This is a genomic window from Larkinella soli, from assembly GCF_003703975.1.
Lineage (GTDB): Bacteria > Bacteroidota > Bacteroidia > Cytophagales > Spirosomataceae > Larkinella > Larkinella soli.
On record NZ_QTJY01000014.1, the window covers coordinates 113,951 to 170,672 of the forward strand.

At 57.5% G+C, this 56,722-nt stretch carries 53 protein-coding genes and 1 tRNA gene (1 of these 54 only partly in view); 32 read left to right on the forward strand and 22 right to left on the reverse strand.

Annotation, left to right across the window (positions count from 1 at the left end):
* The first annotated feature begins 121 nt into the window (after positions 1-121).
* Both DX909_RS22145 and DX909_RS22150 read left to right on the forward strand, forming a co-directional pair.
* Positions 122-697, forward strand: coding sequence for a hypothetical protein (locus DX909_RS22145; RefSeq protein WP_128547411.1), 576 nt, complete (start codon positions 122-124; stop codon positions 695-697).
* Positions 672-1,739 carry a DUF4097 family beta strand repeat-containing protein gene (locus DX909_RS22150; protein ID WP_128547412.1) on the forward strand — a complete coding sequence of 356 codons (1,068 nt, stop codon included), beginning with the start codon at positions 672-674 and terminating at the stop codon, positions 1,737-1,739. Before DX909_RS22145 ends, DX909_RS22150 begins: the two co-directional genes overlap by 26 nt.
* Before the next feature lie 37 nt (positions 1,740-1,776).
* On the opposite strand, the gene DX909_RS22155 is transcribed toward DX909_RS22150, so the two are convergent.
* Both DX909_RS22155 and recF read right to left on the reverse strand, forming a co-directional pair.
* The gene (locus DX909_RS22155) at positions 1,777-2,274 is read right to left on the reverse strand and encodes a cupin domain-containing protein (RefSeq protein WP_128547413.1); all 498 of its coding nucleotides are present in this window, start codon (positions 2,272-2,274) and stop codon (positions 1,777-1,779) included.
* Positions 2,271-3,371: a DNA replication/repair protein RecF gene (gene recF / locus DX909_RS22160; RefSeq protein WP_128547414.1), complete on the reverse strand. Its 1,101-nt coding sequence runs from the start codon at positions 3,369-3,371 to the stop codon at positions 2,271-2,273. The genes DX909_RS22155 and recF overlap by 4 nt, the downstream gene beginning before the upstream one ends.
* A 194-nt stretch (positions 3,372-3,565) precedes the next feature.
* On the opposite strand from recF, the gene pdhA reads away from it, so the two are divergent.
* From pdhA to serS, 5 genes are all read left to right on the forward strand, one after another.
* Positions 3,566-4,609, forward strand: a complete 1,044-nt coding sequence (gene pdhA / locus DX909_RS22165) for a pyruvate dehydrogenase (acetyl-transferring) E1 component subunit alpha (protein ID WP_128547415.1) — start codon at positions 3,566-3,568, stop codon at positions 4,607-4,609.
* Between the two features lie 103 nt (positions 4,610-4,712).
* On the forward strand, positions 4,713-5,414 hold the full coding sequence (locus DX909_RS22170; RefSeq protein WP_128547416.1) for a tetratricopeptide repeat protein: 702 nt from the start codon (positions 4,713-4,715) through the stop codon (positions 5,412-5,414).
* Positions 5,415-5,499: 85 nt separating this feature from the next.
* Complete coding sequence (gene ribH, locus DX909_RS22175; protein ID WP_128547417.1) at positions 5,500-6,000, forward strand: 6,7-dimethyl-8-ribityllumazine synthase; 501 nt, start codon at positions 5,500-5,502, stop codon at positions 5,998-6,000.
* 159 nt (positions 6,001-6,159) lie between these two features.
* Complete coding sequence (locus tag DX909_RS22180) at positions 6,160-7,494, forward strand: aspartate kinase (RefSeq protein WP_128547418.1); 1,335 nt, start codon at positions 6,160-6,162, stop codon at positions 7,492-7,494.
* 11 nt (positions 7,495-7,505) lie between these two features.
* Positions 7,506-8,777: a serine--tRNA ligase gene (serS, locus tag DX909_RS22185; RefSeq protein ID WP_128547419.1), complete on the forward strand. Its 1,272-nt coding sequence runs from the start codon at positions 7,506-7,508 to the stop codon at positions 8,775-8,777.
* Between the two features lie 45 nt (positions 8,778-8,822).
* Here serS and DX909_RS22190 read toward each other — a convergent pair whose 3' ends face one another.
* Positions 8,823-10,262, reverse strand: coding sequence for a TonB family protein (locus tag DX909_RS22190; protein ID WP_128547420.1), 1,440 nt, complete (start codon positions 10,260-10,262; stop codon positions 8,823-8,825).
* 44 nt (positions 10,263-10,306) lie between these two features.
* The gene (locus tag DX909_RS22195) at positions 10,307-11,191 is read right to left on the reverse strand and encodes an outer membrane beta-barrel protein (RefSeq protein ID WP_128547421.1); all 885 of its coding nucleotides are present in this window, start codon (positions 11,189-11,191) and stop codon (positions 10,307-10,309) included.
* Positions 11,192-11,229: 38 nt separating this feature from the next.
* On the opposite strand from DX909_RS22195, the gene DX909_RS22200 reads away from it, so the two are divergent.
* From DX909_RS22200 to DX909_RS22215, 4 genes are read left to right on the forward strand one after another with little or no spacing between them, the layout of a single operon-like run.
* Positions 11,230-12,213 carry a gliding motility protein GldB-related protein gene (locus tag DX909_RS22200; protein ID WP_128547422.1) on the forward strand — a complete coding sequence of 328 codons (984 nt, stop codon included), beginning with the start codon at positions 11,230-11,232 and terminating at the stop codon, positions 12,211-12,213.
* A 44-nt stretch (positions 12,214-12,257) separates the two neighbouring features.
* Entirely contained in the window at positions 12,258-14,075 is a 1,818-nt protein-coding gene (locus DX909_RS22205; RefSeq protein WP_128547423.1) for an ABC transporter ATP-binding protein, read from the forward strand.
* Positions 14,076-14,113: 38 nt separating this feature from the next.
* On the forward strand, positions 14,114-14,533 hold the full coding sequence (locus tag DX909_RS22210) for a Fur family transcriptional regulator (RefSeq protein ID WP_128547424.1): 420 nt from the start codon (positions 14,114-14,116) through the stop codon (positions 14,531-14,533).
* Positions 14,534-14,541: 8 nt separating this feature from the next.
* Positions 14,542-16,341, forward strand: coding sequence for a MutS-related protein (locus DX909_RS22215; RefSeq protein WP_128547425.1), 1,800 nt, complete (start codon positions 14,542-14,544; stop codon positions 16,339-16,341).
* A 6-nt stretch (positions 16,342-16,347) separates the two neighbouring features.
* Here the strand turns inward: DX909_RS22215 and DX909_RS22220 are convergent, their stop codons facing one another.
* From DX909_RS22220 to DX909_RS22245, 6 genes are all read right to left on the reverse strand, one after another.
* Positions 16,348-16,452 carry a T9SS type A sorting domain-containing protein gene (locus tag DX909_RS22220; protein WP_128547426.1) on the reverse strand — a complete coding sequence of 35 codons (105 nt, stop codon included), beginning with the start codon at positions 16,450-16,452 and terminating at the stop codon, positions 16,348-16,350.
* On the reverse strand, positions 16,431-19,010 hold the full coding sequence (locus DX909_RS22225; protein ID WP_164851370.1) for a GEVED domain-containing protein: 2,580 nt from the start codon (positions 19,008-19,010) through the stop codon (positions 16,431-16,433). The genes DX909_RS22220 and DX909_RS22225 overlap by 22 nt, the downstream gene beginning before the upstream one ends.
* Positions 19,011-19,307: 297 nt before the next feature.
* Positions 19,308-20,519, reverse strand: coding sequence for an ATP-grasp domain-containing protein (locus DX909_RS22230; protein ID WP_128547428.1), 1,212 nt, complete (start codon positions 20,517-20,519; stop codon positions 19,308-19,310).
* A gap of 45 nt (positions 20,520-20,564) precedes the next feature.
* Positions 20,565-22,025, reverse strand: coding sequence for a leucyl aminopeptidase family protein (locus DX909_RS22235; protein WP_128547429.1), 1,461 nt, complete (start codon positions 22,023-22,025; stop codon positions 20,565-20,567).
* A gap of 24 nt (positions 22,026-22,049) precedes the next feature.
* Positions 22,050-23,129 (reverse strand): alpha/beta hydrolase, encoded by a 1,080-nt coding sequence (locus DX909_RS22240; RefSeq protein WP_128547430.1) that lies wholly within the window; start codon positions 23,127-23,129, stop codon positions 22,050-22,052.
* A gap of 184 nt (positions 23,130-23,313) precedes the next feature.
* Positions 23,314-23,386, reverse strand: a tRNA-Phe gene (locus DX909_RS22245).
* Between the two features lie 59 nt (positions 23,387-23,445).
* On the opposite strand from DX909_RS22245, the gene DX909_RS22250 reads away from it, so the two are divergent.
* From DX909_RS22250 to msrC, 5 genes are all read left to right on the forward strand, one after another.
* Positions 23,446-24,789, forward strand: coding sequence for a 4Fe-4S dicluster domain-containing protein (locus tag DX909_RS22250; protein ID WP_128547431.1), 1,344 nt, complete (start codon positions 23,446-23,448; stop codon positions 24,787-24,789).
* A gap of 128 nt (positions 24,790-24,917) precedes the next feature.
* Positions 24,918-26,213, forward strand: a complete 1,296-nt coding sequence (locus tag DX909_RS22255) for a hypothetical protein (RefSeq protein WP_128547432.1) — start codon at positions 24,918-24,920, stop codon at positions 26,211-26,213.
* Positions 26,214-26,219: 6 nt separating this feature from the next.
* Positions 26,220-27,020: a (Fe-S)-binding protein gene (locus tag DX909_RS22260; protein WP_128547433.1), complete on the forward strand. Its 801-nt coding sequence runs from the start codon at positions 26,220-26,222 to the stop codon at positions 27,018-27,020.
* Positions 27,021-27,122: 102 nt separating this feature from the next.
* Complete coding sequence (locus DX909_RS22265) at positions 27,123-27,620, forward strand: hypothetical protein (RefSeq protein ID WP_128547434.1); 498 nt, start codon at positions 27,123-27,125, stop codon at positions 27,618-27,620.
* Between the two features lie 11 nt (positions 27,621-27,631).
* Entirely contained in the window at positions 27,632-28,117 is a 486-nt protein-coding gene (msrC, locus tag DX909_RS22270) for a free L-methionine (R)-S-oxide reductase MsrC (RefSeq protein WP_128547435.1), read from the forward strand.
* Here the strand turns inward: msrC and mnmC2 are convergent.
* Positions 28,104-28,784, reverse strand: a complete 681-nt coding sequence (gene mnmC2 / locus DX909_RS22275) for a tRNA (5-methylaminomethyl-2-thiouridine)(34)-methyltransferase MnmC2 (RefSeq protein ID WP_128547436.1) — start codon at positions 28,782-28,784, stop codon at positions 28,104-28,106. The two genes, msrC and mnmC2, sit on opposite strands and share 14 nt — an antisense overlap.
* Before the next feature lie 47 nt (positions 28,785-28,831).
* Between mnmC2 and DX909_RS22280 the strand changes: the two genes are divergently transcribed.
* The gene (locus DX909_RS22280) at positions 28,832-29,305 is read left to right on the forward strand and encodes a DUF4293 domain-containing protein (protein WP_128547437.1); all 474 of its coding nucleotides are present in this window, start codon (positions 28,832-28,834) and stop codon (positions 29,303-29,305) included.
* A 13-nt stretch (positions 29,306-29,318) separates the two neighbouring features.
* Here DX909_RS22280 and DX909_RS22285 read toward each other — a convergent pair whose 3' ends face one another.
* On the reverse strand, positions 29,319-30,296 hold the full coding sequence (locus tag DX909_RS22285; RefSeq protein ID WP_128547438.1) for a KpsF/GutQ family sugar-phosphate isomerase: 978 nt from the start codon (positions 30,294-30,296) through the stop codon (positions 29,319-29,321).
* Positions 30,297-30,381: 85 nt separating this feature from the next.
* Between DX909_RS22285 and recQ the strand changes: the two genes are divergently transcribed.
* The 3 genes from recQ to DX909_RS22300 all read left to right on the forward strand — a co-directional run bounded on the left by recQ (position 30,382) and on the right by DX909_RS22300 (position 35,474).
* Positions 30,382-32,592 carry a DNA helicase RecQ gene (gene recQ, locus DX909_RS22290; protein WP_128547439.1) on the forward strand — a complete coding sequence of 737 codons (2,211 nt, stop codon included), beginning with the start codon at positions 30,382-30,384 and terminating at the stop codon, positions 32,590-32,592.
* Between the two features lie 101 nt (positions 32,593-32,693).
* Complete coding sequence (purD, locus tag DX909_RS22295; RefSeq protein ID WP_128547440.1) at positions 32,694-33,983, forward strand: phosphoribosylamine--glycine ligase; 1,290 nt, start codon at positions 32,694-32,696, stop codon at positions 33,981-33,983.
* Positions 33,984-34,265: 282 nt separating this feature from the next.
* Positions 34,266-35,474 carry a PSP1 domain-containing protein gene (locus tag DX909_RS22300; RefSeq protein ID WP_128547441.1) on the forward strand — a complete coding sequence of 403 codons (1,209 nt, stop codon included), beginning with the start codon at positions 34,266-34,268 and terminating at the stop codon, positions 35,472-35,474.
* Positions 35,475-35,524: 50 nt separating this feature from the next.
* On the opposite strand, the gene DX909_RS22305 is transcribed toward DX909_RS22300, so the two are convergent.
* The 4 genes from DX909_RS22305 to DX909_RS22320 all read right to left on the reverse strand — a co-directional run bounded on the left by DX909_RS22305 (position 35,525) and on the right by DX909_RS22320 (position 38,769).
* Positions 35,525-36,295: a carboxypeptidase-like regulatory domain-containing protein gene (locus tag DX909_RS22305; RefSeq protein ID WP_128547442.1), complete on the reverse strand. Its 771-nt coding sequence runs from the start codon at positions 36,293-36,295 to the stop codon at positions 35,525-35,527.
* Positions 36,296-36,395: 100 nt separating this feature from the next.
* Positions 36,396-37,370: a hypothetical protein gene (locus tag DX909_RS22310; protein ID WP_128547443.1), complete on the reverse strand. Its 975-nt coding sequence runs from the start codon at positions 37,368-37,370 to the stop codon at positions 36,396-36,398.
* An 83-nt stretch (positions 37,371-37,453) separates the two neighbouring features.
* Positions 37,454-38,404 carry a M56 family metallopeptidase gene (locus tag DX909_RS22315; protein ID WP_128547444.1) on the reverse strand — a complete coding sequence of 317 codons (951 nt, stop codon included), beginning with the start codon at positions 38,402-38,404 and terminating at the stop codon, positions 37,454-37,456.
* A 2-nt stretch (positions 38,405-38,406) separates the two neighbouring features.
* Positions 38,407-38,769, reverse strand: coding sequence for a BlaI/MecI/CopY family transcriptional regulator (locus DX909_RS22320; protein ID WP_128547445.1), 363 nt, complete (start codon positions 38,767-38,769; stop codon positions 38,407-38,409).
* A gap of 161 nt (positions 38,770-38,930) precedes the next feature.
* On the opposite strand from DX909_RS22320, the gene DX909_RS22325 reads away from it, so the two are divergent.
* The gene (locus DX909_RS22325; protein ID WP_128547446.1) at positions 38,931-39,410 is read left to right on the forward strand and encodes a gliding motility lipoprotein GldH; all 480 of its coding nucleotides are present in this window, start codon (positions 38,931-38,933) and stop codon (positions 39,408-39,410) included.
* A gap of 11 nt (positions 39,411-39,421) precedes the next feature.
* Complete coding sequence (locus DX909_RS22330) at positions 39,422-40,051, forward strand: LON peptidase substrate-binding domain-containing protein (protein WP_128547447.1); 630 nt, start codon at positions 39,422-39,424, stop codon at positions 40,049-40,051.
* 102 nt (positions 40,052-40,153) lie between these two features.
* Here the strand turns inward: DX909_RS22330 and DX909_RS22335 are convergent, their stop codons facing one another.
* Entirely contained in the window at positions 40,154-41,311 is a 1,158-nt protein-coding gene (locus DX909_RS22335) for an AI-2E family transporter (RefSeq protein ID WP_128547448.1), read from the reverse strand.
* A gap of 81 nt (positions 41,312-41,392) precedes the next feature.
* Here DX909_RS22335 and DX909_RS22340 point away from each other — a divergent pair, with 81 nt between their 5' ends.
* From DX909_RS22340 to DX909_RS22360, 5 genes are all read left to right on the forward strand, one after another.
* Positions 41,393-42,235: an SdiA-regulated domain-containing protein gene (locus DX909_RS22340; protein WP_128547449.1), complete on the forward strand. Its 843-nt coding sequence runs from the start codon at positions 41,393-41,395 to the stop codon at positions 42,233-42,235.
* Positions 42,236-42,327: 92 nt separating this feature from the next.
* Positions 42,328-43,035 carry a response regulator transcription factor gene (locus DX909_RS22345; protein ID WP_128547450.1) on the forward strand — a complete coding sequence of 236 codons (708 nt, stop codon included), beginning with the start codon at positions 42,328-42,330 and terminating at the stop codon, positions 43,033-43,035.
* Positions 43,036-43,143: 108 nt separating this feature from the next.
* Positions 43,144-44,178: a sensor histidine kinase gene (locus tag DX909_RS22350; RefSeq protein ID WP_128547451.1), complete on the forward strand. Its 1,035-nt coding sequence runs from the start codon at positions 43,144-43,146 to the stop codon at positions 44,176-44,178.
* 45 nt (positions 44,179-44,223) lie between these two features.
* Positions 44,224-44,943 carry an RluA family pseudouridine synthase gene (locus DX909_RS22355; protein ID WP_128547452.1) on the forward strand — a complete coding sequence of 240 codons (720 nt, stop codon included), beginning with the start codon at positions 44,224-44,226 and terminating at the stop codon, positions 44,941-44,943.
* A gap of 79 nt (positions 44,944-45,022) precedes the next feature.
* Complete coding sequence (locus tag DX909_RS22360) at positions 45,023-45,322, forward strand: Dabb family protein (protein WP_128547453.1); 300 nt, start codon at positions 45,023-45,025, stop codon at positions 45,320-45,322.
* Positions 45,323-45,373: 51 nt separating this feature from the next.
* Here DX909_RS22360 and bioA read toward each other — a convergent pair whose 3' ends face one another.
* The 5 genes from bioA to murQ form a co-directional block, all read right to left on the reverse strand.
* A complete protein-coding gene (gene bioA, locus DX909_RS22365) occupies positions 45,374-46,693 on the reverse strand; it encodes an adenosylmethionine--8-amino-7-oxononanoate transaminase (RefSeq protein ID WP_128547454.1) in 1,320 nt (439 codons plus the stop codon).
* Positions 46,680-47,324: a dethiobiotin synthase gene (bioD, locus tag DX909_RS22370; RefSeq protein WP_128547455.1), complete on the reverse strand. Its 645-nt coding sequence runs from the start codon at positions 47,322-47,324 to the stop codon at positions 46,680-46,682. The genes bioA and bioD overlap by 14 nt, the downstream gene beginning before the upstream one ends.
* A 1-nt stretch (position 47,325) precedes the next feature.
* Positions 47,326-48,450: an aminotransferase class I/II-fold pyridoxal phosphate-dependent enzyme gene (locus DX909_RS22375; RefSeq protein WP_128547456.1), complete on the reverse strand. Its 1,125-nt coding sequence runs from the start codon at positions 48,448-48,450 to the stop codon at positions 47,326-47,328.
* A gap of 187 nt (positions 48,451-48,637) precedes the next feature.
* Positions 48,638-49,654, reverse strand: a complete 1,017-nt coding sequence (locus DX909_RS22380) for a zinc-binding dehydrogenase (protein ID WP_128547457.1) — start codon at positions 49,652-49,654, stop codon at positions 48,638-48,640.
* The gene (gene murQ, locus DX909_RS22385; protein ID WP_128547458.1) at positions 49,651-50,445 is read right to left on the reverse strand and encodes an N-acetylmuramic acid 6-phosphate etherase; all 795 of its coding nucleotides are present in this window, start codon (positions 50,443-50,445) and stop codon (positions 49,651-49,653) included. The genes DX909_RS22380 and murQ overlap by 4 nt, the downstream gene beginning before the upstream one ends.
* Positions 50,446-50,610: 165 nt before the next feature.
* Between murQ and ilvD the strand changes: the two genes are divergently transcribed.
* The 5 genes from ilvD to ilvC all read left to right on the forward strand — a co-directional run.
* Positions 50,611-52,317 carry a dihydroxy-acid dehydratase gene (gene ilvD, locus DX909_RS22390; protein ID WP_128547459.1) on the forward strand — a complete coding sequence of 569 codons (1,707 nt, stop codon included), beginning with the start codon at positions 50,611-50,613 and terminating at the stop codon, positions 52,315-52,317.
* A gap of 38 nt (positions 52,318-52,355) precedes the next feature.
* Positions 52,356-54,113 carry a biosynthetic-type acetolactate synthase large subunit gene (gene ilvB, locus DX909_RS22395; protein ID WP_128547460.1) on the forward strand — a complete coding sequence of 586 codons (1,758 nt, stop codon included), beginning with the start codon at positions 52,356-52,358 and terminating at the stop codon, positions 54,111-54,113.
* Between the two features lie 67 nt (positions 54,114-54,180).
* Positions 54,181-54,714: an acetolactate synthase small subunit gene (gene ilvN, locus DX909_RS22400; protein ID WP_128547461.1), complete on the forward strand. Its 534-nt coding sequence runs from the start codon at positions 54,181-54,183 to the stop codon at positions 54,712-54,714.
* 37 nt (positions 54,715-54,751) lie between these two features.
* A complete protein-coding gene (locus DX909_RS22405) occupies positions 54,752-55,891 on the forward strand; it encodes a hypothetical protein (protein WP_128547462.1) in 1,140 nt (379 codons plus the stop codon).
* Between the two features lie 39 nt (positions 55,892-55,930).
* On the forward strand, positions 55,931-56,722 hold the 5' portion of the coding sequence (gene ilvC / locus DX909_RS22410; protein WP_128547463.1) for a ketol-acid reductoisomerase. It continues 252 nt past the right edge of the window; the window shows 792 of its 1,044 coding nt (coding positions 1-792); it begins with the start codon at positions 55,931-55,933; the stop codon falls past the right edge of the window.

Below are 56,722 nucleotides of genomic sequence, written 5' to 3' on the forward strand. Positions count from 1 at the left end.
ATTGCTGAATGACGGTTCGCTGTTGCGACGGTTCGCCGTTGCGATTGAATAATCGATGGAAGGTTGCCTTCGGGCGCCGGAAGATCCCTTCATTCACCGGTTCGAAAATAGAATGTAACCAATGATGAAAGACAAACTGGAACGATTTGTCCGGGATAACCGGGAAGACTTCGATGCATTTGAGCCTCGTGCGGATTTATGGAAGGAGTTGGAAAAAGGGCTTGGGCATAAAGAGCGCCCGTTGTGGCTGGGTTCGGCATGGACCGGCCTGAATACATCCCGTCGCATGGTCTGGCAGATTGCCGCAACGATTGCACTGGTGATCGGCCTGGGTGGTTTCTGGTACTTTAAGTATAACTACGGCATCACCGAACAACCGGACGTGATGGCCGTCAACCCGACCTACGCCCGGACGGTGACGCAGTATACCCGCCTGATCGAAGTGAAGCAGTCGGAATTGAAAACGCTTACCGAAAATAACCCTGCGCTCTACCAGCAGTTTGCAACTGATCTGGAACGACTGGAGAAAAGCTACCAGAACCTGCGGATGGAGCTTCCGAAGACTCCCAATCAGGAAGTGCTGATCCAGGCGATGGTACAGAATCTGCAAACGCAGATCGACCTGCTCAACCAGCAGTTGATGATTATCCAACGCATCAAGCAACAAAGAAATGGACCGAATAAAGAACTTGTTTAACGTGCTGATCGTCGGCTTTCTGTCGGTCGGTTTCCTTCGGGCCGAAGATATTTCGGCCGCCGAACGGAAAAAGACCATCGTGAAGGTCTACGACGTCAGTCAGAAAGACAATCTGGTGATTGAAAACCAGTTTGGGAATGTGAATATCAATCTGTGGAGCCGCGACGAAATCCGGGTAGACATTACCATCACGGCCAACTCCAGCTCCGACGAACGGGTGCAGCGGTTTCTCGACGCCGTCGAGATCATCGAAAAGCGGAACGGTGACCAGATCATGCTGAAAACCCAGATCGAGCGGAACGGCATGGGCCAGAACGGCAACTGGATCATCAACAAGAACAAGGACGGCGAAAAGAACTTCGTCCAGATCGACTACCAGGTTTCGATGCCCAAAGGCAACGCCCTGACGGTCAAAAACTCCTTCGGAAATACGACGATTCCGACCTTCCGCGCCCCGTTGACCGTCAACAACCAGTACGGTAACTTCTACGCCACCGAACTCGTCGGCAGCCAGAATACCATCGACGTGCGGTTCGGGAAGGCCGAAATCCGGCAGATCGAGAACGGAAAGCTCAATATTCAATACTCGAAGCTGCAACTCGACAAGGCCAATGTGCTGAATCTGAACAACCAGTTCGGCGCCCTCAAGATCGGGGAAGTGAACGTCCTGGACGGCAACATCGGCTACTCCGGCGCCCTCATCGGCCTGCTGAAAGAATCCTGCCGGATGAAGCTCAATTTCTCCGGCAGCTTCAAGATCGAACAGATGAACAAATCGGCCGACAACGTCGATATTCAGGCGAATTATTCCTCGGTGGTATTGCCGATCGCGGAGAGCAGCGACGCCAACTTCGACGTTACGGTAAGCTACGGCGGCTTCAAATATCCATCAGACCCCCGGTTTGTCCTGACCGCCCAGCCGGCGGAGGATGATAACCGCCACGGTCCGAAGTTTACGAAGCAATACAGCGGAAAGATGGGCAAAGGAAACGGAACCAAAGTCCGGGTCGTGGCCACCTTCGGCGATGTGAAATTTCAATAATCGACTCCCGCACCGCTTCCGGGCGGTGCGGGACCATTTACGTCAGCAGCCCGATCACCTCGCTGCACTGCGGGTAGCTTTTCAGCAGTTCCTCCCGCTTCCCAAGTTCAAAATCGGCAAAGTCAAATCCGGGTGCAACCGTACAGCCTACCAGCGAATAGGCGCTTTCGTCGGCCGGTTTGGAACCGAACCAGCATCCGGCCGGCACGACGGCCTGAAACACCTCTCCCCGGTCCGGGTTGCTGCCCAGCCGGATCGTCTCCAGCCTTCCTTCCCGATCGATCACGTACACGTTCAGCGGCCCTCCGGCGTAAAAGTGCCACATTTCATCGGACTGAATCCGGTGGAGGGCCGAGAAATGGTGGTTTTCCAGCAGAAAATAAATGCCGGTGCCGAACCGGCGGTCGCCGGAAAAACGGGCGGGCAGCGCCGGCTGCGGGATGATTTCGGGCGAGCGGTAGGTTTCGACGTAAAAACCGCCTTCCGGGTGCGGCTGCATCCGGTATTTCTCAATCCAGTACGATGCCGGTTTCATGAGGGGTCTGCGAAAGATTCGGTATGATGATAGGCGACCTCCGACTTCACGGCAGCCAGCAGGTCGCGGGTGCGTTCGGGCCGGGCGTCGGTGATGAAAATCTGCCCGAAGGTATGATGTTCCATCAGCTCGATCAGCTTGCCGATGCGCCGGTCGTCGAGTTTATCGAAGATATCGTCGAGCAGCAGCAGCGGCTTGAGGTCTTTTTCGGCCTGTAACTGCTCGAACTGCGCCAGCTTCAGGGCGATCACGAACGTTTTCTGCTGCCCCTGCGACCCGAATTTCTTCAGCGCGACGCCGTTGGCTTCAAACACGAAATCGTCCTTATGAACGCCCTTGCCGGTGCGCTGCAGCTGAATGTCCCGCTGTCGGTTGCGCCGGAAATCCCGCGGAAACTCCTCATTGGCGACATCCGACTCGTAAATAATATCGACGGCCTCGCGGGCATCGCTCAGATAGGCATAATGCTTCTGAACGATCGGCAGAAACTCCCCGACGAACGACGTCCGTCGCTGGTGAATCCGCTGCGCCAGCTGGAGCAGGGGCTCGTTGTAGGTTTCCAGAAGTTCTTCATCGAGGTAATTTCGCTCCGCGAAGATTTTCAGCAGCCCGTTCCGCTGTTTCAGAATCTGCTGATACATCAGGTAATCGCGCAGGTAGTCGGCATCCAGCTGGGAGAGAACCCCGTCGAAAAAGTGCCGGCGCTCCTCGCTGTGCTCCCGAACCAAGTCCGTATCGTTCGGGGCCAGCAGCACCACCGGAAACCGCCCGATGTGGTCGCTGATACGCTCATACGGTTTTTTGTCGGAGAGCAGCACCTTGCGCTGGCCGCGCTGCAGACTACAGGTAATCTGGGTCGGTTTGTTACCGTTTTTGAAGACTCCGTCGATAATAAAGAAATCGGCCTGATGTGAAATGCTGAGGGCGTCCTGATTATGAAAGGCGCTCTTACTCAGCGACAAAAAATAGATGGCATCCAGTAGATTGGTCTTTCCGCTTCCATTGGGTCCGATGATGCAGTTAATCTGTTCGCTAAACGTAAAACTTCCCTCCTCGTAGTTCTTGAAGTTGGTCAGCCTGAGTTTTTCCAAATGCATCGATATGGTTGTTAGCGGGAATTGCGTATTTTCGCGGCAGCGTGGCGAACCCGGCCCCTCAAACCCGGTCGGATGTTCCGCGCTTTAAAGCAACAAAGATAGAGGTCGTTTGTTACTTAATGACCGGCTATCGTGGTTGTTCAGCGATTTCCGTTTGTAATCGGTTACTCCTTGTTTTACGCCCAACGAACTATATGGCAAGTGTAAAGGAAAAATCTAAGCCGGGCGACGCTTCGCCAGCCGCAGCAAAGACCAAGCACCCGAAGGAGCGCTACCTGTACTGGTACGAATCCATGCTGCTCCAGCGCAAATTTGAAGAAAAAGCCGGTCAGCTCTACGGCCAGCAGAAGATCCGGGGATTTTGTCACCTCTATATCGGGCAGGAAGCCTGCTCCTCCGGGTCCGTATCGGCCCTGACCAAAGATGACAAATGGATTACGGCCTACCGCGATCACGGCATTCCGCTGGCGCTGGGCAGCGATCCGAAAGCCGTCATGGCCGAACTGTTTGCCAAACAGACCGGCTCCTCCAAGGGAAAAGGCGGCTCGATGCACATTTTCGATAAGTCGGTCAATTTCATGGGCGGACATGGTATCGTCGGCGCACAGATTCCGCTGGGTGCCGGGGTTGCCTTCGCCGAAAAATACAACAAGACGAAAAACCTCTGCATGTGTTTCATGGGCGACGGTGCGGTCCGGCAGGGTGCCTTCCATGAGACGCTGAACATGGCGATGACCTGGAAGCTGCCGGTCATCTTCGTCATCGAAAACAACGGCTATGCGATGGGTACCTCGGTGTCCCGCACGTCGAACGTAACCGACCTGTACACGCTGGGTGAAGCCTACGACATGCCGTCCGAACCGGTCGACGCCATGGACGTGGAGGCCGTTCATGAAGCCGTAAGCCGGGCCGCCGAGCGTGCCCGCAACGGCGAGGGCCCGACCCTGCTGGAATTCCGTACCTACCGCTACCGGGGCCACTCCATGTCGGACCCGCAGAAGTACCGGACCAAAGAGGAACTGGAGCAATACAAACAGCGCGACCCGGTCGAGAACGTCCGCGCCCGGATTCTGGACCAGAAGCTGGCCACCGAAGAGGACCTGGCGGCTATCGACCAGAAAATAAAGGCCATCGTGGAAGAGTCGGTGAAGTTTGCCGAGGAATCTCCCTATCCGTCGCCGGACGAAGCGTTCAAGGACGTCTATATGCAGAAAGATTACCCGTTCATTTCGGAATAAGCCGGGACGGAGTCCTGTTTCGTCCTGCAAATTTTCCCGGTTATTCTTTCTATTGTACAGAAAATCACTAATTTTGCAGTCCGAAATTTTGTAAATATTTCAAATGAGTAAGACAAACACAGGCTCCAAACTGGAGTTTCTGGAAGACCCGGCCGCACTGGCCGGAAAGTTGGGGAAGGCGGAGCTGTTTTTCGAGAAAAACCGGAATCTCATTCTGGGCGTTCTGGGTGCCCTCGTTCTGGCGGTGGTCGGCTTTTTCGGCTATCGCTACTGGGTCGGCAGCCAGGACCAGGAAGCACAGACGGCCATGTTCCCCTCCGTCTATGAATGGGAAGCCGACTCGCTGAAAAAAGCGCTCAGCGGCAACGGAGCCAATGAAGGCTTAGTGACGGTTGCCGACGAATACGGAGCCACTCCCGCCGGGAATCTGGCTGATTTTTATGCCGGTGTCGCGCTGCTCAAGCAGGGAAAATATGATGATGCCATCGAACACCTGAAAGGGTTCAGCTCATCCGACCTGCTCGTTCAGGCCCGCGCCTACGCGCTCGTGGGCGATGCCTATATGGAGAAGAAGGAATACGGCGAAGCGATCTCCTTCTATAAGAAAGCCGCCGATCACAAGCCGAACCAATACTTTTCGCCCTCGTATCTGATGAAACTGGCGGTGGCCTACGAACAGAATAAACAGGTTCAGGAAGCCGTCGATACGTATAATCAGATCATCGAGAAATATCCGAATGCCGCTGAAGTGGCGAACGCCAAGAAGTATAAATCCGCTCTGGAAAGTACGGTTGGCGAGTCATAAGCATATCTGAATCAAACCAGTGCGAAAGGACAAAGCCGACCGGGGTTTTGTCCTTTTATTTTGTAAATACTTCAACCAGAAACCGATGGCTACCGAGCTGAAGAACCTGAGCGTCTTTTCCACCGATAACCTGCCCGATATCAGCGGCCGGCGATTTGCCCTCGTCGTGGCCGAATGGAACACCGAAGTAACCGAGGCCCTCTTCGAAGGCGCCTATCAGACGCTCGTCCAGTACGGCGCCAGAAAGGAAAACATCGTGCGGGGCAACGTGCCGGGCAGTTTCGAACTGACGCTCGGTGCCCAGTGGTTCGCCCAGCGCGACGACATCGACGCCGTCATTGCGCTCGGCTGCGTCATCCAGGGTGAAACCAAACACAACGATTACATCAACCACGCCGTTGCCCAGGGACTGACGAACGTGGGACTGAAGACGGGAAAACCGGTCATCTTCGGCGTCCTGACGCCCAACACCCAGCAGCAGGCCCTCGACCGCGCGGGCGGCATCCACGGCAACAAAGGCGACGAAGCCGCCATGACCGCCATCAAGATGCTCGGCCTGCAAAAACAGGTATACAGCTTTAAGTAAATTGTTGAGTTGTTGAGTGATTGAATTGTTGAATGTGCGTTGCCAATCCTGCACTGCGGAGCCCATCCAACAAATCAACAATTCAACAACTCAACAATTTCACTTCTGCGGAGCGCATTCAATCATTCAATTATTCAACCATTCAATTATTCCCAATTCATGCAAGTCTGGAAATTTGGCGGAACATCCGTGGGCAAGCCTGAGCGCATGCACTCCATTCGCAACCTGATTACGGCCGACAACGGTCAGAAAATCATTGTCCTGTCGGCGCTGTCGGGTACGACCAACGCGCTGCTGTCGATTGCCGAATCGCTGAAAGCGAATCAGGCCGACGAAGCGGTTGAGAAAATGGAGCATCTGAAGGCACACTATGACACGTTCGTCCGGGAACTGTACAAAACCTCGGAAGGGCTGGCGAAGGGGCAGCAGATCATCGAAAACGAGTTCTCGTTCATTCGCTCGCTGACCCGCATCAGGCCGTTCACGCTGAAACAGGAGAAAGAACTGGTTGCCGAAGGAGAGCTGCTGAGTACGCAGATGTTCCAGGCGTATCTGGAGGAAGCCGGCGAAGCCTCGATCCTGCTGCCCGCGCTGGAGTTCATGCGGATCGACGCCGACGGCGAGCCGGAACTGGACTTCATCGAGCGCAAGCTGCGCGAAATGCTCCGGGCCCATCTGGACAAGAAGCTGATTGTGACGCAGGGCTTCATTTGCCGCAACCCGCGCGGTGAGGTCGACAACCTGAAGCGGGGCGGCTCCGACTATACGGCTTCCCTGATCGGCGGGGCCATCCGGGCCGACGAAATTCAGATCTGGACCGACATCGACGGCATGCACAACAACGACCCGCGCATCGTGAAGCGGACGTTCCCGATCCGGGAGCTGACCTTTGAGGAAGCCGCCGAACTGGCCTATTTCGGAGCGAAAATCCTGCACCCGTCCACGATCACCCCGGCCAAGCTGTACGGCGTACCGGTCCGGCTGAAAAACACGATGGACCCCGACGCCCCCGGCACGCTGATCGCCACCAAAACCAGCGATCAGGTGTTCAAGGCCGTGGCCGCCAAAGACGGCATCACGGCCCTCTACATCCACTCGCTGCGGATGCTGAACGCCTACGGATTCCTGCGCCGGATTTTCGAGGTATTCGAGAAATACAAGACGCCCGTCGACCTGATCACCACCTCGGAGGTGTCGGTGTCCGTCACCGTCGATAATACCGAGAACGTGCCGCTGATCATGAACGAACTCCGCACGTTCTGCGACCTGGAAGAACCGGACTACGACCAGACCATCATCTGCATCGTCGGTAACTTCAGCGCCGACAACGCCGGTATTGCGCTTCAGGTGCTGAAAGCCCTGGAGGGCATTCCGATCCGGATGATCTCCTACGGCGGCACCGAGCACAACATTTCGCTGCTCGTCCACGGCCGTTACAAAGCCGAAGCCCTGAACGCCCTGAACGAAGGTCTGTTCGCCCTCAAGGAAGCTTAACCGACATTCTCATGCTTCAAATTCCCTTTATCCGCGATAACCGTGACGCCACGCTGGCGGGCCTGCAAAAGAAGCGCTTCGCCAACGCGGAAACCGCCGTCGATCAGGTGCTGGCCCTCGACCAGCAACGGCGCGATACCCAGAAAGAACTCGACGACGTGCTGGCCCGCTCGAACGCCATGGCGCGGGAGATCGGGGCATTGATGAAAGCCGGTCAGAAGGCCGAGGCCGAAACCGCCAAAGCCGAAACCGCCCAGCTCAAAACCCGCTCGAAAGACCTCGAAGAAACGCTGAAAACCGTCGAGCAGCAGCTGCAGGCCGTGTTGGTGACGCTTCCGAACCTGCCGCACAGCAGCGTGCCGGAGGGCCGGAGCGCGGAAGATAACGAGGTGGTTTTGCAGAATGGCGCCGTTCCGACCCTGGCGGAAGGTGCCCTGCCTCACTGGGAGCTGATCAAGAAGTACGACATCATCGACTTCGATCTGGGCAACAAGATCACCGGGGCTGGTTTTCCGGTCTACAAAGGCAAGGGCGCCCGGATTCAGCGGGCCATGATCAATTTCTTCCTGGATCAGGCCCTGCAGGCCGGTTATCTGGAGATACAGCCGCCGATCGTCATCAACGAGGATTCCGGTTTCGGAACCGGCCAGCTGCCCGACAAGGAAGGCCAGATGTACTACATCACCGAAGAAAAACTCTATCTGATCCCGACGGCCGAGGTACCGATCACGAACCTTTACCGGGATGTGATTCTGGCCGACGATCAGCTGCCGGTGAAGAACGCGGGCTACACGCCCTGCTTCCGGCGTGAAGCGGGCTCCTGGGGCGCGCACGTCCGCGGCCTGAACCGCCTGCACCAGTTTGACAAGGTGGAGATCGTGCAGATCCGCAAACCGGAGGAGTCGTACGAGGCTCTGGAAGAAATGAGCCGCTATGTGCAGTCGCTGCTGCAGAAGCTGGAACTGCCCTATCGGGTACTCCGGCTCTGCGGGGGCGATATGGGCTTCACGTCGGCCCTAACCTACGACATGGAGGTGTTTTCGGCAGCCCAGCAGCGCTGGCTGGAGGTCAGCTCGGTGTCCAACTTTGAAAGCTATCAGGCCAACCGGCTGAAGCTCCGGTACCGGGTGGAGGGAAAAACCCAGTTGCTGCACACGCTCAACGGCTCGGCGCTGGCCCTGCCCCGGATTCTGGCGGCCATCCTGGAAAACAACCAGACGCCCGAAGGCATCCGGATTCCCGAGGTGCTGGTCCCCTACTGCGGCTTCGACCGGATCAGTTAATAAAAGAGCGGACGCTTTCCGGCCAGGAAAGGCGTCCGCTCTTTTTTAGTTTAGCTGAAAATTCACTGGTAGACGATGCCTCACCCGAACGGGTTTTCCCCGCTGGATGCCCGGTTTCCATTTTCCGTTGGAGGCCTTCACTACCCGCAGAGCCTCCCGGTCTACCGTGGAGTGTACGCCCTGTATGACCTCGTAATTGCAGAGTGAGCCGTCTTCGCAGACCACAAAGCTGATTACCACCCGCCCCTGAATCCTGTTTTTGGACGCAAATTCGGGATAACGGATGTTACTGGCCAGGAACTGCCCCAGACTATTCATTCCGCCCTTAAATTCCGGATTCCGTTCGGGTTCGCCGTAGGCTACGGAATCCGTACCGTAATACGCCATACCGGAAAGAAACTTCCCGGCCTGATAGTTTTCCCGGTAAAACAGGCCTCCGTCGGCAAATCTACCCTCCCAGACGCCTTCCTTTTCGCCGTCTTTGACGCGCCCAGTCTCCTCCAGCAGCCGGCTATTCTGTTTTGAAACCATCCGGGCCGTCCCGTTGCCCTCCGTCACCAGCGGCTTTCCGGCGGCATCCCACAGGTTCAGTAACACCAGCGATGAAGCGCCCGGAGCGGCCGGTTTGCGGACGGAAACCCGGGCCAGCTGCCCGTTCGGATGCCAGTGCCACTCCCGGATCTGGTCGTCGGCCAGCGTTTCTTCCAGTCGCCGGACCATGCCGTTCGGGTAATAGTATTTTGCCTGCCCGGCCGGTTTTCCGGCCGAAAAGTGTTCCTGCGCAAACAGAGCCCCGTCCGGATAAAACGAATAGCAGGGGCCGTCGGACTGATACAGCAGGTTCGAGGATCGGATGGAAGTGACCTGGATGGAGTCGGGAGCGTCCGGATCGTCGTTGTAGCGGGCAATCGTCTTCTTTTCCAGAATATACTCAAACGTCCGCTGCCATTTGCCGTTTTCGGCCGTGAAGAAGACCGGCGTGCCGTTCGGAATACCGGTGCTGTCGACCGGCGTGACGATTTTAAAACCGGCCTGCGTACTGTCCGGCGTCTGGAAGCCGTCTTTGTTGTAAAAGGCGGTGGTTTGGCCCGGTTCGGCCTTCAGGGGACCCGGCGCGAACCGGACGTGGTAAGTGAGCTGTTGCCGAACCGGTTTTCCGTCTTTGAGGGCGGGCTGCCAGGCCCGGAACAGTTTGAACACCCGGACGGCTTCGCGGTCGCAGTCGGGCCGGAGACCCCGCAGAACGCTCACCTCCGACACCTCGCCCCCCGGTCCCACAATGGCCGAGAGAATCACCCGGCCCTGAACCCGGCTTACCTCGGCGGCATACGGCATGCGCCGGTTTACGTCGAGAAACCGTTCCAGCAGGGCAAAACCGCCCCTCGGACGGGCCGCCGAATCGACTTCAAATTCCTTGTAGAGCTGTTGCGCCCGGGCAGGCGTCAGCAACAAAAGCAGACACACGGCTTTAAGACATGTTCTCATGGGTGGATGAAACAGTGTTAAAGCCGAAAAATATGAGCGAATTATCAGAATTTCAAGCCCAGTTCCAGCGAAATGATGTGGTTTTTGGAAACGAGGTCTTTCGCCCGGGCCACGTCGGTCAGGCCCCGCTGGTAGGCGATTCCCATGATGAACGCCTGGTTCTGGTTCAGGCGGTATTGAATCCCGGTGCCCAGCAGCAGGCCCAGGCCGAAGCGGCTGTACTGGCGGTTATACCGGCCATTGTCCTCGGCGAACTGAAACAGGCCGTTATGGGTCGGGTCGAGGGCTTTTTCGGCCAGTTTGACGTTCACCAGCCCGCCGGTCTGAATGTAAAGCCGGGCGTTAGGAAACAGATTGTTGGCGTACATCTTGGCCGACAGCGGAATCTGCAGATACTGAAGATTATAGGCCGACTGCTGGGTTTTGGCCGCCGGGTCCCAGACCGGCTGGCCGAACTGTCCCGGCATCCGGTAGCCCGACCGGTGGATGGTATACCAGAGCCCCGAGCTGAACGAATAGCGGTCCTTGAAGAAGAAATAATCGAGCGAAGGGCCGAGGCTCAGCCGCATCCCCGCACCATTTTCACGAAAACCCGTATACGAATTGAAGCCTTCCGCCGTATTGAAGGTAACGGAGGGGGCAAACCGGAAACTCATCTCGATCAGCTTCTGCGGGGGAGCGTAATCGACTTCATCTTCCTGAATCCGCCGGAACACCCGCTCGGTCGACCGGCGATCGGACGAGCGGGTGTCGGTTTTCGGGCGGGAATTCCGGCGCGGGCCGGGCTGGCCCCATCCGTCGTCGGAAGAGCGTTCTTCTTTTTCAGTTGCCTCGCTGCCGGAACGCTTTTCCTGAACCGTCACCCGACCCTGCGCACGGGCATTCCAAACCAGCCCCAAAAGCAGGACCAGTACTGCAACTTTTTTCATAAATTTGTATGTTTCAAAGAGAACGCCCACGTATTCGGATGAAGCTCCAAGGTGTCTTTTTCGTTTTAGTAAGTTTACTCATTTTCAGTGCCTGCTCCAAAACGAAGGAACCGGTGTTGATTCAACGGTCGGACGAACAGCTGTTCGCGGCCCGCAATCCGAAGGATATCCGTCGCTGGCTCGATACCAACCGGGATATTGCCCGGGCCTATTTCGGAACGACCCGCTTCGGAAATGATACCGCTTTAGTCAATGAGTTAACTCATCGGGTAAACGATAAAGAACTGGGCGTATTGTATGACCAGGTTCACCAGACCTTCGGTACCCTGGGCGACCTGACCGGCCAGCTCTCGGAAGCGTTTACCAATATCCGGGAAATCTATCCGGAATTCAAACCGCCGAAGGTGGCGGCCATGGTAACGGGCTTCATGGGGCCGGACCTGGTCATCACCGACAGCCTGATCGTGATCGCACTGGATTACTTCATCGGTCCGAAGGCCAAATACCGGCCCGTGGGTGAGCAGTTTCCGAATTATATCCTGCGACGGTATCAGAAGGAATACATCGTTCCGGCCATCGTTTTTGCCATCTCCGACCGGTTCAACGCCACCAACCGGCAGGACCAGACGCTGCTGGCCGACATGGTATATTACGGCAAAGGCTATGTGTTTACGAAAGCCATGCTGCCGGACACTCCCGACAGCCTGATTATCGGTTATTCCGACCGGCAGCTGACGCAGACCTTCAACGTTCAGGAAGACATCTGGGCCTATTTCATCGATGCACAACTGCTTTACCAGACCAACCCGTCCGTCAAGAACCGCTATATCACGGAGCGACCGTTTACGGCCGAGATCAGTACGAAATGTCCCGGAGCCATCGCCCGCTGGGTAGGCTGGCGGATCGTCGGCAAATACAACGACGAGAAAGACCCGGGCATCAAAGCCCTGATGCAGACCGCCGACGCCCGCCGGATTTTCGAGCAGTCGGGCTACAAGGGGCTGAAAGATGAAGAAACCTAAAATAACGACGGTCCGTTAAACGACTAAGGGAGAAAAGAAAGTACATGGCAAGACGTGGCAGGGGCGGTTCGGATGAAGTCGCTCCGGAAGACAAAAAACAGAAAATTTCCCGCGATTCCCTCCGGAAATCGATGCGGGTATTCCGATTCATCGGCCCCTATCGGGGCTATTTCATCGCCGGTCTGGTGTTCCTGCTCCTGTCGACCGGCACCTCGCTGATTTTCCCCAAATACCTCGGCAACATCCTGAAAGTCGTCGAGAACCAGGCTTCGTCCCTTTCGCTCAACCAGGTCACGCTGGCTCTGTTCGGCTTGCTGGTGCTCCAGGCGGGATTTTCGTTCGCCCGGGTGTACCTCTTTTCGCAGGTCAGCGAACGGGCCATGGCCGACGTCCGGCGGGCGGTGTATAAAAAGATCATCACACTGCCGGTTTTCTTCTTCGAGCAGCGCCGGGTCGGGGAACTGACGAGCCGCATCTCCTCCGACGTGACGCAGCTTCAGGACGTGCTCTCCAGTACGCTGGCCGAATTCCTGCGCCAGATCGTGACGCTGATCGCCGGGGTGGCGCTGATCTCGTTCACCTCGCTGAAGCTGACCGGTTTCATGCTGTCGACGGTGCCGGTAATCATCATTGCCGCCATCTTCTTCGGGCGGTATATCCGCAGGCTGTCGCGGAAGGCGCAGGACGAACTGGCCCAGGCCAACGTGGTCGTCGAGGAAACCCTCCAGTCGGTCAACGTCGTGAAGGCGTTTACCAACGAACCCTATGAAGTCAACCGGTATTCGACGGCCCTCGACAAGGTCGTGCAGAACGCACTCAAGGCGGCCACGTTCCGGGGCACGTTCGTATCGTTCATCGTCTTCGCCCTTTTCGGCGGCATCGTCGGGGTGGTCTGGTACGGCGCCAGACTCATGATGGCCGGCGAGATGACCTTTTCCGATCTGGTGACGTTCGTCATCTATACCATGTACATCGGCGGGGCCGTGGGCGGCATGGGCGACCTCTACGCCCAGATTCAGCGGACCATCGGGGCCTCCGAACGCATTCTGGACATTCTCGAAGAACCGTCCGAAGTGGACCTGCCGGCCGTCGAACCTTCGGTGAAAACCAGCCCGCTGCGGGGCGATATCGCTTTCCAGGACGTTCGTTACTCCTACCCTTCCCGGCCGGATATCGAAGTGCTCAAGGGCATCTCCCTGGATGTGGGCGCCGGACGCAAAATTGCTCTCGTCGGCCAGAGCGGGGCCGGAAAGTCGACCATCGTCCAGCTGCTGCTGCGGTATTACTCGATCACGGGCGGAACGATCACCGTCGACGGGCGCAACATCGAAGAACTGGACATCCGGGAACTGCGACGCAACATCGCCGTCGTGCCGCAGGAGGTTATTCTCTTCGGCGGAACGATCCTGGAAAACATCGCCTACGGGAAGCCGGGGGCGACGGAGCATGAGGTCATGGAAGCCGCCCGCAAAGCCAATGCCCTGGATTTCATCGAATCTTTCCCCGAGAAGTTCCAGACCGTCGTCGGCGAACGCGGGGTCAAGTTGTCGGGCGGGCAGCGGCAGCGGATCGCCATTGCACGCGCCATTCTGAAAAATCCGGCCATTCTGATTCTCGACGAAGCCACCAGCTCGCTGGATGCCGAGTCGGAACGGCTGGTGCAGGACGCGCTGGACGAGCTGATGCAGAACCGCACGACGATCATCATCGCCCACCGGCTGGCCACGATCCGGAAGGTCGATACGATCTACGTCATTCGCGAAGGCCAGATCGCCGAGGCCGGCACCCACGAGGAACTGAGCCTGCTGGAAGAAGGGTTGTACGCGAATTTGGTTAAATTACAATTTGAACTCACGGACTAAGCGTAAATAGCCTCTCCGGTCCGGAAGGCTGATTGCCTATGAAAGACGCCATCAAACAGACACTGAACGAGTTTCACCTCCGGCACACCAGCTGCCGGGAGGAAGTGCTGGACTCGTTTTTCAGTGCGAATTATGCTCTGGGCCATCACGACATCGAAGAGGGCCTAAAGGATAACTTCGACCGGGTGACGATCTACCGTACCCTGAAGACGTTTGTCGACAAAGGCATTCTTCATAAGGTTCTGGATGATGAAGGCGGGCTGAAATACGCGCTGTGCCGCGAAGCCTGCGCTCATAATCACCATCGCCACGACCATGTGCATTTCAAGTGTGAGCAGTGCGGACAGACGACCTGCCTCGAAACCACGCACATTCCGGCCGTCGAGCTGCCTTTCGGGTATAGCCGCCGGGAAACCAACCTACTCATTCAGGGCGTTTGTCCGCTTTGCAATAAATAACGGCCCCTGTGACGCCTTCAGAAGTTTTTTCCGAGCGGGAAACGCGCTTTTTACAACAGGAACTGAAAGAAAGTGCCGCCTATAACCGACTGGCCGTCATCCGGCTCGGCTGGTTCATTCTCGGTGTTCTGCTGCTTTATTATCTGTTCGACACGGGCCGAACCGTCGCGGCTTTCGCGGCCGGGCTGCCTGCCGTAGCCGGCTTTCTGATCCTTTTGAAACGCCACCAGGCCATTCAGCGACGCCGTGACCGGGTTCGCCGGCTGGCCTACGTCAACCGCGACGAAGCCGGCCGGCTCGAACGGAAATTCGTCCGGGCCGAAACCGGTGCCGAGTTCGCCGATCCGGGCCATCCCTACGCGGGCGACCTGGATGTTTTTGGAAACCACTCCGTTTTCCGGCTGCTGAACCGGACGCACACCTTCGAGGGCCGCCATAAACTGGCCGCTTACCTTCGCGCCCCGGTTCCGGTCGATGAGATCGTTCTCCGCCAGGATGCCGTTCGGGAACTTCAGCCTCTGATCGACTGGCGGCAGGAACTGGAAGCCCTGGCCTCTCTGAACCCGACGGTCGGCGAATCCCCCGAGGGCCTGAAAAGCTGGGCCACCCGCCCCGCCGAACCCCTTCCGGTGTATCTGGCCGTTCTGCGCTGGCTGCTGCCGGCCATGACACTCGGGATGATCGTCCTTTGGCTGAATGCGCTGGTGCCGGGCTGGGCGGTTACGGGGCTGCTGCTGGTCCATGCGGTCGTGCTGGGCCGGACGTCCGAACGCTCGAAGGCGGTCAGCGAGCAGACGTATGCCATCGCTCAGACGCTCAAAACCTACCGCGACCTGCTGGAGCATTTATCGGCTCCAACGTTCAAGGCCGCCGTGCTGCACCGGCTTCAGGCGGTATTGACGCTCGGGTCGCGCCCGGCCCCGGCCGCCATCGGCCGGCTGAGCCGGCTGGTCGAGAACCTGAATTTCCGCCGAAACCCGTATTTCTCCCTGCTGATCGGCCTGCCGACCCTCTGGGATCTCCATTATTTGGCGGCACTCGAACGCTGGCAGCGCACCTACGGTCCGTATCTGGCTGAATGGCTCGACGCCCTGGCCGAAATCGAAGCCCTCAACAGCCTGGCCGGGCTGGCCTATGCGCATCCGGAATATACCGTACCGGAATTGCAGGAGGAGGACCTGCACGTGACAGTCGTGCAGGCCCGTCATCCCCTGCTGCGCCCGGACCGGAGTGTTCCGAATTCGCTTTCGCTGAACGGCCGGGGGCAAACCATCCTGATTACCGGCTCGAATATGTCCGGGAAGAGTACGTTTCTGCGTACGGTCGGGACCAACGTTGTTCTGGCCCTGGCCGGATCCGTGGTGGCCGCCGAGCGGATGATCTGTTCTCCCGTGCAGGTGTTCACCAGCATGCGGACGCAGGACTCGCTCGAAGAAAACACCTCTTCGTTCTACGCTGAATTAAAACGGCTCAAAACGCTCATCGAACGTACCCGCCAGACCGAAAACTGGCCGGTTCTCTACTTCCTCGACGAAATCCTGAAAGGAACCAACTCCGCCGACCGGCACCGGGGTGCCCGGGCGCTGATCTTTCAGCTCCACGAAACCACGGCCTCCGGCTTCGTCTCCACCCATGATGTCGAACTGGGCGAACTGGCGGCCGACCACCCGTTCGTTCATAACTTCAGTTTTCATTCGGACGTGGTCGACGGGAAGCTCCATTTCGATTATCAGCTGCAGGAAGGCGTCTGCCGGAGCTTCAACGCCAGCCAGCTGATGCAGCACATCGGCATTCAGCTGCAGGATTGACCGCCCCTAACGGGCAACCAGCAGCTTTTCGGAGAACACCTCCCCTCCCCGGCGCAGCACGAGCAGATACAGACCGGAAGGCAGTTCGCTCACCGAGGTTTGCACCAGCATCTCTCCCTGGCCGGGTTGTGAGGTTCAGGAATGGCTTTCAGCACCCGGCCGGAAAGATCGGTAATGAACAATTCCTCCTGCCAATCGCCGGAACCTGTATACCGGATCAACAGCCCGCTGCCCGCCGGATTAGGATAAATCCGGAGCGGTTTACCCACTGCTTCGGCCGAAGCCGCCAGCCGGGCCGCCGTATTCTGAACCGTGATGGTCACTTTCCCCGAAACGGAACCTCTGCCACAGGCATTACTGACGCCCAGAAGCGTGTAGACCGTAGTCTGTGCCGGTTTTACGGACAGATAAACGTATTCATGGGTGTGGGTGAAGGAAAACCGGTAGCCGTCGGTTCCTGCCACCGTCACGCTCCAGGGCGGAGCGGCCGTAACTGCAATCGGCAGCATGGCTACGCTGCCGGCCCTGATGGTTTCGTTGCCTTCCATGGATGCCGCCGGGAGAGGACAATCCGACCGCACCGTGACTAAAGCCGACCCGGAGGTGGTCCCGACCCCGCAGGCGTTGCTGACCCGCTTCACCGTGTAAGTCGTAGTGGTGGTGGGATGAACGTCCACATACTGGGAATCAAAATATTTGTTGCTGAACACCTGTCCGTCGGACATGGTCAGGCTCAGGGGGGTGCTGCCCGTCAGGTTTACGCGGATCTGGACCGTCTGGCCGGCAAACAGGGTCTTGCTTTCCGCAAGGCTGGCCGTCGGCAGCAGGCAGGGCGTCTGCACCGTTATCCGGGCCTGTCCTGAAACGGTTCCTTTCCCGCAGACATTATCGGCTCCGGCCAGAAAATAGGTGGCCGTCTGCGTCGGTTTAACGCTTAGATAGACCAAACTGCCGCTGCCTGAAACCGGCATCCGGTACCCGTCCGTGCCGACGACCGTCAGGTTCCAGGGCCGACTCGCCGTGACGGTCAGCTTCAACTGGGCCGTGGCTCCGGGCTGGATGACCGCATCGCCGGAAATAACGGCCACGGGCGGAGTACAGGAAGTTGTCGGGGTGGTTGGTGAACCGCTTGCGGTGGGCGCCAGAATCGTCAGGGCATAATCTTCCGTTTCGCCCCGACCGTATAAAATCCCGCAGGGATCCAGGTCCGAGGGCCGGTCGGGCGGTATCGGGTCCACGATACGGATCCGCATATACGTTTTACCGGGTTTGGCGGTGGCCGGAATGAAAAGCCATTCCGCCAGGGCATTGCCCGGCCAAAGCTCTCCGGCCGGAACCACGAGTCTTTCATCTCTGCCGAAGGTGCCGTCCTGATTCAGGTCGACCCAGACCGCAGCGACCGCCGAATATTGATCCCGGAACAGCGCCCTGATCGTCAGGCGGTATCCCTGACCGGCTTTCAGGGTCGCCGGGGCCCGGGAAGAGGAGAAATCCGAATAGAAATCGGGGTCGGCGGCAAAGCCGGTGTTGTTGCTGGTCATCAGCGTCGTATTGTCGGCGGTCCGGATGGTCACCTCGTCGATACCGATCCGGGCGTTGGGGTTGCTGGTCACGGCGTTGGCCGACTGCGGAAGGCAGTACCAGTTCCCGACCGAAAAGCTGACCGCCGGGCTGAGCGAACCGGTGGCGGTGTTGGCCGGCCGAATCCGGTACATATAGTTGGTATTCAGCGGGACGCCCGTATCGGTAAAGGTGGTGACGTTCGGGCCGACCCCGCCGACACAAAGGAAGTCGGCCGATCCGGCGACCGCCCGTTCAATGAAAAAGCCGGTCTCGTTGGCCGACCGGTCCTGCCAGTTGATCTGCACTTTGCCGTTTACCTTCAAAACCGACGTAATGGCCGGAGCCACGACCCCTTCGGGCAAGGCCGAGTAGCGTTCCCGTAACGACTGGCTCGGATGCTGAAGTCCGAACGTCAGGTAATTGGCCATCCGTTCCAGCTGTCCTGCCGTAAAGCGGGCACTGGGAGAACGGGACAGCATCCATTCGGACATGACGTTGTTCATCATGGGCTGATACAGATTGCCGTCCGGGTCGCGGATCGTGCCTTTGAACACCATAGTGCCGTCGTCGGCACCGCTGCCGCCGGGCAGGTCCCAGGGGTCGGCGGGGGTGTCGCAGAGGCCGTCGGCCTTGGAGGTGCAGTTGGTGCGGGCCACCCGCTCGGTTCCTGCCCCGAACGTATGCATGAGCGAGAACGCATGCCCCAGTTCATGAGTGAGAGCCTGGCCGTTCAGACCGACCGTCGGAAGGAAGATCTCTCCGGCATACAAACCACCGATTCCTCTACCGTTAAGGGCTAAGGAATTGAGTACAAAAACATTGATCGCTTTCGGATCGGCCATTGGTCCGGCAAAGACCCGGTATTCCGTGTCATAATCAAAGTCGTAGCAGGCATCGCTCCGGATAATCGTCGGGGGGCCGGTCATGAAGAACTGAATCCGGGCCGACTGGAATCGGGCGTTGGCCGAGGCTATGGCGCTGAGCAGTTTCGGGATGTCGGCTCCGCCGGTTCCGTCGGTTTTCCGGCAAATGAACACTTTCAGAGGCACATAACGGACGGTGGTAGCGGCCCGCAACTTCGCGGCCTGCCCGCGGTAGGTTTCCAAAATTGCGTGGAGGCTGTCCCGGGCAGGAGCCGAAGGGGCCGGCGTCCCGCAGGGGGGTTGAGCAGGGGCAAACGTAGTCCAGGAGGTTACTAAAAACAGTAACCAGGCTAATCCAAAGGTTTTCATGGCTGCAGTATTTGTGAAAGATGAGCCGTCCGGAAGCCGGGAGGGCCGCCGGTCGCTAACGAGAAGCTACAAGCAGATGAAAAGAAACTGGATAGCTACAAGAAGGGGATTTCCGGAAATCAGATCTATTGTATGGACAGACAAAAATTATACCAATTCTATACCTGGCCATTAATGGGTAGGCCGTTCGGGTACGGGTGCGGAGGCATGATACTCCTGATAAATGCGGTCCATATACCGGTCCAGCAATTCGAGGACCCTCTCCCGGCGATCCGAGGTAACGATAAAGCCAATGTGGTGTTCCTTCCGGATCTGCCACCCGATTTCCGGATCGTTGAATGAGGAGGTGTCCGGCCATTGCTGCCGGGCGAGGGAAATGATCAGACCGGCATGAGTATGCCGAATTGCGGGGAGCCGGTACGGCTCGTTCCGGGCTACGGCGGATTCGATCCTCGCCCATTCGCGCCAGAGGTTGATGCCCGAGGAGGCTTCCACCAGTTCGGCGATGTTGGCTCCCCCTACCCTGGAGGAGGTCTCCAGGAAATAAAACTCGCCGTCTTCGTCGCTGTGGATGTATTCGGAGTGCGACGCGCTGTACTGCATCCGGAAGGCCTCCATCACCTGCGCGTTGAGGGCATACAGCCGCCCGCTCTCCGGCGAATCGGACGGAAGCGTGGCCGTCCGGAAAACGCCCCCGCCGTGGGCCACCTCCATCGGAGTGGCCAGATACTGGCTCGCCCGGTTGAACACGATGCGGCCTTCCATCGACAGGGAGTCGACATGGTAAACCCGGCCAGGCCGGAACTGCTCGATGAGGAAATTATGCCGGTTGTCGCCCAAAGCGTGAATCACCTGCCAGGCTTCTTCAAGAGAATGGACTTTTTTGATACCGGTGGCCGACGCTTCGGAGCGGGGTTTGATCAGCCACGGCGCCTGCGTCGACCGCAGGAATCCGGAAATCGTTTCATCGTGAAACAGACTGCTGAAGGCCGGCACCCGGATGCCGGCCGATGCCGCCCGTATCCGCATCGCCAGCTTGTCCCGAAAAAACCGGGCCGTCGTCTGCCCCATTCCGTCGATCCGGAAAGTTTCGCGGATCAGGGCGGCTTTTTCGACATCGAAATCGTCGAGGGCCACCACCCGGTCGATGGGCCTGGAGCGCATGGTATAGGCCAGCCCTTTCAGCATGGCTTCCAGATTCTGAACCGAGTTATCCTGCGAAGGAAGGTAAAAGACCTCATCGATGGCCTCGCGCGGCCAGGGGCTGCCGGCCAGGCTTTCGACCGTCAGCAGATACACCGTGTTCCCGGCTTCCTTGCAGGCCTGCAGGAATGCCTCACCCTTGAAATAGGTGGCAATGCACAGAAAAGACAGGGGCTTCATCGATGAAGTAGATTGAATGCTCTCGGCAAAATAACAAAAAATGCTTTACGGCAGATGGCGCAGAAAGTCGGTCAACAGCCTGATTCCGAAACCCGACGCGTTCTTCTGCGTGCCGAATTCCGTGTCGGCGAAGGCCGTTCCGGCAATGTCGAGGTGCGCCCAGGCCGGATGGTTTTCGGTAAATACTTCGAGAAATTTGGCGGCACTGATGGCTCCGGCGACGGGTTTTCCGCTGAAATTCTTTACGTCCGCGACGTCGGATTTAATGTCTTCCCGGTACACCTCCCAGAGTGGAAGCGGCCACAAACGTTCGCCCGTGCGGTCGGCCGCTTCCACCAACCGGCTCTTTAACAGTTCGTTGCTACTGAACAAGCCGGCGGCATGATACCCCAGCGTCGCCACCACGCTGCCGGTCAGCGTCGCCAGGTCGATCAGAAAATCGGGGCGGTAGTTCCGGACCATGTATCCCAGCCCGTCGGCCAGAATCACGCGTCCTTCGGCGTCGGTATCGATGATTTCGATGGTTTTACCGAGGTAGGAGCCGACCACGTCGCCCGGCCGGGTAGCCTTCCCGTCGACCATATTTTCCGTCGAGGGAATAATTCCTATCAAATGGACCGGCAGCCGGAGCCGGGCGGCCACCTCCATCGTGCCCAGTACGGCGGCCGCCCCACCCATGTCGCTCTTCATGAGGTGCATATTGGTGGACGGTTTGATGGAAATTCCCCCGGTATCGAACGTAATGCCCTTCCCGACCAGCCCCACGGTTTTTGCCCCGGGCCGGTCGGCGGGTTTGTATTCCATGATGATGAACACGGGCGGGTGTTCACTGCCTTTGTTGACGCTCAGCAGGGCCTTCATTCCCTGCCGCTCGATTTCGGCCTTATCGAAGACGGTGACGGAATAGCCGTATTTTTGGCCGGAGGCCACCGCCCAGTCGGCCAGCGTCTGCGGCATTACGTAATTGGAAGGCGCATTCATGAGGTCGAGAATCTGCCGGTGGGTGTCGGCCAGGGCCGCAGCCCGTGCGAGAGCCTCCCCGGCCTCAGCCCGGCGTTCATCACCGGTGAGGATTTCCAGTTCGCCCTGCCCTTCGTAAAACCCGGAACGGGCCGGTTTATCGGTCTGGTAAAGTTTCAGATCATACCCGCCCCAGTGAATCCCGAAGACGGCGGCTTCCAGCGCATCCGGGCCGGCGGCCTTCAGATCGACGGCGACCATCGGACCCAGCCGTTTCTGCTGCCGGAAAAACAGCTCCCGAAAGGCTTTCAGCCAGTCGATAGCCGACGGCTCCTTCCCCAGGCCGAGCAGAAAGACCTTCCGACCGCCGGTCAGATAGAGCGACAGTATTTCCTTAGCCTCCGCCCGGAAGTCCTGCTGAAGTACGGATGCCTCCAGCCCGAACCGCCCGGCCAGTTCGGTCAGCCGGTCGCTCAGGGTATCGGTTTGCGGAATCGGCAGTACCAGCACCTCGGCGGTGGGTTCATTCGTCAGGTGAATATGCATAGCAGCGTTTTCCTTCGATTTGTTTCAGTGAAAGAACAACCATTCGACGGCTTTCGGAAATTCGAGCGACCAGCGGGCCTCGTTGTGTTCACCCTGGGCGTCGACCTCCAGTTTGATTTCCGGCCGCACCCGTTCCGGCCCCCGCTGCCACAACGACTCCTGAAGCCGTTTCAGGTTTGGAACCAGATACGCCGACTCCATCTTACCGCCGTACAGATAAAGCCGCGTCGGGCCGGGCACGAAATACCGGGCGGCCTCGGCATACACGCGGTGGGCGGCCCAGTAGGAAGGCGAAAAAACCATCAACCGGCCGAAAACCTCCGGATACCAGAAGCCGGCATAGGTCGTAATCAGCCCGCCCATGGAACTGCCGCCCAGGCCGGTCTGTTCGCGGCCGGTGAGCGTCCGATACCCGGCGTCGATGTGCGGCTTCAGCGTCTGGACGATAAAGTCGACGTAAGGTCGCCCCAGCCCGTCGAACTGGCGGGTTTTATAGGGTGAATATTCGGCGATGCGCGCTTCCTCTCCGTGGTCGATCGCGACGATGATCACCGCATGATGGCCCCGGTGCGCCAGAATGGCCAGTTTCTGGTCGATGTCCCAGTTCCCGAAAGGCGACCCTTCCCCGAACAGGTTCTGGGCGTCGTGCAGGTAGAGTACGGGATAGCGTTTATCGGAAGCCTCGTAATCATAGGGCAGCAACACCTGCACCCGGCGGGTCGTTTTCAGCTGCGGTAGGGCAAAGGCTTCATCGACCATCTCGATTTTCGGCAGCAGCTCCGGGTTGAAGGGCCGGCCGAACCAGCGCCAGTGCGGAACGAGGTCCTGCCGGGTCCCGGCTTGCCGGGGAAGCTCCCGGTTGGGGGTCCGTTCACCCGCCGGCCCGAGTTCGACCGAATCCCAGCTGCCCCGGGTATATTTATAAACCGGGGGTTCACCGGCGGCCAAAAGTTCGGCCGGAAATTGCAGAAAATATCGTCCCGGCCCTTTCTTTTGCATCCGGAAATCGCCGTGGTCGGGAATCCAGTCACAAAAATTTCCGGAAACGAAAACCGGGCGGTCGTCATCCGCCAGGGTGGTTAGTTCCAGATGAAGTGCGTTCATGGTGTGGACAATCCTGTCTCTTTTTAGTCCTGCTTTTTAGGATAACTTCCTTGAATTCCTTCTGTTTTATTGTAAATTTGTCAATCAATAAATAGTATGCTTGCATACCAAATGCCATCAGAAAGAAGCATCGGGGGAAGTATCCTGAAAACAAAAAACCCCGCCGGCAGGCAGGGTTTTGAGGTGGTGATGGACGGAATCGAACCGCCGACACAAGGATTTTCAGTCCTTTGCTCTACCAACTGAGCTACATCACCGGAGTAATTTCCGTTTTGTGGGTGCAAAGGTAGCGGTTGTTTCTATTAAAGCAAACGATATGGTTTTTTTTGAACAGATTTTATTTGTCCTGGCGCTGGCTGCGGCCGGCTGGTTTCTGACCCGGCGCATCGGTCTGATCCGGCGGGCCATTCTGCTGGGTCGGCCGGAAGACCGCAGCGATCATCCCGGCGAGCGGCTCAACATCATGCTGCGGGTGGCTTTCGGGCAGAAGAAGATGATGACCAAACCGCTCGTGGGCCTCATGCACTTCGTCATCTACCTCGGGTTCATCATCATCAACATCGAGGTACTGGAAATTATCCTGGACGGTATCTTCGGTACGCACCGGCTTTTTGCGCCCTATCTGGGCGGGGTGTATCCGTTCATCATCAACACCTTCGAGATTCTGGCCCTGGGTGTTCTGCTGGTGTGCGTGGGTTTCCTGGCGCGTCGGTACGTGGCGAAGGTCGCCCGGTTTCAGCCGGAGCGGCACCGGGAGATGGGCCGCTGGCCCCGCACCGACGCCACGCTGATCCTGGTCTTCGAGATTCTGCTTATGACCGCCTTCCTGACCTGGAACGCTTCCGACAGCCTGCTTCGGGAACGGGGCTTCGGTCATTACGGGGAGCTGCGCGGAACGGTCGGGAGCTTTGTCGTCAGCCGGTTCATCGAGCCGCTGCTGAGCGGCCTGGGCGATCCGGGGCTGGTGGCCGTAGAGCGGTTTACATGGTGGTTCCACATCCTGGGCATTCTGGGCTTTGCCGTCTACCTGACGTATTCCAAGCACCTGCATATCGGGCTGGCTTTTCCGAACACGTACTATTCGGATCTGCGGCCGAAGGGACAGATCAAAAACATGCCGGAAATCACGAAGGAGGTGCAGCTGGCGCTGGGCATCCCCGGCGCGGACCCGACCGAACCTCCGGCAGAACCGGGGCGGTTTGGAGCAAAGGACGTACGGGACCTGAGCTGGAAAAACCTGATGGATGCCTACAGCTGCACGGAATGCGGGCGCTGTACGGCGGCCTGTCCGGCCAACCTGACGGGAAAGAAGCTTTCTCCGCGCAAAATCATGATGGATACCCGCGACCGGCTGGAAGACCTCCAGCGCGGCTGGCAGAAGACCGGCCCGGATTTCGACGACGGCAAAAGCCTGCTGGGGGATTACATTACGGCCGAGGAGATCAACGCCTGCACGACCTGCCAGGCCTGCGTGCAGGAATGTCCGGTCAACATCAACCCGCTGGACATTATCCAGCAGCTGCGTCGGTATCGGATCATGGAAGAGGCTCAGGCGCCGGGCTCCTGGAATGCCATGTTCAGCAACATCGAAAACAACATGGCACCCTGGAAATTCTCGCCCAGCGACCGATTCAACTGGGCAGATCAGCTGAAACAATAATATCCGGTATTTCGAGTTATGTTCTCAGCCTGCCGTTTACTGAAAAACTGCCATCCCGGGAAGGTCTGCTGATGTCAATCGACTAACTTGTAGACCAATTTTCGCCTTGTCGGCTATTTCGTGGTTCTATGTCGATTCTTCTATTGAATTTTGCGGTTCTCGCCCTCAAAACGGAGATTGCACTCGCAGCCTCCCTGGTGACGATTATGGTGATGCGTTACCGTAAACTGATCAATCGGCTGCCCTCCCATCGACAGGCTCCCGTTTTACTGGGTTTTTTTCTAACGTTCCGCATTCTGCCCTTTATCGGCGTATATATCCTTCTGGGTGAGCAGCCCCGTTCCGACGTACCGGTTTTCTACGAAGCGGCCCTCCATGCCCTGCACGGCGACCTGGTTTACGCGGACTTCTGGACGCCCTACAGCCCGCTGTTTCCTTACGTGACCGCCCTGCCGCTGGTTTTCTGGAACAACGCGAAGGCCATCGTGCTCCTGATGATCCTGGTCGAAGGACTGACCATCGGACTGACCTGGCGGGCCTATCGAAGCGAAGTCCCGGACATTTTTCTGCGGATGCTGCTGTACCTGACCCTCTGCGGCCCGATAGTGCTGTGCGTCATCGGCGGGCAGGAAGATATCTGGATGTGGCTGTTCGTGGTCTTGACGGCGCTTGTCTGGCAAAAGACCCGCGACAGTCTCTGGATCGGGGTGGTGATGGCCCTCGGGCTGATTTTCACCAAGGCGCTGCTCGTGCTGTTTGCGGTGCCCCTGCTGCTGCTGGTCGACAAGCCGGTCCGGTATGTGGCCGGTCTGGCGCTGACGGGCCTTCCGGCGCTGGTGATCCTGCTGCTGCTCGTCGGAACGCGGTTCATGACGCCGATGTCGATTGCGGAGCTGCCCTTTGCGCCGAACCTCTGGACGGTGCTGAGCCCGCTCATCGGCGATTTCCGGCCGTATTCAAAGCCGCTGATCTGGGGAGGGGTGGCGCTGACGGTAGGTGTCACCTGCCTGGCCGCCCTGGCCCTGAAACACCGGGCCACGTTCCCGAAGGCCCTGCCGATCCTCTGGACGCTGTGCTTCTGTTTCATGATGTTCATTCATAAAAACTCGTTCAGCAATTACGCCTTCATCTTTCTGATGCCGATGCTGGTGAGCGTCATCAACCTGAAATCGTTCAGACAGATACTGGCCCTGCTGATTTTCAACGCGCTGGTGGTGGTACAGCCCACCTTCTGGTGGGGACTCGGCACCCCCTTCTATACCGACTGGAGCGCCCTCGGCGCGTTTAATTATCTTGTAGAATACGCAATGGAACTGATCATTATCGGCTGCCTGCTCTATTTCCTGACCCACCTGTACCGGGGCATCTGGCAGGGACAGCGCAGGCCGTCGGGCAACACGGTCAGATTTCCGATGATTCCCTGATGTACCATGACCGCAGATACCACCTATAAAGTGCCGACGATGGCCGAAATGGCCGCCAACGGCGAAGAACCGGAAGTACTGTTCTGGGTCGGCTGCGCCGGCTCGTTCGACGACCGGTATAAAAAAGTGACCGTCGCATTCGTGAAAATCCTGAACCAGGTCGGCGTCAAATTTGCCGTCCTCGGCACCGAGGAGTCCTGCACGGGCGATCCGGCCCGGCGGGCCGGCAACGAGTTTCTGTTTCAGATGCAGGCAGTGGGTAACATCCAGGTGTTGAACGGCTACGGCGTCAAAAAAATCGTGACGGCCTGCCCGCACTGTTTCAACACGCTGAAAAACGAATACCCGGAGCTGGGCGGTCAGTATGAAGTTATCCATCACTCCCAGTTTCTCCAGCAGCTGATCGACGCCGGAAAAATCACGCTGAAAGGCGGGGGTACCTTCAAAGGCCGCCGGATCACGTTCCACGATTCCTGCTACCTGGGCCGGGCCAACAAGGTGTACGAGGCTCCCCGCGAAGTGCTTCAGACCCTGGATGCCGACCTGGTCGAGATGAAACGCTGCCGGACCAAAGGGCTTTGCTGCGGGGCAGGCGGGGCGCAGTATTTCAAGGAACCCGAACCCGGCCGGAAAGACATCAACGTCGAGCGGACGGAAGAAGCCCTGGCGACCGGTGCCGACACCATCGCCGTGGCCTGCCCCTTCTGCATGACCATGATGACCGACGGCGTCAAGAACAAAGACCGGGAAGATTCGGTCAAAGTCTACGATCTGGCGGAACTCGTCGCCCAGGCGTACAGTTTGTAGAGTTAATGAGTGAGGGAGTTTGGGAGTTGAGGAGTTGGCTTTGCAAAGCAGCGCAGTGACTCCTCAACTCCCAAACCCCTCCACTCTTAAACACGATTAACAATGTGGACGTCATTCGATAAACTTCCCGATACGGCCCGGACCTGGGTTTACCAGTCCAGCCGACCGCTGACCGAGGCCGAAGTTGCGGCCATCGAGAAAGATATTCAGCCGGCCGTTGACAACTGGGCCGCTCACGGAACGCCCCTGCTGGGCTCGGTCCAACTGCGGAACAACCGGTTCCTGATCATTGCGGTCGATGAAGGGCATCACCTGCCGAGCGGCTGCTCCATCGACGCATCGGTGCGCTGGGTCCGGGAGATCGGTCTGGCGCTCAACACCGACTTCTTCGATCGTTCGGTGGCGTTTCTTTCCCAGGACGGTGTGGCCCATACCCTGCCGCTGCCGCAGGTGAAAGCTGCCGTGGCCGACGGCCAGATCACTCCGGAAACCACCATATTCAACAATCTGGTCGCTACGAAAGCCGAACTGGAAAACAACTGGCAGGTAAAAGCCGGAGACTCCTGGCTGAAGCGGTATTTCAACCGCGCGACGGTTTAACGGCTTTTTTCATGGCTGAAACGCTCATTCTGCCCCAAACCACGGAACGGCAGGAAATTTACGATAGCCTTTTGCCTCAGTTGCAGGCGCTTACCGAGGGCGAACCGGACCTGACGGCGAACCTGGCCAACATCGCGGCCGCACTGAAAGAAGCGTTCGGGTTCTTCTGGGTCGGTTTTTATCTGAAGAAGGGGAATCAGCTCGTGCTTGGCCCGTTTCAGGGACCGATTGCCTGCACCCGCATTCATTTCGACAAAGGGGTCTGCGGAGCGTCCTACTCCCGGAAAGAGACCATTCTGGTACCCGACGTCGAGCAGTTCCCCGGCCATATCGCCTGTAGCTCGTCATCGAAGTCGGAGGTGGTCGTGCCGGTGTTCGATCCGGCCGGCGAAGTGGCGATGGTGCTGGATGTCGACAGCGACCGGCTGGACGATTTCAGCGAAGTCGATGCCCGTAGCCTGGAGCAGATAGCCGCCCTGATCACTACCCTTCTCTGACGGCCCGCAGGACTTCCCGTTTGCGGGCCGGACCGGGGTGCTTCTCCACGGAAAAACCGGCCGCCTTCAGGTTGCGCTGCACATATCCTTTGGAACAGTAGGTGGTCAGGATACCGCCCGGGTTCATCCATCCGGCTACTTTTTGAAAAATTTCTTCCGTCCACAGTTCCGGCTGGGCTTCCGGAGCAAAGGCATCGTAATACACCAGATTGAACCGCTCCCCGGTTTGAAAGTCCTGAAGAAAACCGCCCTGTTTGAGCAGGGAAAAACCGGGCGCCGGCTCGACGCGCCGGTTCCAGGGCGCTGCGTGCAGCGGCTTCAGATACGGACTGCCTAACAACTCCCCGAAATTCAGCCGGCCGGCTTCCTCCTCCGGTAAAGGATAGGCTTCAACAGCCGTATACCGAACCGGTTTTCCGGCTTTTTCAGCCTCGGACAGCGTCAGCAGGGCGTTCAGGCCGGTTCCGAACCCCATCTCGAAAACCCGGACTTCACCGAACCGCTCCAGGGCCGGATACAGCCCCAGCTCGATAAAAACCCGCTGCGATTCCTGCAAAGCGCCGAAGATGGAATGATAATGCTGATCCACCGCGGCATTGTAGACCGAAGTGGAGCCGTCGGCGGTCAGCACGATCCGGTTTCCGGTTTTATTTTCAGGGTTCGTCATTGTATATTCGCGGGCTAAAAATCTCCAGGGTCTCAAAGTAAAATTCAATGATTCAACGTGTTCAAACGATATTTCTGTTCCTGATCGCCGTGTGCATGGGTGTTGTGCTGGGCTTTCCGATCTGGAGCAAAACCGGGGCGGGCGCTGCCGAAACCGCCGAACTGACCGCTTTCCGACTGACGCACACCAAAGGGGTTACCTCCTTCATTACGCCGGCTTATTACATCGGTATTCTGGCCGTAGTGGTAGCGGGGCTTTCTCTTTTCATAATTTTCAAATACCGCAACCGGCTGCTGCAGATGGGGCTTTGCGCGGTCAATGCCATTCTTCTGACGATCGCCATGGGTTCAGTGCTGTACCTGACGCTGTATAAGGGGAAAGATCTGTTCAATCCGGGTGACCAGGGCACGTTTACGACCGGTTTTTACGGACTGGTGGGCGCCTTGATCTTCAATATGCTGGCTAACCGGTTCATACGGCGGGACGAAAAACTGGTTCAGGAGTCGAAACGCTTCCGCTGATTTTCCATCCGATTCACACCAATCCCTCTTTCAGCAGGTCGTGCAGGTGAATGAAGCCTTTGACCTGCCCGTCCGCCGTGACGATCAACTGGGTAATGCTCCGGTCCTGCATGAGTTTCAGCGCATGGGTGGCGTATTCGTCCGGGTCGATGCACAGCGGTGAGGGAGTCATGATGTCCCGGGCGTGCAGGCCTTCCAGATGCAGCGTCCCGAACCGGTTGAGCATCCGGCGGAGGTCGCCGTCGGTAACGATGCCGGCCAGCTTTCCAGCTTCATCGACAACGGCCGTCGCGCCCAGACGTTTCGAGGTCATCTCCAGAATTACCTGGTGGATGCCGGCGTCGAGCGGAACGGCAGGCACTTCGTGTTGAGGGTAAATATCACTAACTTTCAGGTACAATTTTTTTCCCAGGGAGCCGCCGGGGTGATACCGGGCAAAATCCTGACTGGTAAACCCTCTGGCTTCCAGCAGACTGACGGCCAGAGCATCGCCGATTGCCAGGGCGACGGTAGTGCTGGTGGTCGGGGCCAGATTCAGCGGATCGGCCTCCCGTTCGGCATAGGCGTTCAGGACGAAGTCGGCGTGTAAGCCGAGGTAGGAGTCTGTCTGGGAAACCAGCGCGATCAGCCGGACGCCGGTGCGCTTCAGGAGCGGAACCAGCACCTTGATCTCCGGGGTGTTACCGCTCTTGGAAATGCAGATCACTACGTCGTCGGACTGAATCATGCCGAGGTCCCCGTGGATGGCGTCGGCGGCATGCATGAACAGGGCCGGGGTTCCGGTCGAGTTGAGGGTAGCCACGATTTTTTGTCCGATTATCGCACTTTTTCCGATTCCGGTAACCACAACCCGGCCCGAACTTTGCAGGATGGTCTCTACGATGAATTCAAATTGTTCATCGATCCGTTCAACTGCCCGCTGAATGGCCTCGGCTTCGGCCAGCAGGACGTTCCGGGCCGTCGACTGAATATTTTTTTTTACTAATTTCAACGTTGCTTTTGTCAATCGGTTTTTAACTAATTTTATAAAGGCAAAGATACAGCCAAAAACGTGTAGTAACCTTCCGCAGTTTGAGATGACGACGCAGCAGATAGACCAATCGGTACAGGGAACTCTTAAAGAGAAACTTAGAGAAATATTCGGCTATAGCCAATTCCGGGGAGACCAGGAAGCCATCATTCACAGCATCCTGGCGAATCGTAACACGTTTGTGATTATGCCCACCGGTGCCGGGAAGTCGTTATGCTATCAGCTGCCGGCCATCGCCCTCGAAGGAACGGCCATTGTCATCTCTCCCCTGATCGCCCTGATGAAAAACCAGGTCGACCAGATGAATGCGTTCGGCATCAATGCGCAGTTTCTGAATTCCACACTGAGCAAGGCCGAAATGAACAAGGTGAAAAAAGACACCCTGAACGGTACGCTCAAGCTGCTTTATATCGCCCCGGAATCCCTGACGAAAGAAGAGAACCTCGATTTTCTGAAGAGGGCCAACATCTCCTTCGTCGCCATCGACGAAGCGCACTGTATTTCGGAATGGGGGCATGACTTCCGGCCGGAATACCGGAAAATCCGCGGCATCATCGACAATATCGGGAATCTCCCGGTGATCGCCCTGACGGCCACCGCCACGCCCAAAGTACAGCAGGATATTCAGAAAAACCTGCAAATGGAGGACGCCGATATTTTCAAGACGTCGTTCAACCGCAAAAACCTCTACTACGAAATCCGGCCCAAAACCGACGCGCGCAAGCAGCTGATCCGGTATGTAAAAAACAACAAGGGGAAGTCCGGCATCATCTACTGTCTCAGCCGGAAAACCGTCGAGGAAATTGCCGAACTGCTGAACGTCAACGACATCAAGGCGCTCCCCTACCACGCCGGGCTGGATTCGCAGACCCGTATGAACAACCAGGACGCCTTCCTGAACGAGGAGGTCGACGTGGTGGTGGCGACGATCGCTTTCGGGATGGGCATCGACAAACCGGACGTCCGGTTTGTGATTCACTACGACGCGCCCAAATCGCTGGAAGGATACTACCAGGAAACCGGCCGGGCCGGCCGCGACGGGCTGGAAGGCAACTGCATCATGTTCTACAGCTACGATGACATCGTCAAGCTGGAGAAGTTCAATAAGGACAAGTCGGTTACCGAGCGCGACAACGCCCGGCATCTGCTCATGGAGATGGTGTCGTATTCTACGCTGGGCGTGTGCCGTCGTCGGCAGCTACTGAGTTATTTCGGTGAGTATCAGGAAAAGGACTGCGGCTTTTGTGACAACTGCCTCAAACCGACCGACCGGCATAAGGCTCAGGATGAAGTCGTGCTGGCGCTCCAGACGGTTCTGCAGACGGACCAGCGCTTCGACGCGGCCCACCTGGCCGACGTGCTGACGGCGACGGAGAATCAGTACATCACCAGCTACGAACACCACAAACTCGACGTGTACGGCAAAGGCCGCGAGTTCAACGAAAACGTCGACTACTGGTGTTCCCTGATCCGGCAGATCAGCATTTACGGTTATCTGGAAAAGGACGTCGATAATTACGGTGTGCTGAAACTCACCCAGAAAGGGCTCAACTACATCGAGGATCCGTATCCCGTAACCTTATCGAAGGATCATAACTACGAGATCGACGAGGAAAAGGCGGAAGACGAAGACAAGGAAACCACGCCCTCGTCCGGAAATGCCTACGACGAAGCGCTGCTGGGCCTGCTGAAGGCCCTCCGGAAGAAAGTCGCCAAGGAAAAGGGCCTGCCGCCGTATGTCATCTTCCAGGACCCCTCCATCGAAGAGATGGCGACCACCTACCCGACGACCCGGGAGGAAATGGCCCAGATCAACGGCGTCGGGATGGGCAAGGTCGCCAAGTTCGGGAAGCCGTTCATCGACCTGATCACCAAGTATGTCGAGGAAAACGACATCGAGACGGCCAAGGACGTCGTCGTAAAATCGACCGTCAACAAGTCGAAAGTTAAAATTTTTATCATTCAGCAAATCGACCGCAAAGTCGATCTGGAGGAAATCGCCGAGTCGAAAGACATGACGATGGAAGACCTGATCGAGGAAATCGAGCATATCTGTTACTCCGGCACCCGCCTGAATCTGGATTATTACATCAACCAGGTGATGGATCGCGACCGGCAGGAGGAAATCTACGACTACTTCATGAACGCCGAAACCGACAACATCGGCGTGGCCATGCGCGAATTCGCAGGAGATGAGTTTTCAGAAGAAGAGTTGCGGTTGATGCGCATTAAATTTTTATCCGAAGTAGCTAATTAATTCCGAACTGCGATTGCACTGATTAAATGGAATCGGCAGAAAGCCGTCTTTATATACCATTGCCCTTCAGGTGATCAGTAAAATCAAGGTTCAATGCATTTATGAATATACTTATACTTGGTTCGGGAGGACGGGAACACGCCTTTGCGTGGAAAATGGTGCAAAGCCCTCTGTGCGACACGTTATTTGTAGCACCGGGAAACGCCGGAACAGCCCAGATCGCCACTAATTTACCGATTGCCGTCAATGACGCGGAGGCCATCGCCAAAGCGATTCAGGAACACCACATCGATCTGCTGGTCGTCGGGCCGGAAGAACCACTGGTCAAAGGTCTGGTAAATACCCTGCGGCAAAAGAAGAAACTGGCGAACCTGAAGATCGTCGGCCCGGACCAACAGGGCGCCCAGCTGGAAGGAAGCAAGGACTTCTCCAAACAATTCATGCAGCGCTACGGCATTCCGACGGCCACGTCCCGGACGTTTACGGCCGAGACCCTGCAGGAAGGCCTGGCGTATGTGGACGCCCACTCGCTGCCCATCGTGCTGAAAGCCGACGGGCTGGCGGCCGGCAAAGGGGTGGTCATCGCCGAGACGCTCGACGAAGCCCGCACCGTGCTGACCGATATGCTCACCGGCGGCCGCTTCGGCGAAGCCGGCAGCAAGGTGGTCGTCGAACAGTTTCTACGGGGCATCGAACTGTCGGTTTTCGTGCTGACGGACGGGCAGAATTACAAGATCCTGCCCGAAGCCAAGGACTATAAGCGCATCGGCGAAGGAGACACCGGCCCGAATACCGGCGGAATGGGGGCCGTGTCGCCCGTGAAATTTGCCACGCCCAAGTTCCTGCAGAAAGTGGAGGAAAAAGTCGTCAAACCGACGCTGGCCGGACTTCAGAAGGAAGGGATTCGTTATCAGGGCTTTATATTTATCGGGCTCATGAACGTGAAAGACGAACCCTGCGTTATCGAATACAATGCGCGGATGGGCGACCCCGAAACGGAAGTGGTCCTGCCGCGGATTCAGAACGACCTGGTCGAACTGATGGTGGCTACCGCCGATGGAGAACTGGATAGGATTCAGCTTCAGGTATCCCCGCAGACGGCCGTTACGACAGTCGTGGTTTCAGGCGGTTATCCGGACGCTTACGAGAAAGGGAAGGCTATTTCCGACCTCGAAACGCTGGAAGACGTGACGGCTTTTCACGCCGGAACGACGCCGGGGAGCAACGGCCATGTGCTGACCAGCGGGGGCCGCGTTCTGGCCCTGACGGCGGTCGCCAATTCGCTGGAGAATGCCGTGATGAAGTCGCAGAAAGCGGCCCGCACCGTGCAGTTCGACGGCAAATATTACCGGAAAGACATCGGGCTCGACCTGATCCGGTTCCCTGACTGAGTTCGGGAAGCCGGGAGATGATGGGTTGGGTAGTGAAGGAGTTGGGGCGTTTTGGAGTTGGGGAGTTGCGGGTTTGTTATCCCGAGGAACGAGGGATCTTGTGTTTCGGCACTCATTCTGACCGGTCATTGAGCCGTAAGATTCCTCCTGCGTCGGAATGACAAACCGTCGGGCCGGCAAGAAACCGGATCGACCAACTCCCAAACCCAAAACCCCTAAACACCAAAACACCCCAACTCCTCAATCCCCAAACCCCCGAACTCCTAAACATATAACGGAGTTATGGCATGTAAATCCTGTACGACCGGCGGGTGCGGAACGCGTAATGCGAACGGAACCGTGGCCGGCTGCAAAAACAACGGCGCCTGCGGCACCGGGGGGTGTAATAAAATGAACGTTTTCGACTGGCTGAGTAACATGGAGACCCCCTCCATTCACCGGTTCGACGCGATAGAAGTAAAGTTCAAGGGAGGCCGGAAGGAGTATTTCCGCAACCCGCACCAGGCCGACCTGACCACGGGCGATTATGTGGTCTGTGAAATGCCGACCGGGTATCACATCGGCGCCGTTTCGCTCCAGGGCGAACTGGTCCGTCTGCAGATGCTGAAGAAAAACATTCAGCTCTCCGACGACCTGAAGGTCATTCATCGGGTGGCCTCGCCGAAGGATATGGAGAAACACGAGCAGGCCATTGCCCGCGACCTGCCGACGATGTACCGGACCCGCGAGATCATTAAAGATCTGAAACTTAACATGAAACTCTCGGATGTGGAGTTTCAGTCGGATAACACGAAAGCCACTTTTTATTACTCGTCCGAAGAAAGGGTCGACTTTCGGGAGCTGATCAAGATTCTGGCGGCCGAGTTCAAAATTCGGGTAGAGATGCGGCAGATCAGCCTGCGGCAGGAAGCCGGACGCCTGGGCGGCATCGGCTCCTGCGGCCGCGAACTCTGCTGCTCCACCTGGCTGACCGATTTTAAAAACATCACGACCTCGGCGGCCCGGTATCAGAACCTCTCCCTGAACCCCAGCAAGCTGTCCGGACAATGCGGACGTCTGAAGTGCTGTCTGAACTACGAGCTGGAAACCTATATGGACGCCCTGCGGGACATCCCACAGGTGGAGAAACCGCTGGAAACCCAGAAAGGCCGGGCATCGCTTCAGAAAACGGATATTTTCCGGCGGATCATGTGGTTCGGCTACAGCACCGAAAGCACCTGGTATCCGCTTCCGGTAGAACGGGTCGCGGAGATTCTGGAACTGAACCAGAAAGGCATCATTCCCGAATCCTTCGATATTCTGGAACCGGTATCCGAGAAAAAGGAAGCCGTCAAAGGCACTACTTCTCTCAACAGTGACCTCGAAAAGCTGGATAAGAAATTCAGTATTCGGAGCGATAAGAAGAAAAAACGCAAGAAGAAGAAACCGGCCGCCGGCGGAGGTGAGACGCCTTCCTCTTCCAATGGCCGCCCGGAAAACGGGAAAGCCTGATTCTGACTCGGGATATAAAGCCGCAGACGGCCACGGGGCGGTTTGCGGCTTTATCCTTTTTCCGACTTCTCCTGGACCAGAAAGTCTTTCAGACACCCTTTGATCGCCACGATCAGGTCGTAGTCGGTGCTGGTCAGTACGAACGGCTCGGGCAATTGGCAGAACTTCAGGAAGGCGGCCAGGCGCTCACCTTTGAGGTCGGTAATCCGGGAGATCCAGACGGGATCGAGACGGTTCCGGTATTGCTGCTTCCGCCCCTCGGCTTTCTGCAGCTCCTGAAGCTTCCGTTCCATTTTGGCCTGACGGCTGAAAGCGTCATAAAGGGCTGAAACCGGTCCTTTCAAAGAAATTTTTGGGGCCAGCGAAACCGGGTCGGCCCCGATCCGGCCGGCATTGCCCAGCATAATCACCGGCTCTACCGGCATCCGGATGTCGATCACCGGCTTGTCGGGAAGGTTCAGCTTCATAAACTCCTGCTTGAATTTGCTCTCCGTCCAGCCCTTGATGACCACCTCATTCAGCGTCTTTACGTCCTGAACCAGCCGGACGATCAGCTCCTGATCCTCAGCCGGGACTACCAGTCGTTCGGTTTTATAGCCGATGCAGGAAATCAGCAGCGTGTCGTTCGGCAGGGCCGTAATCCGGAACCGGCCGGTTTCAGTGCTGAGGGTGGCCCGGCCCAGCGTGGTGTTCTGAATAGTCGCCGACGCGACCGGCAGCTGCGAAACCCGGTCGGTGACCAAACCGTTTCGGATCGTCTGAGCCCGTCCCGGAACGACCAGGCCGACTCCCATCAGCAGGAAAAGTAAGGCGTTTTTCATACACAGCGGAACAGGGCTTCACCTAAGACGCGAAGTAACGGCTTTTCCGGCTTCGCGGCCGTTTTTTAACATTTTTTACGTTACTCCGGAATCGCACCCGTCAGAAATCGCCGGAATAGAACGGGCTGAAGACGTAATAACTGCTGTCGCGCTGCGCACGTTTGGGCGTGGTCTGGATATAGAGCACATACCGGCTCTTGCGGTTTCCGGTCCGCAACCATTCGGTGAAAGGGCGCTCGGCGGTATACAGCCGGTCCACTTCGCGGACATGGACGGTTTCCACTTCTTTCGGATCCACCGGAATCCCGTTGATAAACACGTTGATATCTTTCCTGAATTCATCGTACACCTTCAGGTGCTGGTTTTTCGTTCGCTGCACCAGGGCGTCCCTGTAACCGAAAAAGGTGGCTTCGAGCAGCTTGTTCATGGTGTAGGAGTGCGTCGCTCCCAGAGGATGAGAGGAGAGAGCCGACGCCTGCAGGATGGCTTCCAGTTTCTCCCGACCGGGCAGTTTGTCGGCCGGCCGGTTGCCGATCTGCATCATGATCCGGTACGGCTTCGGGTCGGATTCCGGGCTGGTTTCGTACTGGTGCAGAATAAAAATCTCCTGCACGTATTCCATCGACAGACGGGATAACAGCGACGGAGAGGCTTCTTTCCCGTTAATATACAGGCGGCTCAGGTCGCCGTAAGGCTCCAGAATCGACAGGGTCTCTCCTTTTACCCCAAGCACGAACGGCTCTCCGTACGAAAACACCGACGCCTTGTCGCCCTTGAGCCGACGGGGATAGTATTCCAGCAACGTGCCCCACCAGTTCGTCTCCGCCAGCTGAGCCGCCAGCGCCCGGGTCGGGTTGGTAACGGGAAAAGTAACCCGCGAAGTCAACTGGACCGGCTCTTCCCTGCGCCAGTTCTGACAGGCCATGAAGACCAACACCGTCAGCAGCCAGATGGCCGCATACCGCCACCAGGCTATTCCGTCCCCGTCCTGATTCATCATCCGGATGCGGCTCTTCAGACCCGCCTGCTCGAAGTGGTTGGTGAAGGAGTAACGATGACGGTCGAAATCGCTCATAACCGGCTGTCTGTTAAAGAAAAACCCGCCCTCTGTTAACGGTTCCGGGGCGGTCATAGTATGATTTTATTCTCTTTTCGGATTCATTTTTCCGCTTTTTCCCGGCGGGCGAGCGCTTCGGCCCGATCCGCATCCTCCCGGGCAATTCCGGCTCCGTACCGCACCCAGGACCGCCATGAGGTGGTCAGGTTCATCATGCGGATGCGGTTTGCCAGCCCGGACCGGTGAAACGAGTTGGCAGCCGGTCGGAAAGGAACCGGCGGGCCTTCGGACAGGCTGGCTTTCAGCAGGTAATACTGATACATTTTCTTCTCGACCCCTTCCGCCAGCACTTCCCGGTCCACCAGGTACTCCAGATTTTCCTGCACCAGCTGCCGGTGCCACCACGCGAACGGATTGAACCAGAACAGAATGCGTATTCCCTCGGCCGCCAGCATGTCCAGGCTGTGCCACTGGTCGCTGTGAATCCGCTCATGGAGCAGAATCTGGTCCAGTTCGTCGGGCTCATACAAAGCCGGGTTCAGCACGATCCAGCGAAAGAACGAGAACGGCGAGCCGACCTCCGGGCTGCTTACCAGCCAGACGTCCCCGTCCCACGACCGCTCCGAACGACGGATCAGCCGAATCAGGGATACGACCTGAACCAGCAGCCGCGTCAGCAGAAGCCCGACGCCCGCCAGATAGGCATAGTTCAGCAGGTGGAGCCACCGTACCGGTGCCGACTCCACTTCCGGAGCAGGCCGCAGTTCGACCGTTCCGGACGAGCCGACCACTACCTCGAAGGGAAGCGGGGCCGGCGCATCCGGCTTCTTCTTAGACCATTCGGGGACGGTCCGACGTACCAGCTGCCGGACGGGTTCGGGCCGGAAGTCGGGAAGTTCCACCAGCGGCAGACCGACCGCCAGCAGGGCATTCAGCCACAGCAGATAGCGGTTCAGGGCGAAGCGGGTGGCCCGACGCAGCAGCATCCGGTAACAGAGGGTAAGAACGGCCAGGATGAATCCGGCCTGCAGCAGGTACGTCAGCAGCCCCATGGCTATTGTTCCTTCTCGATCATGTGGATGATTTCCTTCAGCTCGTCGACCGAAATCTTATCCTTCCGGGCGAAGTAACTCACCAGATTCTTGTACGAATTGTCGAAGTATTCGGACACGACCTTTTTCAGGACGAAGCGGTTCTGGTAATCCTCCTTCGTAATGATGGGGTAATACTCGTGCGTGTTGCCGAAAGCCCGATGCCCGACGTAGCCCTTCTCCTCCAGATTCCGGACAATGGTTGAAACGGTGTTGTAGTGCAGGGGCGGATCGGTAAAGTGCGGCAGCATGTCCTTGACGAACGCCTGTTCCATTTTCCAGAGTACCTGCATGATTTCTTCTTCCTTTGCTGTTAACTTTTCCATTAGGCTATTGAATTGAGGGTGATTGAAAGCCAAACCCAAGATAGAACGATTCCGTTAGTTTCCAAACTATTTTCGTAGTTTTTTATCCCCGGCTTTCCTGCCCGCCCGAATTTGAAACTTGGTCCGATGGTCGTAGTTTTGTATGAATACCGATCCAGTACATGAAAAAATCAGGTCTTGCCCTATTCGCCATACTCTGGCTGATGCTCAGCGGCTGCGACGAGAATGCGGTTTATAAGGGAATCGAAGATATTGAAGACGGCACCTGGTATGTCAATAGGGCGCCGGAATTTACGTTCCAAATCAAAGACACCACGGCCACTTACTCCATCCATTACATCGTCCGGAACAGTATTTCCTATCCATACTTCAATCTTTACATCCGTCGTTATCTGCTGGATGATGCGGGTAAAACCCTGGATTCCAGGCTGGATGAACTGACCCTGCTCGATCCGAAAAGCGGTAAGCCCTACGGCGACGGCCTCGGCGACCTCTTCGACCACCGGATCAACATGGTGAAAAACTACCGCTTCGCCCATGCCGGCACGTATACCGTCCGTTTACGGCAGTATATGCGTCAGAACCCGCTACCGGAGATTTACAGCGTGGGTATCACCGTGGAGAAAGAAGTCAGGCCCTGACGCCTAAAGCTATGGAAAAGCATTTACCTCTCTTTCCGCTCAATCTCGTCGTTTTCCCCGACGAAGAACTGAACCTGCACATTTTCGAGCAGCGTTACCGGCAGCTGATCAATGAATGCCTCGAAGAAGGAAGCACTTTCGGGATTCCGTCGTTCATCAACAACAAAATGCCCGGTTACGGCACCGAAATGCGCGTAACGATCCTGCACAAACGCTACGAAGACGGACGGATGGACATCAAAACCAGGGGGATCAACATCTTCCGATTGGTCGATTTCGAAAACCCGTCACCCGGCAAGCTTTATTCCGGCGGCACCGTTCGGCTGGTGGAAAGCGAAGCCGAGATGGGCAGTTACCTGAACGAACTGGTCACCAAGCTGACGCGGCTGTACGAACTGCTTCAGATCAGGGTGGACCTCGACACGGCCACCCCGCTCCTTTCGTTCCGGGTCGCCCACAAGATCGGCCTGTCGGTCGAGGAGGAATACGAACTGCTCACGCTCGACAGCGAAACCGAACGCCAGCAGTACCTGATCCGCCACCTCGACCGCGTCCTGCCCGTCGTCTCGGAAATGGAGCGCACTAAGGACCGCATCAAAATGAACGGCCACTTCAAAAACCTCGACCCGCTGAATTTTTAATGATTGAATTGTTGAATGATTGAATGATTGAATTGGCTCCGCGATGCAAGGGCGGCAGCGCCCACTCAATCATTCAATCATTCAACAACTCAATCATTCCCCTCAGTCTACCAGTTTCTTTACCTTCCTGGGGAGTTTGTTCTTGAGTTGTTCGACGTCTTTTTTGAGTTCGTCTACGTTGAACGGTTTGGTTTTCTGGCGTTCGGCTTCACCGAGGAGGAAGCCGTAGGGTTTCAGCGGTTCGACGGCGTCGAAGATGACTTTCAGGATGGCGGTCATCGGCAGGGCCAGAATCAGGCCGGTGACACCCCAGAGGTGGCCCCACATCAACAGGACGATGATGGCGGCCAGCGGGTTGATGCTGACCTTCGACCCCACGATGTAGGGCGTGATGAAGTTGCCCTCCAGAATCTGGACGAACGAGAAGACGCCCACTACGCCGAGCGCAATCAGCGGGTTGTCGTTGGTCAGCAGCGTGAACAGCGCCGGCAGCAAGGACCCCACCAGAATGCCGATGTACGGAATGAGGATCATGAACGCCCCGAAGAACCCGAAAAAGACCGCATAATCGACGCCCAGAATCAGCAGCCCCGTCGTATTCAGCACCCCGACGATCATGATCACCGACACCAGCCCGACCAGATAATCCTTCACGACCGTATAGATCCGGCCGAAAATGATATCGAGTTTGGCGCGCTTCGTATTGCTGAATACCTTGTAGAAAAAGGAGCGGAAAAAGTCACGATACAGGAGAAGAAAGAAAATATAGAGCGGCACGAGGGAAATCGTGGACAGCGTGTTGGTGGTGGCCAGCAGCGTCGACGTCAGGAAAGAACCGCTTTCCCGGATCAGGTTATTGACGTAGCTGCGGGCTTCGTTGACCATCCGGGATCGCTCGATGTGAAACCGGTCTTCGCCGAATTTCTGGATGCGGTCCAGAATCTGGTTCCCGCGCTGGAGAAGCCGGGGAGCCTCGTCGGTGAAATTGGCGATCTGAAGCGAAATCAGGTAGAAAAACAGGTACAGAAACCCGATGACCAAAATCAGACAGACCAGAATGGCCGGCACCCGGGGCACCCGCCAGCGTTCGAGCCGGTGGTTGATCGGATACAGGATCATCGCCAGCAGGACGGAAAACACCAGCGGAACGAGCATCTCCTGCAGCACCGAAAGCCAGTACACCAGCAGCGACATGGCGATCAGAACACAGGCCAGCTTTACGTAGAAAGGCAGGTTGACTTCAGTAACTTTATTATCCATTCGCTCAGGTTGTCTGTTAAAGTGATCCGTTAAGCGTTAACATTGACACCATCCGCTTCACAAATCCGTACATTGATATAAATGGCTTTTCTCCTGTTTCTGTTTTCGATCAAGGTGGCGCTCTGCTCCTGCCGGCCTGATAACAGCCGATCGGGTTTTCGGAGCGGACGCAGCCAGTATACGGTTACCCGGGTGGGAACGCTGGATAAAGTGGTCCGGGAAAGCTCCGGACTGGCCTACCGCCCCGGCCGGAACACGTTCTGGACGCATAACGACAGCGGAGGCCGTCCGACGCTCTATGAAATCACCCGCGACGGAACGCTGGTCGATTCCCTGCCGCTGCCTTCCCTCAAAAATACCGATTGGGAAGCGCTGGCCCGACAGGATACCAGCGCGGTTTTCATCGGCGATATCGGAAACAACGCCAATGCGCGCCGGCAACTCACTATCTACCGGGTCGATCCCCGGCACCCCGACGACATCCGCCGGATCGCCTTCCACTACGCCGATCAGCGCAGCTTTCCCGCTTCGAAAGATACGCGGAATTTCGACAGCGAAGCCCTGTTTTTTCGGGACGACCGGCTCTATATAATTTCTAAAAACCGCTCGGTTCCCCGGCGGCCCGTGAAGCTGTACAGCCTGCCGGCCGTACCCGGTTCGCACACGCCCGCCCCCGTCGACAGCGTCTCCCTGAAAAGCATGGTGACCGACGCCGACCTCAGCCCCGACGGCCGGACGCTGGCCGTGCTGACCTATGGAAAAGTGTTCCTCTTCACCGTTGAAAATAAAACCGTTACCTTTCGTAAACCGACCTTGTGCCTGCGGATTCCGAGGGGGCAGACGGAGGCCGTCAGCTTCATCAATGCAACGGATTTCGTGATGACGAACGAGAGCGGCAAGGTGTTTCTGATCCGGAAAAAATGATGTTAAGTTTTTGTTAATAATGAAGTTACCTCCGTAAAATTGCTTACACAGCGCGTAACTTCGGCACTGTTTTCAACCAACATACTTACCGAATGAGTGCAGCGAAAGCTTCTCAACAACCCCACCGTGTTTTGGTCGTCGACGACGATCCGGATATTGTCGAGTTGCTGCAATACAATCTTGAAAAGGAAGGCTACGAGGTCCGGACGGCTCCCGACGGACGCAAAGCCATCGAAACCGCGCGTACTTTCAGCCCCGAACTGGTGCTGCTCGACATCATGATGCCCCAGCTCGACGGCATCGAGACCGGCCGCCAGCTGCGGGACCTGCCCGAACTTCGTCAAACCTTTATTCTATATCTCACAGCCCGTTCAGAAGAGTACTCCGAAGTGGCCGCTTTTGAAATCGGCGCCGATGATTACATCACCAAGCCGATCAAACCGCGGGCGCTGATGAGCCGCATCAATGCGCTGTTCCGGCGCGAAGCCCAGAAAGCCGACCCCGGCGAAAAGATCGAGGTCGGCGGTCTGGTCATCAGCCGGAAGAACTACACCGTCACGGCGGCCGACAAATCGGTCGTCCTGCCCAAGAAGGAGTTCGAACTGCTTTTCTTCCTGGCCCAGCATCCCAACAAAGTATTCAGCCGCGAAGAACTGCTGCAGAAAATCTGGGGGGCCGACATCTACGTTCTGGAACGGACCGTCGACGTCCATATCCGCAAACTCCGCGAAAAAATCGGCGAAACCTACATCAAAACCCTCAAAGGCGTCGGCTACATGCTCACCGACCAGGCGGAATGATTGAATTGTTGAATTGTTGAATGATTGAATTGGCTCCGCAGTGCTAAAAATGGCAGCGCCCATTCAACAATTCAATCATTCAACAATTCAATCATTACCTTTACACCCATGTCCCTCAGTCCGCGTGTTATTGCTTTTCTGCTGGCGGGTTTGATCTCGGCCAGTACGGTGGCTTTCCTGACGTTTGTGGAAGGCGTTACCAACAACATGCTGTTCGTGGTGGGTGTCTCTTCGCTGATCGTCTCCTTTTTTCTGATTCTGTATGCCATCGAGTTTCTGGTTTTCCGGGAGGTGAACAAAATGTATAAAACCATCCATAAACTCCGGATCCGGGATTTTACCATCTCCCGCAAAAGCATCATCAAAAACAACAACCCGTTCAAGAAGCTCAACGACGAGATCTTCGTTTATGTAGCCCGGAAGCAGAAAGAGATCGAGGAACTCCGGCGGCTGGAGCAGTTCCGGCGCGAATTTCTGGCCGACGTCTCCCACGAACTGAAAACGCCCGTTTTTGCCGCGCAGGGCTTCATTCATACCCTGATCGACGGGGCGGTAGACGATGAGAAGGTGCGGGACAAGTTTCTGGCCAAAGCCGCCAAAAGCCTCGACGGGCTGGATGCGCTCGTAAAGGACCTCGTGGCCCTCTCCCAGCTGGAAACCGGCGAGATCAAGATGAATCTCGAATCGGTGGACCTCTATCATGTGACGCTGGAGGTGTTCGAACAGCTGGAGAAGATTACCCACTCCCGTAATATCACCCTGAAAATCAGGTCCGATCAGCCCGGTAGCATCTGGGTGAAAGCCGATCCGCAGCGGATCACGCAGGTAATGACCAACCTGATCGAAAATGCCGTCAAGTACGGCAACGAAGCCGGAAAGGTGACCGTCAGCTTCGAGGAGGAGAAAAAACACTACACCGTCCAGATCCGCGACGACGGCCCCGGCATCCCGCCCGAACACCTCAGCCGCATCTTCGAGCGGTTTTACCGGGTCGATAAAAGCCGCTCGAAGGAACGGGGCGGCACGGGCCTCGGGCTGGCCATCGTCAAGCACATCCTCAACGCCCATAAGTCGAAAATTACCGTGATGAGCAAGATCGACCGGGGCACCACCTTCAGTTTCAAGCTCGAAAAGGCCGAATGATCTCCGCCCTTCGTCCGAATGGCAAAAAAGTGCGAACTTTGCGGGATGAAACTGACACTGGAAGAGCTGATCGTTCATGAGAACGACGATTATATATTGATCAATAAACCACCCCACATTGCCTCCCTCGACGAACGCAATGCAGACAAACCGCTAAGTATTCTGCGGCTGGCTAAAGCCTATCACGCCGACGCCCAGCTCTGCCACCGGCTCGACAAGGAAACCTCCGGAATATTGGCCATTGCCAAAAACCCGGAAGCCTACCGCCACCTGGCGATCCAGTTCGAACACCGCGAGGTGACCAAACGCTACCACGCCATCGCCAACGGGGTCCACGATTTCGACAGCATCTCGGTCTATCTGCCCATCTCGCCCATCAAGGACGGGACAGCCGTGAAGATCGACCGGCAGAAGGGCAAGGAGGCCGAGACCATATTCAATACGCTGAAGGTATACCGGACCAACACCCTCGTCGAGTGTCTTCCCATCACGGGCCGGATGCACCAGATCCGGATTCACCTGATGTGCCTGAAGGCGCCCATCGTCAACGACGCGACCTACGGCGGCAAACCGGTGTATCTGTCCGACCTGAAACGGAACTTTAATCTGAAGAAGGATACGGAGGAAATGCCGCTGATTCAGCGGGTGGCCCTGCACGCCCGCTCACTGACCTTTACGCTGCTCGACGGCGAGCGGACGATTTTCGAAGCTCCCTATCCGAAAGATTTCGAAGTACTCGTCAAGCAGCTCGAAAAATACGGCTGAAGGCCGGTTTTTCGGTTTTAACGGTAGATCACGGTCAAAATCTGCTTACACTTGCAACCCGAAAACATACCTTACTTTCATGTTCATTCATACCGTTTTTTTCTGGCTTAACAACCCCGGCAGCGAAGAGGACCGGAAAGCCCTTCGGGCCGGCATCGAGTCGCTGAAAAGCATCGAACATCTGCAGGCCGCCTATGTAGGCACCCCGGCCGACACCCGCCGGCCGGTCATCGACCACAGCTATGACCTGTCGCTGACCTTCGTCTTTCCCGACAAAGCCGCCCAGGACGCCTACCAGGAGCATCCGACCCACCTGAAATTCGTCGAGAACTGCGCCCGCTACTGGCAGCGGGTTCAGGTGTACGACGTCGTCGAGTAAGCCCCGGGAAGGAAAAAGAGCGTTCATTTTCAAGGTGAACGCTCTTTTTTGTTAGCCTTCGAGATGATCGAGCAGTTGCCGGATGCTGTCGTAGACATGGTCCAGCTGCTCATCGGTCATGCAGTAGGGCGGCAGAATATACAGCACGTTTCCCAGCGGCCTCATCAGTACTCCCCTCTCCAGCAGGAAGTGATAGGCTACATCCCGGATGTTGTTGAAATAAGACGTCTGCCCGCCGGCATCCAGTTCAAACGCCAGAATGGTTCCCTGCAGCCGGATGTTCTTCACGCCGGACCGCTCCCGCAGCCGATCGGTAAAAGCCGCGTGACGCCGGCCGATGCGCGCGATGTGGTGCTGCGTCTCGTCGGACAGCAGCAGGTCGAGGCTCGCGTGCGCAGCCGCACAGGCCACCGGATTGGCCGTGAAGGAATGCCCGTGGAAAAGCGTCCGGTATTTATCTTCCGATAAGAAGGCTTCGTAAATGGCTTCCGTACAGGTCGTAACCCCCAGCGCCATCGTGCCGCCGGTGATGCCTTTGGAAAGACACATCAGGTCTGGTTGTTCGGTCAGGTGCAGGGAAGCGAACAATTTCCCGGTCCGCCCGAAACCGGTCATCACCTCATCGGCGATGACAAGGGCGCCCCGGCTGCGGGCCAGCCGGATGAGCCGATCCAGAACCTCCGGCTCGTACATGTTCATCCCGCCCGCGCCCTGAATCAGCGGCTCGCAGATAAAAGCCGCCACCTCCTCGTCCAGCAGGGCTTCCATCCGGGCCAGGGCAGCCTGCTCCTGCCCGGGAACGGGCGTCGGGATGTATTCTACATCGAACAGAAACGGCACGAACGGCGCCGTGAAGGCACTCCGCCCGCCAACCGCCATCGCCCCGAACGTATCGCCGTGGTAGGCGTCTTCGAGCGCTATCACCTTCCGGCGCGGTTTTCCGAGGTTGTGCCAGTACTGGAACGCCATCTTCAGCGCCACCTCCACGGCCGTCGAACCGTTATCCGAAAAAAATACTTTGGACTGGTTCCGGGGCAGCAGAGGCAGCAGGCGCTCGGCCAGTTCGACGGCGGGCCGGTGCGTGAAATCGGCAAAAATGACGTGTTCGAGCGTCAGCAGCTGCCGGGCTACCTTTTCGGCGATGTAGGGATGGGAATGGCCGTGCAGGTTGACCCACCAGGAGGAAATGGCGTCGATAAACCGGCGGCCGTCCTCTCCGTACAATACTGCCCCTTCTCCCCGTACGATGGGGATGGGCAGCGGAGCAGTCTGCATCTGCGTAAACGGGTGCCAGATAACGGCCTTGTCCCGCTCGGCCAGGCCTGGCGGGTTCAACACCGCCTGCCCTTCTTTCTGATCAATGTCCTGCATAAGCGTTCTCCCGGTTTTTTCTGAAAACCTCCGCCTGACGGGCGACGAACTCCCGGTTCACTTCCGGCGCCCAGCCGATCTTTGCCAGGCAGGGCAGGCCGGTGTAATTCAGAATAAAATTCTCGGTGGCCGGCGTCGGCGGGCCGTTGAAAATCAGTCCCGCGATTGGAATGTTCCGGCTTCGGAGAGCTTCGACCGACAGCAGCGTGTGGTTGATGCTTCCCAGATAATTTTTCGATACCAGAATGACCGGCAGGCCCAGCCTGACGACGAGGTCGATGTTCAGGTCGTGGTCGTTCAGCGGAACCAGCAAGCCTCCGGCCAGTTCAATGATCAGAGCATTAGCGGTTTGGGGCGGCTGAATCGCATCGAGGGAAATCCGGACACCGTCGATGGCAGCCGCTGCGTGTGGAGACAGGGGTTCCCGCAGGCGGTAAGCTTCGGGATGAAAGACGGACCCGGTCCGTCCGGTCAGCCGCCGGACGGTTTCGGTATCTGAGTCTTCCAGGGCGCCGGACTGAACCGGCTTCCAGTAGTCGGCCTCCAGGGCCTCCACGAGAATAGCCGACACCACGGTTTTTCCGATTTCAGTGCTGATGCCGGCCACGATGTATTGGGTGGGTGGGTGCATATTAGTGTAAAAGGGTAATCAGTTCGTCGATTTCCTGCTCGGTATTGAACGCATGGAGGCAGATGCGCAGTCGCTCGCGGCCGGTCGGCACCGTCGGGCTCAGGATCGGCCGGACGTCGAAACCGCCCTGCTGAAGCCGGGCCGCCACCGCCCGGCAGGCTTCATTGCCCGGAACCACCAGACCGACGATGGGACTTTCGGCAGAGGTCCACTCCCGTTCCGGCAACTGCCTCTCAACCTGCTGCTGAAAGTAGCTTCTCAGTTCATGCAGCCGGTCTTTCAGGGAACCGTTGGCCCGGAGAAAAGCGTAGGCGCAGCGAATCGCCAGGAGGCTGTGCGGGGGCAGCGCCGTCGTGTAGATGAAAGACCGGGCAAAATTGATCAGAAAATCGCGCAGTACCGCCGGCCCGACCACGGCGGCTCCATGAACTCCCAGCGCCTTTCCGAAGGTATGGACGCGGGCAAAAACCCGGTTTTGCAGCCCGAGTGCCTGCACCAGCCCCTGCCCCGCCGGTCCGAAAACACCGGTGGCATGCGCTTCGTCCACGATCAGGGCCGCCCCGTAGCGGTCACACAGGCCGGCGAGGTCGGAGAGCGGAGCCAGATCGCCGTCCATCGAATAGACCGACTCGACGGCGACGTAGACCGTTCCGGTCGACCGCCGGAGTTTATCCTCCAGATCACCCGGATCGTTGTGCCGGAATTTATGGCGGTGGGCGACGCTCAGCCGGGCACCGTCGATCATGCTGGCGTGAATCAGTTCATCCGTCAGCAGCGTATCGCCCCGCTGAGGCAGGCCGGCCAGCAGGCCGACGTTGGCGTCATACCCGGAATTGAAGATCAAAGCCGCTTCGGCGGCATGAAAGGAGGCCATTTCGGATTCCAGTTCTTCGGCGAGTGCCGTGTTGCCGGCCAGGAGCCGGGAGCCGGTGGAACCGTTCAGGAGCGGGGGAAGCGCGGCAACGGCGGTTTCGACAGCCTGCCGGAGAGCCGGAGAGCGAGCCAGCCCGAGGTAATCGTTGGAACAGAAATCGACCAGCCCTTCCGGCTGTTTCAGACGACGGAGCAGGCCCGACGCCCGACGGTTTTCCAGTAGCTGATGAAGCTTTTCTTCGACTCTTACCACCTTATTGTCAGATTCTTCGCAAAGGTAAGCACGGAGTCGGATTCAGAAAAGAATGTGGACAAACAGCAAAAAATAGACGGTTATCCACACAAACTTGTGGATAACTATATTTCTATTCCCTTTTCTACCGAAAAAATAGTAAAAAGGTAACAGAATCTTAAACTATATCTGAAATATTTAGTTTGAGTCAAACTCGCAAAACCAGTTTACCAAACTGCCGGCCGGCTTCCATTTTTCGGAGGGCCTGCTCGGCTTCGGCCAGCGGAAATACCTCATCGACCACCGGTACGATCCGGTGGTCGGCCACGAACCGGATCATGTCGGCGAACTCCTGCTCCGTGCCCATGGTGGTGCCGCCGATGGTCAGCTGCTTGAAGAACACCCTGGAAGGCATGACGTCGGTGATGTTCCCCGTGGTACCGCCATAAAAAACGATTCGTCCGCCCGGGGCGGCCGCGTCGATCAGTTTGGCAAAACCCGGCCCGGCGGCACTGTCGATGATGACGTTGAAATAACCGGTCTTTCCCCCGCCGGTGCGGGCCATGAGGGCTTTGACCCAATCCGGATCGCGGTAATTGGCCCCTCCGGCCGCGCCCAGTTCTGCGGCCCGGCTCAGCTTCTCTGCCGAACCCGACGTCACCCATACTTCCGACTCTGCGGCCACGGCGATCTGAAGCGCCAGCAGGGCGACGCCCCCGCCGATGCCGGTAATCAGCACCCGCTCCGGCCGATTGGGCTGAAGCCCGGCCCGGGTCATCAGCGCCCGCCAGACGGTCACCCCGGCCAGCGGCAGCGCGGCCGCCTGTTCAAAAGAGAGGTGTTCCGGTTTACGGTGCAGGTACTTCGCTTCGACCTTTACAAATTCGGCAAAGGTCCCGTTGTCGGGCATGCCCAGAATCCGGAAATCCGGCCCGTAAAAAGCCGGATGGTCACCCCAGCCCATCGCCGGGTTGATCACGACCTCCCGGCCCATCCAGGCCGGATCGACGCCCGCGCCAACCTCCACCACCACACCGGCCCCGTCCGAACCCAGAACGATGGGCAGCTTCATGCGGGGATACAGGCCCTGCTGGATGAACACGTCGCGGTGATTCAGAGCCGCAGCCCGGACGGCGACGAGGACTTCACCGGCTCCGGCGGAAGGCTTCTCCACCCCGGTGAATTGGGCAGGCTGGTGGATGCCCGGCTGGACCACGGCTTTCATGCGTTCTCGATCGCGTTTCGGACACTTCCGTATTGGGCCAGTAATTCCTCGGCTTTTTCCTGAGACACACCGGTTTCGCTCATCACCATCCGGGCGGCCCGGAGTTTCAGCTTGTTGTTGGTCAGCTGCATATCGACCATTTTATTGCCTTTCACCCGGCCCAACTGAATCATTACCGAGGTGGAAATCATGTTCAGCACCAGCTTCTGGGCGGTTCCGGACTTCATCCGGGTGCTGCCGGTGACAAACTCCGGCCCTACCACCACTTCTACGGGAAACTCAGCTGCCCGGGCTACTTCCGAACCGGGATTACAGACGATGCAGCCCGTCAGGATACCGGCTTCCCGCGCTTTCTGCAAACCACCGATCACATACGGCGTCCGGCCCGAAGCCGCAATCCCGATCAGCGTGTCGAGGGCATCGATATGAAAGGGCTGCAAATCCTTCCACGCCTGTTCGGGGTCATCCTCGGCGTGTTCGACGGCGGCCCGGATGGCCCGGTCTCCGCCCGCAATCAGCCCGACGACCAGGTCCGGCGAAACCCCGTAGGTCGGCGGACATTCGGAAGCGTCGACGATGCCGAGCCGGCCGCTGGTTCCGGCTCCGATGTAGAACAGCCGTCCCCCTTCCTTCATCCGTTTAACGATCTCCGTTACCAGAGCCTCCATCTGGGGAATGGCCTTTTCTACCGCGAGCGGAACCGTTTTATCCTCCTTGTTGATACTGGTCAGCAGCTCATGCACCGACATCTGCTCCAGATGATCATAGTGGGATGCGTTTTCTGTAATCATAATAAAATGATAGTTCGGATCCGTCAAAAGTACAACCAAATCCCTTTTAACTAAATAGAGTGAAAATTATTCCAAAAAATACATGTAGAAATACTTGTCTTATTCAAACCAACTTTTTTACTTTGAAGCAAATTACGCTTTCAGCGAAAATTCGCTAATCGACTTATGACTACGCCCACGGACAAAAACCAACTCAATCGGTACAGTACCACGCTCACCCAGGAAGTCAGCAACCCGGCAGCCCAGGCGATGCTCTACGGCATTGGTCTGACCGAGGCCGACATGGATAAACCGCAGATCGGTATCGCCAGCGCAGGGTACGACGGCAACCCCTGCAACATCCACCTGAATGGGCTGGCGGCTTACGTAAAAAAAGGCGTGAACGAAAACGGACTGGTCGGCCTGGTATTCAATACCATCGGAGTTTCGGACGGGATGACCAACGGCAACGACGGGATGTCCTACTCCCTGCCGTCGCGGGATCTGATCGCCGATTCCATCGAAACCGTGGTGCATGCGCAGTGGTACGACGGGGTGATTGCCGTAGTCGGTTGCGATAAAAATATGCCGGGCGCCATGATCGCCATCGGCCGCCTGAACCGCCCGGCCATTATGGTCTACGGGGGAACCATACGCTCGGGAAGTTATAAAGGACAGAAACTGGACATCGTCTCGGCCTTCGAGGCCTACGGCAAAAAAGTGGCCGGAACGATCAGCGACGAAGACTATAAAGGGGTCATTCAGAACTCCATTCCGGGCGCGGGCGCCTGCGGAGGGATGTATACGGCCAACACGATGGCTTCCTCCATTGAGGCCATGGGCATGAGCCTGCCGTTCAGTTCGACCTTCCCGGCTACCCATGAAGGCAAGCAGGCCGAGTGCCGGAAAATCGGCGCGGCCATGATGAACCTGCTGGAGAAGAACCTCCTTCCGCGTGACATCATGACCCGCCAGGCGCTGGAAAACGCCCTGACCATCGTGATGGCCCTCGGCGGTTCGACCAATGCGGTATTGCACTATCTGGCCATCGCCAAATCCGTCGGTGTTCCGCTGACCATCAAGGATGTTCAGGACATCAGCGACCGTACGCCTTACCTGGCCGACCTGAAGCCGAGCGGTAAATATTATATGGAAGATATGCTGGCCATCGGCGGAGTACCGGCGGTCATGAAATTCCTGTACAGGGAAGGATTTATCCACGGTGATTGCATGACGGTAACCGGCAAAACGGTCGCCGAGAACCTGGAAGAAGCACCGGATCTGGATTTTGAAAGCCAGAAGATCGTCCGGCCCCTCTCGAATCCCATCAAGAAAACCGGTCACATCCAGATCCTTTACGGCAACCTTGCCGTAAAGGGCGCCGTTGCCAAAATCACGGGCAAGGAAGGCGAGCGGTTCGAGGGTATTGCCAAAGTCTGCGACAAGGAAGAACAGTTGCTGGAGTTCATCCAGAAAGGTGAAATCAAACCCGGCCACGTTTGCGTCATCCGCTACGAAGGCCCGAAAGGCGGGCCGGGAATGCCGGAAATGCTGAAACCGACCTCGGCCATCATGGGTCTGGGTCTGGGCGACAAGGTCGCTCTGATTACGGACGGGCGGTTTTCGGGCGGAACCCACGGCTTCGTCGTCGGGCACATTACGCCGGAAGCGCAGGACGGCGGCAATCTGGCCCTGGTTCAGGACGGAGACAAAATCACCATCGATGCGGTGGACAACGTCCTCCACCTGCACGTCTCGGACGAGGAACTGGCCGGGCGCCGGGCCAACTGGGTGGCTCCCTCCTTCTCGAAAGCCGCCGATCACGGCGTCCTGCGGAAATACGTAAAGCTGGTTTCCTCGGCGAGCGAAGGCTGTGTCACGGACGAGGCTTAATACCGGATAAGAACTAAAAACTTAAAAATATTTCCATCATGAACCCAACAGTCAGCGTACTGACGGAAGAGAAATCCAGGGCTGATGTTTCTGCCAAACTGCTGAAGCCGCTGACGGGCTCAGAAGCACTGATGCAGTGTCTGGTGGAGGAGGGCGTGAGCACCATCTTCGGCTACCCCGGCGGGGCTATCATGCCCGTCTACGACGCCCTCTTCGACTACCAGAACCGCATCCACCACATCCTGGTCCGCCATGAGCAGGGAGCCGCCCATGCCGCCGAAGGCTACGCCCGCAGCACCGGCCGCGCCGGCGTGTGTCTGGTCACCTCCGGCCCCGGCGCCACCAACCTGGTCACCGGCATCGCCGATGCCCTCATCGACTCGACGCCCATGGTGTGCCTGGTGGGCCAGGTGGCCCAGAAGCTGCTGGGCACCGATGCCTTCCAGGAAACCGACGTGATCGGCGTGACCATGCCCATTACCAAGTGGAACTACCAGATCACCTCGGCCGACGAGATTCCCGAGATGGTGGCCAAAGCCTTCTACATCGCCCAGTCGGGGCGGCCCGGACCGGTGGTGCTCGACATCACCAAGAATGCCCAGCAGGAGCTGATGAGCCGGCCGTTCGTGTATCAGAAGTGTGAGAAGCTGGTCAGCTACCGGCCGCGGCTGGTGCCCAAGACCGAGCAGGTGGAGAAAGCCGCCGAGCTGATCAACGGGGCCAAAAAGCCGTATATGCTGGTGGGGCATGGGGTGCTGATCGCTCAGGCGCAGGCCGAGCTGAAGGCGCTGGTGGAGAAGACGGGCATCCCGGTGGCGACGACGCTGCTGGGGCAGTCGGCGTTTCCGGCCGATCATCCCCTGTACACGGGCTGGCTGGGTATGCACGGCAGCTACGGTTCGAACGTCATGACGAACCAGTGTGACCTGATCATCGGCGTCGGCATGCGGTTCGACGACCGCGTCACGGGAAATGCCGAATTATTTGCCCGTCAGGCCAAAGTAGTGCACATCGAGATCGACCCGGCCGAGATCGACAAGATCATCAAGGCCGATGCGCCGGTCGTGGGCGATGCCCGAGAAGTGCTGTCCCGGCTGCTCCCCCTGGTCAATGCCAACGACCACACCGCCTGGCGGAACGAGTTCAAAAAGTACGACGCCGTCGAGCAGGAAAAGGTGATTCAGCCCGCGCTGGCGCCGACGACCGAAAAGATCAAGATGGCCGAAGCCATCGACCTGCTGTCCCGTAAAACCAACGGCGAGGCTGTGCTGGTGGCCGACGTGGGCCAGCACCAGATGATGGCTTCCGCCTATTACCAGTATAAACGCCCCCACAGCCTGATCACTTCGGGCGGTCTGGGCACGATGGGCTTTGCCCTGCCGGCAGCCTTCGGCGCCAAGGTCGGCGCTCCCGACCGGGAGGTGATCGCCATCATCGGCGACGGCTGCTTCCAGATGACCATCCAGGAACTGGGCACCATCGCCCAGAGCAAGCTGCCGGTGAAGATCATCATCCTCAACAACAACTACTTGGGCATGGTCCGTCAGTGGCAGCAGCTGTTCTTCGACCGGCGGTATTCGTTCGTCGAGCTGCAGAACCCCGACTTCATCACCATCGGCCGGGGCTTTGGGGTGGCCGGTCATACCTGCGCCAAACGGGAGGATCTGTCGGCTTCGCTGGACACGCTGCTGGCGTCCCAGGAGCCGTATCTGCTGGAGATTCTGGTCGAAAAGGAGGAGAACGTTTTCCCGATGGTTCCGGCCGGCACGAGCGTCGCCGACATCCGGCTGGAGTAAGCCAACCGAACGGTATTTCACTCATAATCAGCATGCAACACGGGTCCGAAACCATTGCAACAACAGAATGAACACGTACACGATTTGTATATTCACCGAAAACACCATTGGTCTGCTGAACCGGATTACAATTATCTTTACCCGCCGGCGGATCAATATCGAGAGCCTCACGGTTTCGGAAACCGAGCGGAAAGGCGTTTCGCGGTTTACCATCGTCATCAAGCATGAATCCCGGGAGACGGTGGAGAAGCTGGTTCGGCAGATCCGCCGGATCGTGGAGGTCATGGCGGTTTTCGGTTACCTGAACGACGAAATCGTCTCGAACGAGATCGCCCTGTTCAAGATTGGAACGCCCCTCGGCTCGAAGCCGCTGGACATCGAATACATCAACAAGCATTTCAACGCCTGGGTCGTCTATTGGGAGCTGGATTATGTGGTAATTGAAAAAACCGGCTCCGAGAAGCAGATTTTCGAGTTCTTCAGCTACATCAAACCCCACGGCATTCTGGAATTCGTGCGGTCGGGGCGGGTAGCGGTCGGGAGAACGGAGAAGGGGCTGGTCGAATATTTGCCGGAGACCGAATGGGAATATTATCTGTGAGAAGTGCCATATTTGCTGCTGAATCAAAAAAGCGTGCATGGAGCAGTCACCCTCATTAGCCACCCCGTTCAATCATCTGGAGCAACGGCTTTCGGTCTTTTTCGATAACCGTTTCTGGAAAATACGGCTGGTCGGACTGGTCCTGCTGGTTTCGGTCGGCAGCCTGCTGCTGTTCAACAGCATCTTCATCGACAGAGGTTTTCGTTTCCTGTACAGCGAAATCAAACGGCCGGGCATTGTCGACGGGTTCTTCTGGGATGAAATCATCCACCAGAGCCAGCATCTGTTCGAGCCGAACACATTCGCCCCCGGCACGCACGAGGCCAACAAAACGTTCCGGCTGACGATTCCGATGCTGGTCAAGGTCTTTCACCTGGGGGTTGCGAAGCTCTACCTGCTCCAGATCGTACTGGGGCTGGTGTTTCTCTGGACGGTGACGGGCCTCGTGAATTCAGTTCTGGAAGACAAGGTACTGACCTTTTATTTCATGACGGGGTTCACGGCCATTTACGCCGGAGTGGCATTTTTCATCAACTACTTCGGCCATTGCGACGGGTATGCGTTCTGTTTCATGGCGCTGGCTCTTTATTTCCGGAATCCGCTGCTGGTGATTCTGTTCACCCAGCTGGCTTTCTGGACCGACGAGCGGGCGCTGATCAATTCGAGCTACCTGGGTTTGTGGTATTTCCTGCCGCTGGCCCGGAACTTCGTCAAAACCCGAACGTTCGAACTGCGCCAGATTCCGCCGGCTTTGATGGCCGTGGTGTTCAGCGCCCTGCTGTATGCCGGACTCCGGAAATGGCTGGAACTGCATTTCGGGATGACGGTCGGCCATGACGCTGCGCTGTCGGCCCGGTCGCTGGGATGGAGCCTGAGTTACATCGGGGATAAAATGGCAAGGGGCCTGGAAGGGATGTGGCTGATTCTGCTGGCGGCTTTCTGGGCGCTGGCCGTTCGGCGGCAGTGGCTGGAACTGGTCCTGCTCGGCGGGGCCTGGGCCCTGACGATGACCGTGGCGGTCCTGGTGGCCGACGGCACGCGGTCGCTTTCGTTCGGGTTCATGATGTTCTTTTTCGCCCTGGCGATTCTGCATCGGTACATGACCCGGAACCAGCTCCGGTACCTGCTGATCTGCAGTGCGGTCGTTTCCCTGATGTATTCCATTTCGTTTCCCTAATCAACAGTCAACTCTTTATTCAAATAAATCAGTCAAACAATGGCAAAAATTAACTTCGGCGGAGTTGAAGAAGAAGTCGTAACCCGCGAAGAGTTTCCTCTTGAGAAAGCCAGAGAAGTACTCAAAGACGAAGTCATCGCCGTGATCGGTTACGGCGTTCAGGGTCCCGGTCAGTCGCTGAACATGCGCGACAACGGCTTCAACGTCATCGTCGGCCAGCGGAAGGGCAAAACCTACGACAAGGCGGTTCAGGACGGCTGGGTGCCGGGACAGACGCTGTTCGAAATCGAAGAAGCCCTGGAAAAAGGCACCATCATCTGCTTCCTGCTCTCGGATGCGGCCCAGATCGAACTCTGGCCGACCGTGCAGCGCTACCTGAAGGCCGGCAAGTCGCTGTATTTCTCCCACGGTTTCGGGGTAACTTACAAGGACCAGACCGGCATCGTTCCCCCGGCCGAGGTCGACGTCTTCCTGGTGGCTCCGAAAGGCTCGGGCACCTCGCTTCGCCGGCTGTTCGTCGAAGGCAAGGGGCTGAACTCCAGTTTTGCCATTTATCAGGATGCTTCCGGCCACGCCCGCGAAAAATGCATCGCCATGGGGATCGGCGTCGGTTCAGGCTATCTGTTTGAAACTGATTTTTACAAAGAAGTGACCTCGGACCTGACCGGCGAGCGCGGTACGCTGATGGGTGCCATCCAGGGTATTTTTGCCGCTCAGTACGAAGTGCTGCGTCAGAATGGCCACTCCCCTTCCGAAGCCTTCAATGAAACCGTCGAAGAACTGACGCAGTCGCTGATGCCGCTGGTCGCCGAAAACGGGATGGACTGGATG

What these genes read in the sequence shown, in the direction of transcription:
- DX909_RS22280 (WP_128547437.1), top strand. Translation starts at nt 28,832, where the DNA reads ATGATTCAACGTGTTCAAACGATATTTCTGTTCCTGATCGCCGTGTGC.
- DX909_RS22190 (WP_128547420.1), bottom strand. Translation starts at nt 10,262, where the DNA reads ATGAGAACATGTCTTAAAGCCGTGTGTCTGCTTTTGTTGCTGACGCCT.
- DX909_RS22355 (WP_128547452.1), top strand. Translation starts at nt 44,224, where the DNA reads ATGAAACTGACACTGGAAGAGCTGATCGTTCATGAGAACGACGATTAT.
- DX909_RS22150 (WP_128547412.1), top strand. Translation starts at nt 672, where the DNA reads ATGGACCGAATAAAGAACTTGTTTAACGTGCTGATCGTCGGCTTTCTG.
- DX909_RS22240 (WP_128547430.1), bottom strand. Translation starts at nt 23,129, where the DNA reads ATGAACGCACTTCATCTGGAACTAACCACCCTGGCGGATGACGACCGC.
- recF (WP_128547414.1), bottom strand. Translation starts at nt 3,371, where the DNA reads ATGCATTTGGAAAAACTCAGGCTGACCAACTTCAAGAACTACGAGGAG.
- DX909_RS22325 (WP_128547446.1), top strand. Translation starts at nt 38,931, where the DNA reads ATGAAAAAATCAGGTCTTGCCCTATTCGCCATACTCTGGCTGATGCTC.
- DX909_RS22300 (WP_128547441.1), top strand. Translation starts at nt 34,266, where the DNA reads ATGGCATGTAAATCCTGTACGACCGGCGGGTGCGGAACGCGTAATGCG.
- bioA (WP_128547454.1), bottom strand. Translation starts at nt 46,693, where the DNA reads ATGCAGGACATTGATCAGAAAGAAGGGCAGGCGGTGTTGAACCCGCCA.
- DX909_RS22205 (WP_128547423.1), top strand. Translation starts at nt 12,258, where the DNA reads ATGGCAAGACGTGGCAGGGGCGGTTCGGATGAAGTCGCTCCGGAAGAC.
- ilvD (WP_128547459.1), top strand. Translation starts at nt 50,611, where the DNA reads ATGACTACGCCCACGGACAAAAACCAACTCAATCGGTACAGTACCACG.
- DX909_RS22305 (WP_128547442.1), bottom strand. Translation starts at nt 36,295, where the DNA reads ATGAAAAACGCCTTACTTTTCCTGCTGATGGGAGTCGGCCTGGTCGTT.
- bioD (WP_128547455.1), bottom strand. Translation starts at nt 47,324, where the DNA reads ATGCACCCACCCACCCAATACATCGTGGCCGGCATCAGCACTGAAATC.
- DX909_RS22250 (WP_128547431.1), top strand. Translation starts at nt 23,446, where the DNA reads ATGGTTTTTTTTGAACAGATTTTATTTGTCCTGGCGCTGGCTGCGGCC.
- DX909_RS22380 (WP_128547457.1), bottom strand. Translation starts at nt 49,654, where the DNA reads ATGAAAGCCGTGGTCCAGCCGGGCATCCACCAGCCTGCCCAATTCACC.
- DX909_RS22320 (WP_128547445.1), bottom strand. Translation starts at nt 38,769, where the DNA reads ATGGAAAAGTTAACAGCAAAGGAAGAAGAAATCATGCAGGTACTCTGG.
- serS (WP_128547419.1), top strand. Translation starts at nt 7,506, where the DNA reads ATGCTTCAAATTCCCTTTATCCGCGATAACCGTGACGCCACGCTGGCG.
- DX909_RS22310 (WP_128547443.1), bottom strand. Translation starts at nt 37,370, where the DNA reads ATGAGCGATTTCGACCGTCATCGTTACTCCTTCACCAACCACTTCGAG.
- purD (WP_128547440.1), top strand. Translation starts at nt 32,694, where the DNA reads ATGAATATACTTATACTTGGTTCGGGAGGACGGGAACACGCCTTTGCG.
- ribH (WP_128547417.1), top strand. Translation starts at nt 5,500, where the DNA reads ATGGCTACCGAGCTGAAGAACCTGAGCGTCTTTTCCACCGATAACCTG.
- DX909_RS22170 (WP_128547416.1), top strand. Translation starts at nt 4,713, where the DNA reads ATGAGTAAGACAAACACAGGCTCCAAACTGGAGTTTCTGGAAGACCCG.
- ilvN (WP_128547461.1), top strand. Translation starts at nt 54,181, where the DNA reads ATGAACACGTACACGATTTGTATATTCACCGAAAACACCATTGGTCTG.
- DX909_RS22195 (WP_128547421.1), bottom strand. Translation starts at nt 11,191, where the DNA reads ATGAAAAAAGTTGCAGTACTGGTCCTGCTTTTGGGGCTGGTTTGGAAT.
- murQ (WP_128547458.1), bottom strand. Translation starts at nt 50,445, where the DNA reads ATGATTACAGAAAACGCATCCCACTATGATCATCTGGAGCAGATGTCG.
- DX909_RS22265 (WP_128547434.1), top strand. Translation starts at nt 27,123, where the DNA reads ATGTGGACGTCATTCGATAAACTTCCCGATACGGCCCGGACCTGGGTT.
- DX909_RS22220 (WP_128547426.1), bottom strand. Translation starts at nt 16,452, where the DNA reads ATGCTGGTGCAAACCTCGGTGAGCGAACTGCCTTCCGGTCTGTATCTG.
- msrC (WP_128547435.1), top strand. Translation starts at nt 27,632, where the DNA reads ATGGCTGAAACGCTCATTCTGCCCCAAACCACGGAACGGCAGGAAATT.
- DX909_RS22230 (WP_128547428.1), bottom strand. Translation starts at nt 20,519, where the DNA reads ATGAAGCCCCTGTCTTTTCTGTGCATTGCCACCTATTTCAAGGGTGAG.
- DX909_RS22260 (WP_128547433.1), top strand. Translation starts at nt 26,220, where the DNA reads ATGACCGCAGATACCACCTATAAAGTGCCGACGATGGCCGAAATGGCC.
- DX909_RS22210 (WP_128547424.1), top strand. Translation starts at nt 14,114, where the DNA reads ATGAAAGACGCCATCAAACAGACACTGAACGAGTTTCACCTCCGGCAC.
- DX909_RS22255 (WP_128547432.1), top strand. Translation starts at nt 24,918, where the DNA reads ATGTCGATTCTTCTATTGAATTTTGCGGTTCTCGCCCTCAAAACGGAG.
- mnmC2 (WP_128547436.1), bottom strand. Translation starts at nt 28,784, where the DNA reads ATGACGAACCCTGAAAATAAAACCGGAAACCGGATCGTGCTGACCGCC.
- pdhA (WP_128547415.1), top strand. Translation starts at nt 3,566, where the DNA reads ATGGCAAGTGTAAAGGAAAAATCTAAGCCGGGCGACGCTTCGCCAGCC.
- DX909_RS22350 (WP_128547451.1), top strand. Translation starts at nt 43,144, where the DNA reads ATGTCCCTCAGTCCGCGTGTTATTGCTTTTCTGCTGGCGGGTTTGATC.
- DX909_RS22345 (WP_128547450.1), top strand. Translation starts at nt 42,328, where the DNA reads ATGAGTGCAGCGAAAGCTTCTCAACAACCCCACCGTGTTTTGGTCGTC.
- ilvB (WP_128547460.1), top strand. Translation starts at nt 52,356, where the DNA reads ATGAACCCAACAGTCAGCGTACTGACGGAAGAGAAATCCAGGGCTGAT.
- DX909_RS22180 (WP_128547418.1), top strand. Translation starts at nt 6,160, where the DNA reads ATGCAAGTCTGGAAATTTGGCGGAACATCCGTGGGCAAGCCTGAGCGC.
- DX909_RS22330 (WP_128547447.1), top strand. Translation starts at nt 39,422, where the DNA reads ATGGAAAAGCATTTACCTCTCTTTCCGCTCAATCTCGTCGTTTTCCCC.
- DX909_RS22155 (WP_128547413.1), bottom strand. Translation starts at nt 2,274, where the DNA reads ATGAAACCGGCATCGTACTGGATTGAGAAATACCGGATGCAGCCGCAC.
- DX909_RS22235 (WP_128547429.1), bottom strand. Translation starts at nt 22,025, where the DNA reads ATGCATATTCACCTGACGAATGAACCCACCGCCGAGGTGCTGGTACTG.
- DX909_RS22405 (WP_128547462.1), top strand. Translation starts at nt 54,752, where the DNA reads ATGGAGCAGTCACCCTCATTAGCCACCCCGTTCAATCATCTGGAGCAA.
- DX909_RS22200 (WP_128547422.1), top strand. Translation starts at nt 11,230, where the DNA reads ATGAAGCTCCAAGGTGTCTTTTTCGTTTTAGTAAGTTTACTCATTTTC.
- DX909_RS22315 (WP_128547444.1), bottom strand. Translation starts at nt 38,404, where the DNA reads ATGGGGCTGCTGACGTACCTGCTGCAGGCCGGATTCATCCTGGCCGTT.
- DX909_RS22335 (WP_128547448.1), bottom strand. Translation starts at nt 41,311, where the DNA reads ATGGATAATAAAGTTACTGAAGTCAACCTGCCTTTCTACGTAAAGCTG.
- DX909_RS22360 (WP_128547453.1), top strand. Translation starts at nt 45,023, where the DNA reads ATGTTCATTCATACCGTTTTTTTCTGGCTTAACAACCCCGGCAGCGAA.
- DX909_RS22340 (WP_128547449.1), top strand. Translation starts at nt 41,393, where the DNA reads ATGGCTTTTCTCCTGTTTCTGTTTTCGATCAAGGTGGCGCTCTGCTCC.
- DX909_RS22145 (WP_128547411.1), top strand. Translation starts at nt 122, where the DNA reads ATGATGAAAGACAAACTGGAACGATTTGTCCGGGATAACCGGGAAGAC.
- recQ (WP_128547439.1), top strand. Translation starts at nt 30,382, where the DNA reads ATGACGACGCAGCAGATAGACCAATCGGTACAGGGAACTCTTAAAGAG.